Annotated in this window: 34 protein-coding genes and 3 pseudogenes (1 of these 37 running past the window's edge); 23 read left to right on the top strand and 14 right to left on the bottom strand. The window is 53.9% G+C overall.

Going from position 1 to position 57,671, the window contains the following annotated elements; genetic code table 11:
• The 4 genes from WDJ60_RS11145 to WDJ60_RS11160 form a co-directional block, all read left to right on the top strand.
• A partial coding sequence (locus WDJ60_RS11145; protein ID WP_340100512.1) for a hypothetical protein occupies positions 1 to 321 on the top strand: 321 nt, incomplete at its 5' end.
• 46 nt (positions 322 to 367) lie between these two features.
• A complete protein-coding gene (locus WDJ60_RS11150) occupies positions 368 to 703 on the top strand; it encodes a hypothetical protein (protein ID WP_340100513.1) in 336 nt (111 codons plus the stop codon).
• A 4-nt stretch (positions 704 to 707) separates the two neighbouring features.
• Positions 708 to 5,984, top strand: coding sequence for a DEAD/DEAH box helicase (locus tag WDJ60_RS11155; protein ID WP_340100514.1), 5,277 nt, complete (start codon positions 708 to 710; stop codon positions 5,982 to 5,984).
• 83 nt (positions 5,985 to 6,067) lie between these two features.
• Positions 6,068 to 7,183, top strand: a complete 1,116-nt coding sequence (locus WDJ60_RS11160) for an AlbA family DNA-binding domain-containing protein (protein WP_340100515.1) — start codon at positions 6,068 to 6,070, stop codon at positions 7,181 to 7,183.
• A 39-nt stretch (positions 7,184 to 7,222) separates the two neighbouring features.
• On the opposite strand, the gene WDJ60_RS11165 is transcribed toward WDJ60_RS11160, so the two are convergent.
• From WDJ60_RS11165 to WDJ60_RS11175, 3 genes are all read right to left on the bottom strand, one after another.
• Complete coding sequence (locus WDJ60_RS11165; RefSeq protein ID WP_340100516.1) at positions 7,223 to 8,605, bottom strand: Eco57I restriction-modification methylase domain-containing protein; 1,383 nt, start codon at positions 8,603 to 8,605, stop codon at positions 7,223 to 7,225.
• Between the two features lie 448 nt (positions 8,606 to 9,053).
• Positions 9,054 to 11,546 (bottom strand): AAA family ATPase, encoded by a 2,493-nt coding sequence (locus tag WDJ60_RS11170; RefSeq protein ID WP_340100517.1) that lies wholly within the window; start codon positions 11,544 to 11,546, stop codon positions 9,054 to 9,056.
• Entirely contained in the window at positions 11,536 to 11,805 is a 270-nt protein-coding gene (locus WDJ60_RS11175) for a hypothetical protein (RefSeq protein ID WP_340100518.1), read from the bottom strand. The genes WDJ60_RS11170 and WDJ60_RS11175 overlap by 11 nt, the downstream gene beginning before the upstream one ends.
• A 399-nt stretch (positions 11,806 to 12,204) precedes the next feature.
• Between WDJ60_RS11175 and WDJ60_RS11180 the strand changes: the two genes are divergently transcribed.
• From WDJ60_RS11180 to WDJ60_RS11190, 3 genes are all read left to right on the top strand, one after another.
• Positions 12,205 to 13,233 (top strand): Cdc6/Cdc18 family protein, encoded by a 1,029-nt coding sequence (locus WDJ60_RS11180; protein ID WP_340100519.1) that lies wholly within the window; start codon positions 12,205 to 12,207, stop codon positions 13,231 to 13,233.
• 231 nt (positions 13,234 to 13,464) lie between these two features.
• A complete protein-coding gene (locus tag WDJ60_RS11185) occupies positions 13,465 to 14,406 on the top strand; it encodes a hypothetical protein (protein ID WP_417750452.1) in 942 nt (313 codons plus the stop codon).
• Positions 14,407 to 14,408: 2 nt separating this feature from the next.
• Positions 14,409 to 14,720: a DUF8156 family protein gene (locus WDJ60_RS11190; protein ID WP_340100520.1), complete on the top strand. Its 312-nt coding sequence runs from the start codon at positions 14,409 to 14,411 to the stop codon at positions 14,718 to 14,720.
• Between the two features lie 191 nt (positions 14,721 to 14,911).
• On the opposite strand, the gene WDJ60_RS11195 is transcribed toward WDJ60_RS11190, so the two are convergent.
• Positions 14,912 to 15,970: a hypothetical protein gene (locus tag WDJ60_RS11195; protein WP_340100521.1), complete on the bottom strand. Its 1,059-nt coding sequence runs from the start codon at positions 15,968 to 15,970 to the stop codon at positions 14,912 to 14,914.
• A 346-nt stretch (positions 15,971 to 16,316) separates the two neighbouring features.
• On the opposite strand from WDJ60_RS11195, the gene WDJ60_RS11200 reads away from it, so the two are divergent.
• Positions 16,317 to 18,482 (top strand): type B DNA-directed DNA polymerase, encoded by a 2,166-nt coding sequence (locus WDJ60_RS11200; protein ID WP_340100522.1) that lies wholly within the window; start codon positions 16,317 to 16,319, stop codon positions 18,480 to 18,482.
• Between the two features lie 1,185 nt (positions 18,483 to 19,667).
• Positions 19,668 to 20,945, top strand: a complete 1,278-nt coding sequence (locus WDJ60_RS11205) for a Cdc6/Cdc18 family protein (protein ID WP_340100523.1) — start codon at positions 19,668 to 19,670, stop codon at positions 20,943 to 20,945.
• A gap of 226 nt (positions 20,946 to 21,171) precedes the next feature.
• On the opposite strand, the gene WDJ60_RS11210 is transcribed toward WDJ60_RS11205, so the two are convergent.
• Complete coding sequence (locus WDJ60_RS11210; protein ID WP_340100524.1) at positions 21,172 to 21,495, bottom strand: DUF6788 family protein; 324 nt, start codon at positions 21,493 to 21,495, stop codon at positions 21,172 to 21,174.
• A 138-nt stretch (positions 21,496 to 21,633) separates the two neighbouring features.
• Between WDJ60_RS11210 and WDJ60_RS11215 the strand changes: the two genes are divergently transcribed.
• Both WDJ60_RS11215 and WDJ60_RS11220 read left to right on the top strand, forming a co-directional pair.
• Positions 21,634 to 22,560: a helix-turn-helix transcriptional regulator gene (locus WDJ60_RS11215; RefSeq protein ID WP_340100525.1), complete on the top strand. Its 927-nt coding sequence runs from the start codon at positions 21,634 to 21,636 to the stop codon at positions 22,558 to 22,560.
• Positions 22,557 to 23,360, top strand: coding sequence for a DUF6036 family nucleotidyltransferase (locus WDJ60_RS11220; RefSeq protein WP_340100526.1), 804 nt, complete (start codon positions 22,557 to 22,559; stop codon positions 23,358 to 23,360). The genes WDJ60_RS11215 and WDJ60_RS11220 overlap by 4 nt, the downstream gene beginning before the upstream one ends.
• 408 nt (positions 23,361 to 23,768) lie before the next feature.
• Here the strand turns inward: WDJ60_RS11220 and WDJ60_RS11225 are convergent, their stop codons facing one another.
• The 7 genes from WDJ60_RS11225 to WDJ60_RS11255 all read right to left on the bottom strand — a co-directional run bounded on the left by WDJ60_RS11225 (position 23,769) and on the right by WDJ60_RS11255 (position 36,772).
• Entirely contained in the window at positions 23,769 to 25,448 is a 1,680-nt protein-coding gene (locus tag WDJ60_RS11225; protein ID WP_340100527.1) for an ATP-binding protein, read from the bottom strand.
• Positions 25,445 to 26,101, bottom strand: a complete 657-nt coding sequence (locus tag WDJ60_RS11230; protein WP_340100528.1) for a DUF8166 family protein — start codon at positions 26,099 to 26,101, stop codon at positions 25,445 to 25,447. The genes WDJ60_RS11225 and WDJ60_RS11230 overlap by 4 nt, the downstream gene beginning before the upstream one ends.
• Before the next feature lie 62 nt (positions 26,102 to 26,163).
• Entirely contained in the window at positions 26,164 to 27,411 is a 1,248-nt protein-coding gene (locus WDJ60_RS11235) for a DNA double-strand break repair nuclease NurA (protein WP_340100529.1), read from the bottom strand.
• A gap of 1 nt (position 27,412) precedes the next feature.
• Positions 27,413 to 30,187 carry an SMC family ATPase gene (locus tag WDJ60_RS11240; RefSeq protein ID WP_340100530.1) on the bottom strand — a complete coding sequence of 925 codons (2,775 nt, stop codon included), beginning with the start codon at positions 30,185 to 30,187 and terminating at the stop codon, positions 27,413 to 27,415.
• The gene (locus tag WDJ60_RS11245) at positions 30,187 to 31,818 is read right to left on the bottom strand and encodes a metallophosphoesterase family protein (protein ID WP_340100531.1); all 1,632 of its coding nucleotides are present in this window, start codon (positions 31,816 to 31,818) and stop codon (positions 30,187 to 30,189) included. The genes WDJ60_RS11240 and WDJ60_RS11245 overlap by 1 nt, the downstream gene beginning before the upstream one ends.
• Before the next feature lie 223 nt (positions 31,819 to 32,041).
• On the bottom strand, positions 32,042 to 34,141 hold the full coding sequence (locus WDJ60_RS11250) for a phospholipase D-like domain-containing protein (protein WP_340100532.1): 2,100 nt from the start codon (positions 34,139 to 34,141) through the stop codon (positions 32,042 to 32,044).
• Between the two features lie 114 nt (positions 34,142 to 34,255).
• Positions 34,256 to 36,772: a Piwi domain-containing protein gene (locus WDJ60_RS11255; protein WP_340100533.1), complete on the bottom strand. Its 2,517-nt coding sequence runs from the start codon at positions 36,770 to 36,772 to the stop codon at positions 34,256 to 34,258.
• Positions 36,773 to 37,112: 340 nt separating this feature from the next.
• Here WDJ60_RS11255 and WDJ60_RS11260 point away from each other — a divergent pair, with 340 nt between their 5' ends.
• Positions 37,113 to 38,798, top strand: a complete 1,686-nt coding sequence (locus WDJ60_RS11260) for a DUF4143 domain-containing protein (RefSeq protein ID WP_340100534.1) — start codon at positions 37,113 to 37,115, stop codon at positions 38,796 to 38,798.
• Between the two features lie 500 nt (positions 38,799 to 39,298).
• Positions 39,299 to 45,958 carry a sacsin N-terminal ATP-binding-like domain-containing protein gene (locus tag WDJ60_RS11265; RefSeq protein WP_340100535.1) on the top strand — a complete coding sequence of 2,220 codons (6,660 nt, stop codon included), beginning with the start codon at positions 39,299 to 39,301 and terminating at the stop codon, positions 45,956 to 45,958.
• 105 nt (positions 45,959 to 46,063) lie between these two features.
• Here the strand turns inward: WDJ60_RS11265 and WDJ60_RS11270 are convergent, their stop codons facing one another.
• Entirely contained in the window at positions 46,064 to 47,011 is a 948-nt protein-coding gene (locus tag WDJ60_RS11270; protein WP_340100536.1) for a DUF4268 domain-containing protein, read from the bottom strand.
• 150 nt (positions 47,012 to 47,161) lie between these two features.
• Here WDJ60_RS11270 and WDJ60_RS11275 point away from each other — a divergent pair, with 150 nt between their 5' ends.
• The 9 genes and pseudogenes from WDJ60_RS11275 (at position 47,162) to WDJ60_RS11310 (ending at position 55,894) form a co-directional block, all read left to right on the top strand.
• Entirely contained in the window at positions 47,162 to 48,526 is a 1,365-nt protein-coding gene (locus WDJ60_RS11275) for a restriction endonuclease (RefSeq protein WP_340100537.1), read from the top strand.
• 513 nt (positions 48,527 to 49,039) lie between these two features.
• Complete coding sequence (locus tag WDJ60_RS11280; protein ID WP_340100538.1) at positions 49,040 to 49,852, top strand: ParA family protein; 813 nt, start codon at positions 49,040 to 49,042, stop codon at positions 49,850 to 49,852.
• The gene (locus WDJ60_RS11285; protein WP_340100539.1) at positions 49,849 to 50,256 is read left to right on the top strand and encodes a DUF8160 family protein; all 408 of its coding nucleotides are present in this window, start codon (positions 49,849 to 49,851) and stop codon (positions 50,254 to 50,256) included. Before WDJ60_RS11280 ends, WDJ60_RS11285 begins: the two co-directional genes overlap by 4 nt.
• 137 nt (positions 50,257 to 50,393) lie before the next feature.
• Positions 50,394 to 50,495: pseudogene (locus tag WDJ60_RS11290) on the top strand (IS6 family transposase); the annotation flags it as partial.
• A gap of 57 nt (positions 50,496 to 50,552) precedes the next feature.
• Positions 50,553 to 52,418, top strand: coding sequence for an AAA domain-containing protein (locus WDJ60_RS11295; protein WP_340100540.1), 1,866 nt, complete (start codon positions 50,553 to 50,555; stop codon positions 52,416 to 52,418).
• A gap of 409 nt (positions 52,419 to 52,827) precedes the next feature.
• Positions 52,828 to 53,661 (top strand): annotated as a pseudogene (locus WDJ60_RS11300) (IS5 family transposase).
• A gap of 141 nt (positions 53,662 to 53,802) precedes the next feature.
• Positions 53,803 to 54,069, top strand: a pseudogene (locus WDJ60_RS18840) (Rossmann-fold NAD(P)-binding domain-containing protein); the annotation flags it as partial.
• A gap of 151 nt (positions 54,070 to 54,220) precedes the next feature.
• On the top strand, positions 54,221 to 55,357 hold the full coding sequence (locus WDJ60_RS11305; protein ID WP_340100541.1) for an acyl-CoA dehydrogenase family protein: 1,137 nt from the start codon (positions 54,221 to 54,223) through the stop codon (positions 55,355 to 55,357).
• A gap of 129 nt (positions 55,358 to 55,486) precedes the next feature.
• Positions 55,487 to 55,894: a universal stress protein gene (locus tag WDJ60_RS11310; protein ID WP_340100542.1), complete on the top strand. Its 408-nt coding sequence runs from the start codon at positions 55,487 to 55,489 to the stop codon at positions 55,892 to 55,894.
• A 115-nt stretch (positions 55,895 to 56,009) separates the two neighbouring features.
• Here WDJ60_RS11310 and WDJ60_RS11315 read toward each other — a convergent pair whose 3' ends face one another.
• Positions 56,010 to 56,996, bottom strand: a complete 987-nt coding sequence (locus tag WDJ60_RS11315) for an LLM class flavin-dependent oxidoreductase (RefSeq protein WP_340100543.1) — start codon at positions 56,994 to 56,996, stop codon at positions 56,010 to 56,012.
• 539 nt (positions 56,997 to 57,535) lie between these two features.
• Here WDJ60_RS11315 and WDJ60_RS11320 point away from each other — a divergent pair.
• Positions 57,536 to 57,671, top strand: the start of a protein-coding gene (locus WDJ60_RS11320) for an IclR family transcriptional regulator (RefSeq protein ID WP_340100545.1). The gene runs 638 nt beyond the window's last position; the window shows 136 of its 774 coding nt (coding positions 1-136); the start codon lies at positions 57,536 to 57,538; the stop codon falls past the right edge of the window.

A 57,671-nucleotide genomic window follows, 5' to 3' on the forward strand; every position in this document is an offset into this window, starting at 1 on the left:
CATATACAGAAATTAGCTTACCAGCTCACATATACTGCTAAGGATCTTAATAAATTCAGCGATGAGACCAGGTTTACTGATGGCCCATATCAATTTGATGGAGGAGATCAGTTCTCCAGAGATAATATTCGATATGAACTGGAAGCTGTTATCGCCCATATATATGGTATTGAGGAGGACGATATAGATAGAATCTTTCAGGCGTTTCCTCAAATTCGAGATCAAGATGTAGAAGAGCATGGATTCTATAGAACAAAAAGAAAAGTCAAAGAAAAGTTTTCACAAATGCATGCTAAGTTGACCAAAGGAAATTCCGAATAATAGGGACACGAAGAAGTTATCAGGGAGCTCCGTGCTATCTAAACGCATGACTGAAGCCAGGGATGCATCAGATCTTATATCTGAGGAAGTTGGAGTGAGATTTGAAGACAATTCGGTAGTTTTACCCACAGAAAAACCAGCAACCAAGTGCCTTATTGAAGTAGTAGAACTCTTGGTTGAAAGTGGTTACATTACAAAATCCCAGTTGCCAATTGAGAGTGGGTATAAAAGATATCTTCTCAATTCTGAGGATAAACATAAAGAGAGCAATCCAATGGCACGTCCAAAACAAATAGCGGACGATATCTATCTTGAGACAAACTATAACAATACTGAAATTAAGAACAAAATTAAAATGCTAGCCAATATGGCCGATAATTGATAATATGGCTTCCCGTCTCAACCCCTTTGATGCCCTAGATAACGTCCAATCCTCGTACCGTAACTACGTTGAGACATTCCAGAACGTTGACGACGAGACAATCAACACCTGGATCGAGGACCGGATCAAGACAGGGAAAGTACTCTGGAAGGAGCCGTTCGTCCAGCTGAACCACCGCTTCGAGTATGGGGAGACACTTCGGGACTTCGTCGACGAGGGCACACTCCATGAGGGCGTGCTTGACGTCTTCACTGGCGGCGACGGCAAACCCATCGAGCCGTACAAACACCAGACTGAAGCGATAGCATCGATCCAAAACGGGACCAATACGATCGTCTCGACCGGGACAGGTTCCGGGAAGAGCTTCGCCTTTGGGATCCCGATCGTCAGTCACTGCCTGGAGGCACGGGACCGGGGCGAAGATGGGATCAAGGCAGTCATCGTCTATCCGATGAACGCACTGGCGAACTCTCAGTATGAGGACTTCTCAGAGCGGCTGGCTGGGACTGGCCTCTCGTTGGGACTGTACACCGGCGACTCACCAACCAGCCCGGATGACGAAGCGGAGTTCCTCCAGCAATTCGGCCGGTCAAAAGCCTTCGATTCGGAGGTGATTTCTCGGGAGGGGATGCGGGAGAATCCGCCGGATATCCTCATGACGAACTACGTCATGCTGGATCTCCTGTTGACCCGTCACGAAGACAAGGAACTCTTCCCGGAGGCACATGACGGCGCCTTGCAATACCTCGTACTGGACGAGATTCACACCTACACCGGCCAGCAGGGGGCTGACGTCGCGGCACTGGTCCGACGGCTCCGTGAACACGCTGGCGCACAGGAGCTAACCTGCATCGGAACGTCTGCAACGGTCCAAAACGAGGGCGGCATGGATGCTGACGATGAGATCGCAGCCTTTGCCGAGCGGATCTTTGGCCAGCCAGTTGATGGGGATAACGTCGTCAACGAAACCCACTACTCATTGGCTTTTGGCGCAGGCGAGACACTGCCAGACGCGGTCGCTGTCACCGAGACTGATATCCAATTCTTTGAAGGGGATCTTTCCGATGCCGTGGATCTGACCAATCAGCTGGTAGCCCGGTCACTCGATGACAAGGAAATTGAGTCCCCAGCCGACTTGGGGAGTATCCTGCTTGGGCATCCGACAGTGGAGTTCTTGGAAGATCACCTCAGCACACGGAGTCAGCAGATTCACGCGACCGAGACTGACACCGAGCATAATCTCGTCGAGACATACCAAGCTGAACATCGCCCCAACACAACGATCGAGGCCGCCCAACGGGAACTGCAGGCGGCGTTGTTGGCCGGAACGATCGGCACAACGAATATCCAGGGCGCCCAGCAACCGATCTTTATTCCCAAGCTGCATTCGTTTTTTAGCCAAGGCTCGGGGCTCGTGGCGTGTCTCACCGAAGAGACACTGACTGACAATGAGCCACATCTCAGTGATGCCGGCGACCTCGAGTGCCCGCACTGTGCCGACCAGCACAACCGTCAGCGCAGGGCGTTTGGGCTGTCGTTCTGTCGTTCCTGTGGCCAAGAGTACTACACAGTCATCCGGACCGAGGATGGCCATCTCCGTCCCCGCGAAGTCAGTGATATGAGCGTTGAAGATGAGGAAACAGCCGGGTATGTGATGCGTGGTGACTGGGATCGATCCCAGGCGTCATTGCCGGATGAGTGGCTCGACGATGAGGGCCGGCTCCGGGAGACTTACGCAGATGCGGAACCCAGGCCAGCAACCTACTGCTCGGAACACAATCGACTGACTGATGGCCATCGCACGGAGGGACAGCTCCAATGTGGCTGTTTCGCTGGGCAGGGAATCGAGGTCATGTGGACCGAGGCGCCCTTCCTCTTCTGTGGGGAGTGTGGGGTCCACCACACTCGCATGGGACGGGCGATGGAGCTTTCGAAGCTGTTCACGTTCGGGACTGTTGGTCGGTCGACGGCGGTCGACATCCTCATCGGCAGTACCATGCAGGAGTTGCCAGAGGAGCAAGCCAAAACGATTGCTTTCTCCGACAACCGGCAGGATACTGCCTTGCAGGCTGCCCACGTGAACAACCTTTACCAGCGGATCAAATTCCGCCGGGCGCTGTATCATGCCCTCGAGCAGGATGTCGGGTCAGTCGGGCTCTCCACATTGGGCGATAAGACATTTGAGGTTCTCGAAGACGCCGGCTCCTTACCGCAAGGGTTGGAACAAACGATGTTCGGCGTCGAGCCGGACGAAGAGCGCCGGTTCAGTGACTACCTGCTTTTCCATACGATTCTTGAACTCCGGAAGGGCCAACAGCGGGGCCAGCAAGGGCTTGAAGAGGTTGGGTTGGTGGATATAAGGTACAACAATCTCGATCGGCTTGCTGAGATGGACGAGCAATGGGAGGCTATCCCAGAGTTGGCGGATGCCGATCCACAGGTCCGCCTCGAGTATGCTGAAGGCTTCCTGGATCTATTCCGCCGGGCGACGGCCATCGATCACGACTTTGTCACGGATTTCCGCGATTTCCAGCAGAAAACGCTGTATAAGCTGGATGATGAAGTCCTCTTCCACAAACAACAACGGTTCAGGTTCCCCCAGGGGTTCAGTGATACAGCCAACACCAGTGGGACAGAGAAGATTCGCCGCCTGACCCATCCCCGATCCCGACACGTCAAATGGACCCAGCGAGCCCTTGACGTTGAGACCAAGACGGCGATCGACGTGATCGATGCAGTCAAGGAAATGTTCGCTGATGACCAGCTCCGGTATCTCGTCGAGGAAGATGTCTATCGTGGGCGACGAGCCTACGTCCTCCGGAGTAGCTCGATTCAGCTCTCACTCCAGGACCCGACCACTGTCTCGGTGTGTCCGAAATGCAAGACCGTTGTCGACCGGGAGCGCCTCAAGACGTGTATCAACTACAGTTGTGGGAACGTCAGTCCTGAGTCAGGCGATCTGACGGATTCGTACTTCCATAATCTATATGTCACAAGTTTCGAAGACACGGTTGATATCCTGGCCGCCGAACATAGTGGCCAGATTGAGGGCGATATCCGGAAAGACATCGAGACTCGGTTCCGGGAAGGCGATGAACTCAACACGATTGTGAGTACGCCGACGATGGAGCTGGGGATCGACATCGGGGACCTGTCGAACGTCCTGATGCGCAACGTGCCTCCAAATCCTAGTAACTATGCCCAACGCTCCGGGCGAGCGGGTCGCCAAAACCAGCCCTCGCTGGTGACGACGTTCTGTGGGAGTGGGTTTGGTCGCGGGTCACACGATCAGTATTTCTACCAGCGGCCAGAGCGAATCATCGCCGGTGAAATCTCACCGCCAACTTTCCTGTTGAACAACACGGATCTCATCAGAGCCCACATCAACGCGCTCGTATTGGAGGTCATCGACGTCAAGTTCTATGGCAAAATCGAGCAGATCCTACGTATTGAGCCCGAGAAGAACGATTACCAGATAATCCCAAGTTACAAGCAGGATCTAGAGAGTGCGATCAAGCGCGATCGGGCAACGATTATTGACGCTGTGAAGAGTGCGTTCGACCAAGATCGTAGTAAGGAAAAATTTGACTGGCTAACAGAGGCGTTCATCGAGGACGTCGTCGACAACTTCGTCGAGAATCTCGATACGGCGTTCGACCCGTGGCGGAACGAATACAGCCGCCTCACACGAGAGCTCAGACGCCTCAATAAGAAACTCAGTAGCGAGGGCGGCAACTATCTTGAACGCCGTGAGCGTGAAGCTATCGAGAAACGCCGTGACGATATGCGTCAAGGTGGCCAGCGGTTCTATACCTACCAGTATCTCCGGTCACAGAGCTTTCTCCCGAATTACGGCTTCCCGCGATCGAGTTGTACACTCCGGTTTACCACCCGTGAGGATGACATCCAGCGTGATCAGTCCCGTGCCATCCGGGAGTTTGCCCCTGGGAACTATATCTACTACATGGGCCAGCGCCATACGATCCGCTATGCTAGGCCGAAAACCCAGGATGCAGAGCTGCTGACACGCCAGAAAATCGTCTGTCCGTCGTGTGAGTCGATTCTTATGGGTGACGACGCTGAAACAGCAGCGGCCTGTCCGGCCTGTGGCACCTCCTTCGATGGCGTCCATCCGAATCCAGACACAATCGAACTACCAGACCAGCGGGCGTACCCGGATGAGAATATTACCAGTGACGACGAAGAGCGACGTCGTGAAGGGTATGATATCAATCACTTCTACGAACAGACCAACGCTACCCAAGCCTACACACTCACCGACGACAATGGCGAGCTCGCCGAGTTGACGTACGAGCCTAATGCACGGATTGTAACGGTCAACAGCGGAATCCGTGGCCGAGACGATGATGAACTGTCCGGGTTCGCACTGTGTACACAATGCAATCGATGGCTGACCAGCGAATCCCAGATCGACAAGCATCTCGACGGGAACTGCTATGCCAACGCCGACCCCGAGCACATCCGACGTGGGATCGAGCTGTTCACCGAGGGTGGCCACGATACGATCACGATCACGACGCCGCTCCCGATCAGTGTGGACCCGGAGGAGGCTCCTTCATTCTACGCGACGCTCAAGGAAGCGCTGTATCAGGGAATCCTCGTAGCCTTCGATCTTGATGAGGAAGAGTTGGAGACGTTCACGAAGCCGTCGACAACTGATAACGATCTGCTGAGTATCGTGATCCATGAGACCAGTGAAGGCGGCGCCGGTGCCCTGAACGCACTCATGGACGATGTGCGCTTCACACAGGCACTCCGGGAGGCCCTCGACGTGTTGCATGCGACCGATCCCGACGGCTGTGAGCGAGCTTGTTACGAGTGTCTGATGTCCTTCTATAATCAGCGCGAGCACGAGCTTCTAGATCGAACGCTGGTGATTCCGTGGTTAGAGCGGGCGGTCGATGGGCAGGTATCTGCTGGTGTGGAGGAACAAGATGATAGCCAGTATCAAGCGTTGGTTGCACAGTGTGAGTCGAGCCTCGAGGAGGCTGTCTTGACGGCTGTGTTCGAAGGCGGGTATGAACTCCCCAGTGCTGTCCAAAAAACGATCTATGACGGCGATGAGCCAGTCGCTGAAGCGGATTTCTTCTATGAGCGCGAGAGTCGATCCGTGATTGTGTTCGTTGATGGGCCAGATCACGAGAAAGAACACGTAGAGAAAGATGACAAGCGGAAACGACGGCGACTCCGAGAGCTGGGCTACCGTGTGGTTTCAGTCGAGTCGCCGGAGGATGTGCCGTCCACCTGGGCCACGATCTAGTCTGTCTCTGTGCGGTCACAGCCTTCCGGGTGAGTTCGGGCATCCGAAGGTCTATTGTTACAAGCTATAATTATCACTGTACAATGACGACCCAACAGGACGGTCTCGAGGCCATTCTGGATTTTTTCCGCTCGGGTGAGTACAGCGGCCATGGCCGCGGACACATCGACACAATATCCGAGGCCTTTCTCTCCGATATTGTTGCAGCTGACGAGCGCATCCAACGTGCCGCAACTGATGGCGAACTCGTAAAACAGCGGAATTTCAATACTACTGCCCACCAATTCTCACGAGACATTGATTTGGCCGTTGGGGAGCCGGCTGCTGGGGACTCGCCTGGACAGCAAGGGCAACTCCCGACAGCAGAGACGACCGTCCAAACTGGTGAAATTGAGACAGTCTGGCTCTCACTCAATATCGAATCGCTCATTTCGAGTGTTGGCAAAAATTGGAAGAACCGTGGTGAGGATATCTATGTCTTCTATCTCACGGTGTATGATAGCTATAATCTGTCCGTGACCGGCAGTATCCTCCTGCTCAATGTAGCTGGGCTGGAGGACGGCATGGCGACCAATATTATTGATGCCTTCGAAGAGTTTGAATTCGCTGACGGCTCGATTGCTCAGACGCTGGACAGTATGGCGGTCATTCCGTTAGAATACGATGACGCTGAGCCAGCGGAGACTACTCTGGCGGATGGTCTCGTTCCAACGGACCACCCACTGCACTATACGAATTTTATTTCGGTCATGACGGAGGGGCTCGCCCGTCGAATCGAGGGCGATTTTGAGGTGTCTGCGGAGAGCCTCGAGTCTGTATTGGCTGAAACAGAGACCGAGGTGCTAGAATTCAAAGAAAAACTCGACGACGTGAGTGATATTGCCAAAGAAGCAGTGGCGTTCGCGAATCATGATGGCGGGTCGATACTCATTGGCGTCGATGACAGTGCGAACGTAGTTGGGCTGGACGATGTTGAGACCGCTGAAGAGCGTGTAGCTGGCATCTTGGATAATGTCGAGCCCGGGATCGTAAAGGATCTCGAGAAAGCGACATACGAAGGAAAAGACGTGCTCATTATCAATATTCTCCGCGCCACGAACGTGCCCGCATCATACAATGGGACGTTCTATCTAAGGCAGGGGACAAGCAAACATCGCATGAACGGTCACGAACTGCTTCAGACCTTCCCGCGAGAGTAACTTCGGTCTGTAGTCGTCTGAAGCCGGTGAGGCGGTAGACTAAGTAATGGTCGTTTGCTTTGTTTGCCCAAGTTCTTCTGGGACAGGAAGCTCTTTGAGAACCGTACTCTGGAGTCGGAGGTACCCGCTGGAGGCACGCTGACAGTTGGCTTCGAGCCAGGCGCGTGCCTGTGCGCCATTGAGATACGAGAGTAAGCGCGTCTGGTCAACAGCTGGATCGGGGACGATGTAGTACACACTGTGCCGGGGCAGAATCTCGCCCCCGTCGTCGAGCCAGAATTCCGGCTCCTTTGCGACATCACTACAGAGGATTTTGTCTTGGCCAATAATATCCTCCATTGGCGGGGTTTCATGCCAACTATACCAGGGCTTGCCATCTGTTTTGACGCACGATCTGGATTCTAGCTCATCTCGGTGCAGGCTAGCCCAGTCACCGAATGCTCCGAGTTCCGAAGCTGCAATCAGATTTCCGCGGTCATCGTACGGACAGATGATGACATCCTCTGGATGTGGCCCACCATTGGCACGCAGCTGTTTTCCCGAAATCGTTGGATACGTCCAGCCGTCCTCAACCAGCTGGGGCGGCACGGTATATTGGCCGTCTTGATCGATATCTGGCTTGACGAAGATCCCATCACGCCCGGTTGCGATTCCACAAGAGACACGCTCAGTCACATCACCCAGTGTGACCCCGCTGTCGAGGGTCGCCCCCTCTACGTCACGAATGGTAGCGGCCCAGCTTGATCCATCAGTGGGGAGTGTGACTGTCTCTGTCGACCCATCGCGTCGTATTACTTTCGTTGGGCCAGGCTCTGTAGCCGCAATGGTACTAACGGTCGGATAGGTAATATACCCCGGAAAAGCATCCTCAGACAAGTGCTCGATTGATTCGACATGATGGGTTGTTAGTAGCTGTCGGAGGGAACCAGCAGTTTCGGTATACTCGAACTTTTCTGGTGTAATGAAACATAACCGACCACCATCCGCGAGGAGTTCAATAGCCTGTTCATAAAACAGGATGTAGAGGTCAAAACGGCCCTCCGCCGTTTGAAATCGATCCCGATACGTATCTTTCTGTTCGATATTTTCTATAGGGACGTAGGGAGGATTCCCGACAATGTATTCAAACTCGCCGAGGTCACTGTGGTTTTGGAGAAAATCCTCGTTCCGGAATGTGACTGGTTTCTCAGAATGGACTTGGCTGGCGGCCACACACCGATCCGGGTGAGTTTCGAACGCGACTCCCTCAGGCATCGGAGTGCTATGTTTCGCGCAATAGTCCGCAACAGCCTGAATGAATGGAGCTGTCTCACCACATCCAGGAAAGAGAATTCGATCATCAGCGGCTGGTGGATGACCGTCAAAGAGTCGTGAGACCATTTGCTGAGTGACTGTTGTGGGGGTCTCCACGAAGCCTTTCATTGCAAAAGCAGTGCAACGCCAGTTACTTAAATATTATAAACCTCGAGAGGTCAGCAGGTTTTTTGACATTCCATTGCACTGGACTCCTCGCATTGTGAGTTGCCAACAGTCTCCCTAAGGTTGGTGGTGATCTGGTGCTCCTGATCAGGAGTGTAAAGAGCCCCACTTCACAATATGCTATAGGATTTCTGGTCGTAATTATCCCAGCGTTCTCGACCAAGCTATCTAACGATCAGTACAGCTTCTGGAGGTACTGGGAGTACTCCTGTCTTAGGGGGCCGGTCATACAATAGTTCCCAACAGGCATAATCCGAAGCCTCGGTTTTGAATAGAACTATCGGATGTCGAGATTACGGGCTTAAGCGCGAAGTTGGGACTGTATAATCGTCATACAAAGGGTGTGAGACGTATTCTATGACACGCTGTAATTCCGCTACTTATCTCAAAATCAGCTCCATTGAATATCATAGTGGGACCGGCAATTGCATCTAAGCTCGTGATAATCTCCACCGAACTCCTCGTAGCGGATACACGAACCACATTCATCGCAGTATAGGAGTTCGTAAGCAGCCTTATGTGCTTCAAAAACTTCCTCGAATTCAGACGGACTTAGCGTCAACCATCGTCCAGGAGTCCAGTGAACGCGACGATTTACTTTATTCAGTTGTTGTCCCACTTCGTTTAGGACTGATCCATAATCATTGTCAAGGTCGTTTGCTTCGGAAAACATTTCATCAGATTGATCGAGATTGTCTTTCGCTCTTCCAGTGAGTGTGTCTAATCGGCGACAAACTGAGTTTTTGAAGTCACTGAGCGTATGTCGGAGCCGAGGATCATATTCGACTTTGCCCCCTAGCGATACTGCACACTGTTGGAACATACGCTCTGTAGCATATCGAAGTTCATGGGCCGCCCGTTCCATTTCATCATCTTCCATCGCCTCTTCAACGGTTTCCCACTGCTCATAGACGTCAATATACCCGCGACTTTCCTTCACACCGTCGTCGAATGACCACTCTCGTAGCCGTATCTGCGGTCCACCTTGTAAGGCCCCTTGGCTGGATAATTGTTCGGCCCACAGTTCATCATGGGTTGTAATGATTACTTGATAGTCCTCTGCGAACTCTTTAGCTATCATCTGTGCAATTTCGAGCCGATGGCTCTGGTCAACGGACATGACCACGTCGTCAAGAAGGAGGAGGGACTTCTCGTCCTGTTGTAGATAGTCGGCAAGGGCGAGATGGAGACAGAGGCCCAACGAATCCACATGGCCCTCACTAAATACGGAGTGGGGAGGGTACTCACCGGCATTATAGAACTCTTTTTGCAAGTTCGCACCAGTTTCTGTAACGACAATTGAGGTTGAGGTATCGGACTCGTCCGGATGAATCGAATTATAATACGTTTCGACACGATCTGTGATGTCGTCGTAAATCTCTCCGATCACCTCACTACGGGCAGCTATGAACGCCGACTCAGCGGTCTCCGTATCGGATACCAGTGAGTCCAAACGGTCAACCTTAGCATCCAGGTTCTCGTATTCTTCCCACCGTTCAGCAACGGACTTGAGACGCTCGTATCGCTGTTCAGTGTCACTGATATCATCGAGATCTTCGGCCATCGATTTCAAGTAATTCGTTGTCTGAATGGCTTCCTCGATTTGGGCACTGATATCCGTATCATCTGACCCGGCAATAGGGAGATTGAGAGGTTTGAAATCGGTGTTTCCGAGCAAATCACCGGATATCATCTCTGTTGATTTTCTTAGTGCCGTATTGAATTCAGATAGTGTCTCTACCTCTGGGTATTGATCTTCCTTCAACTCTTTTGTCAGATACTCCACATAATCTAATCCACGTTCGAGCTCCTTCCGCAGATCGGCTTGTAGCTGATCGATCTTGTCTACAGTCTGCTGAAATTCGTGAAGTTGCTCGCGCCGATGACGTACCTCTTCTAATAAGGAGCCGTCCCCCCGCCAGTCCTGAGCACAGAGCGGGCACACGTCTGCGTCGGCATCGATAACCTCTTCCCCCAGTTCCAGCAGTTCAAGCTTCGAAGCGGATATTTTGGAGGTATCTCTCACCCTGTATTCTTTAATCAAGTCATCCAACTGGTCGATTTGTTCAGGCAGGTTATCACAGAAATCGCCTAGCCAATCTGCAAATTGGTTTAATTCCTTCCGTGGTCGTTCCCGTTGGAGTGCCTGTGTGGACACCGCCTCTACAGGGGATTCGATACCCTCTCGCACAGTTCCAGGATAGATTTCGTCAACGGGCTCGCCATCGAACGAGGTTCTGATACGGTTGATCGTCTCAATAGTGTCTGTTCGAAGCGGTATTGAATCAGACGCGTCCGATTCAGCGAGTTCTTGTAATCGTTCATTCGCTGTTTGACGCGAAGCTTTCGCTTTTTCGAGTTCATCTTCGAGAGCTTTTCGGGTCCGTTGGAGTGCAAGACGTCGTTCGTCGATGTCGGGGAGATCCAATAATTCGCTGAGAACCTCTCTCCGAGAGCTCGGTTGGGCGATGATTAGATCCAGCAGATCATCCCGTGTGAGGATGTGTTGTCCTTGAAGTGCGGTATCGATCGTTCGCTGTAGCGAGACTGGTAGTTCTTCTATTGGCGGTTCGAGATCGGTCGAGTCAGTCGATCGCTCTACAGACACCTGTGTATCCTGTCCGGTATCTGTGAAAACTCCAGAGACTACACAATCACCGTTTGCGTCGACGTTGGGTATGACATCTTGCTTCCTGACGCTCTTCATTCCATCTCTGTCCAGCTGACGAATATCATTTGTAAGGAGAAAGTTGATCGCCTCTAATATCGAACTTTTCCCAGAGCCATTGGGTCCGACAATGATCGCATTATTTCCTTCAGGCTCGAATGTGTAGCTTCCTTTTACTCCTCGAAAATTTTCGATGTCGAGCTTCTCAAGCTTCATCGTTGTCACCAATCGTCGCTATAAGCTCATCTGAGAATTCGCGAGGTGGATCATCAGCTAGTACTTCCGTAAGTACTGTCTCGGCTATTTCCTCGTCAATATCGCTCTCTTCAATTCTCGAGGTGAACGACTCGAATATCTCTCCACGAATCTCATCGGAGCTGGCACCGGGGTCCACCATTTGATATGTAATCGGGAACTCAGGAAATCCAGATAAACCTTTCCCGGAGAGGATGTCACAGAACAATCCGCACGGCATTTCTTTCGTCGAAACCGCGATGATCTATCCGTTCACTACGCACGCACACGGAGCAGCTGACTCGTCCCAGTAATTCTGGAATGAACTCTGTGAGGACTGTCCGTTGACTCTGAATCTTTGTATTCGATTTGTGCTCGTGTCTCTTGCGCTAACTCGCGGTAGCAGGTCCCTCCAGAAAAACTGGTCGTGATTATCGCCGTAATCGGGACAGCACTCTGGGCTGAACCTCTAGACGTTTCGCAGCCTTTCCGGAAATCCTGGAAGCGACGGTTTACCGGAAACAGAATCGCGTGACAACGGCGGAGTTGGTGATAAGAACAAACTGTAGCCTCCCAGTTTCCGGAAACTACCCAGCCACCATTATATACCGCGCTAGAAAACCAATCTACTGATTAATCCATGATTCGCGATGCTCGTGTGCTTCGGGCGGGGTTCATACCGAAGGAAATTGAGCATCGCGACGCCGAGTTGAACCACCTCTCCAGCGTTCTGGAACCGATTACGAACGGGGAACCGGCCGACACCGCTATCGTCACAGGCCCCAGCGGCGCCGGGAAGACGTGCATCTCGAAGTTTGTCACTGAGAGACTCCGCGAAGAGGTACTGGGCATCGAGACAACCTACGTCAACTGCTGGCGCAACTACACCCGATTCCGAACGCTGTATCAGATTCTCGACGACCTTGGCCAGACCATCGATATCCACCGGCAGTCGACACCGCACGACGAACTAGTCGACCGAATCCAGCAGTACAATGGGCCGCGAACGGTAATCATCCTCGACGAGGTCGACCAGCTGGAAGACCCGGGCATCCTCTACGACCTGCACAGTCTGGAGCAGTTCGCGTTGGTCTGTATCGCTAACAAAGAAGAGGAACTGTTCAGCCGCGTCGACGACCGGCTCGTAAGCCGACTCCGCTCCAGCGAACACGTCCGGATGGACAAGTACCACGACAAGCAGCTGTACGATATCCTAAGTGCCCGTGCGAAATGGGGTCTCGACGAGGATGTTATCACCGACGACCAGCTCTATCGCATCGCCGACGCGGCCGCCGGCGATGCCCGTCTCGCGATAGGGATTCTTCGGACCGCCGCTAGCGAGGCTGATAGAGAAGATGAAGAGCGAATTACTAACGAAATGCTGTTGGACGCTGCGGATGACGCCCGGGCACAAATCAGACAGACGAGCCTCGATTCGCTCACACCACACCAGCAAACCGTCTACGAGATCGTTCACGAGGATGGTCCGCTCGGACCAGGAGATATTCACGAACGCTATCGCAACGCCGTCGACGACCCGCGAACGAAACGGACGATTCGGACGTACCTCTCGAAGATGGTCCAGTACAACCTCCTAGAAGTTGAGGGGACGAGCCGAGACCGGCAGTATTCCATAGTCACCGAACCAGTCAGTTCGCCGGCTAACTGAGTCCCACGCAGCGATTCGACGCTACAGTTGTTCTATTAACCAACAGTTGGGCTGGTTTGACCCATTCTGTTGGTTAATACACTCACAGCCGATTCCGGAAAGTTTCGCGGAAGCGGGCGAGACACTCAAAATCCCGGGCACAACGGTCTATTCCAGATTGCTCCGGTCGGTTTCCTGAAACACGGAAGCGACACGCCGCAGGTTATCGGATTCGTGGACCTCTACTCTTGTATGTCAGACCACCCATCCTCGAATCGCTTGGAAGTCGAGCAACCAACGCGAAGAGCTGATCGGAATCGGTCCATAGCCAGCCAACCCGATACAACGAGCGACGGCATCCTGCTTCCCTCCCTTGAGGACGGCATCACGCTGTTGGACATCGACGGCAGTCGGGGCGTGCCTATTCTGCAGTCGATAGTCCTCGATCATCTCCTCATGCACAACGGGCCCGCTTTCTGGGTCGACGCCAACGGACACGCAACGACCACCACGATCTCACGGATCGCTCCCAGCCAACGGTTGCTCGACCGGATCCACGTTGCACGCGGATTCACCGCCTACCAACACTACGGCGCCGTCTGTAATCTCCCGGCGGCAGTGAACCACTGTATTCAGAAATCGACGACAGGGGACAGCCTGGGAGGGCGACAGTCCACGGGTCACGACGAGGATACATCCCCGTATACGCCCTCCCTCATCGTCGCCCCAGCCATCGATGCACAGTACCGTGCCGACGATACCCTCGGCGAAACCCACGCGAAAACCCTCCAGGCCCGCACCCTTGCCCGGTTAGCGACCTACGCCGAGGGGTACGACATCCCAGTGCTCGTTACGCGAAACGAACGAAACGAATTCACCGAGCCAGTCGCGACGGTCGCCGACCACTACCTGGAGTGCGAGCAGACGCGGATGGGCCCACGGGTCGTCGGTGAGGACTTCGAGACGCTCGTCTATCCCGTCGACGACGGCGCGTACTACCAGACGACGTTCGCGTATTGGCGGCAGCTGCTCGCGGCACGCGCCACGCAAGTCGGCGTGGAACCGACGACGCCGGCGCCGTCGACGCCGACTCCGGAGGGCGTCGGAACGGGCGTCACAGCTGACGGTGAGACGGTGTCGGCCACAGCGGACCCCCTGCTCGATGCGTGGACGGCAACCGGCGGAGGGCGATAGCGATGGGACGCACGAACCCGACGTACCGAGATGCGTTGCGGGCCATCGAAGAGCGCTGGGCGGAGTTCCGGCGGGCATTGCGGCGTCGCGACCAGCCGCGCTTCGACCGACTGTTCGAGTACGCCCGCGAGCACGCCGACGCGAGCGGGCTGTTGAGCCACCAAAATCCGTTGTTGCCGGCGCTGTTCAGCATCGATCTCGAACAAGAAGTCCGCCTAGATGACCACGAGGAACGTCTTGATAAGCTTGAAGCCGCGGTCGAAAAGAGCGGAGAGGACCACGAGAGGCAGTCTCGCTGCGACGATCACGAATAGGAAGGGCAATAACGATACTTGAAGTCCCACTTCATAGTACAGTCGCTCGATCTCATCAAGTGAGAGCTATATCTCCACGATTCCGGAGTTTTGCTAAGACTAGGTCTTTAGATTGAGAGTCAGAATTTCTACTCATAGACATTGATCGTCCCAGTTGAAGAAACACGTCAAAACCGATTTTCGTACTGAAATCACCAGCTGACACTAACTGTAAGATTCCACGTACTGTTTCGGTTGAAAAGGGGCTTGATGTATGTCGCAGATAATCCCTTGAATTCATACTCCCGGTCCTCAGACAGTCCGTGGTTGTGAGTGAGATCACAGTACAACTCGTCGTAATTTGCTAACACCTCAATATGGTGTTCTGCTTCTGATTTGGACCGATCAGGTCCGCTAAGTTCCGATTTGAGATGAGAAAGGAGATCATCGTTATTCTGTAATGGGTTCTCAATGATAATCCCGTTAACACTTGGGTCGTCGTAGTTCTCCTCTTCCGTGGTGATTTGTTCGGTAACAACTGGTGTGCTACCTTCTGGTGCGTTGAATCCGGTTCGCGGAAGATCAAACGCCGTGGCATTGAATAGTTCATTAAAGCCAAAAGCGCGAGCCAGTCGTTGATAGAGTGCTCCAGTGACGGGAACGCCTTCCGTGATGAACCGGAGTTCGACATTTGAAAGGACTTGTTTGTCACGGGATGATCGGGGAAGTTCCGCCCTGATAAGCAAGTATTCGTCTTCGTAGGCGAGGTTGGCAATAAAGATGAGGTGTCCATTCTTGTACGTCGGAATGTCCTCATCAGCAAACGTGGCGTGGGCTTCTCTGACTGCCGTGGCAAGGTTAGCAGGCCCCCGACCGACGAGTGCTCCACCCAGCTGGTGAACTGTGAACCAAGACGTGCTAAGTCTTCCTACGTTGTGGAGCCTTGCCAATCGGTCTGTGAACTCATCAGCATCCATATCATCCGTCCGTGTTCGGATTTCCATTGAGTTCTCTCCGAGGTGGAAAAACGGATGGAACGTCACTGAGTCATTGATATCCGGTGAGTCTGTTCCTTGCGTTCGGATAAGTCGTGGCCCAAAATCGTTGTAACCGGGACTTGGAAGAGTGACTTCTCCCCGCTGTTCGGGAAGATCGCGGACTCCGTTCTCAAGGGTCTCGATATACGCTTCCTCGATTGTTCGGTCGGTCTGCTCTGCGTGCTCCTTGATTCTCCCATGGATAGACCACGGAATATCAACATTCGGTCTCATATACCAATACCATACTCCAAATACCATATAAGCCTTGGGTCTGAATATACCCAAGGTATGATTGGGCGGATAGAGATGACGGCAAAAGGCTCTGATAGCATATAAATCAGATATACGACGATCAGATTCGGTGCTTAACCAACGGATGACACCAGCATCCGAATCTATTGGTTAATACTTGGCTGTGTTCCCGGAAAGCATCCCGGAAAAGAAAGAGTACGCGCAAAACAAGACAAGATCGGATATTAGAGGGGGTTTTGCGCCGTTCGGTTGAGACTCGGAAACGACACGCCTCAGCTTATTAGAAACGCAATCGTCCAAATCGGCAGAGGCGAAATAGCCACAGATGCCGTTCAGTATCGACTTTCTGGACGACGGCCGCGTCCTGGAGTGGGAGGCAACCGCCGACGGCGCCGTCGCGACCGAGCGCGATGACTACACCCCACGCTTCTACGTCGCCCCTCGTGACACAGAGACCGACCTCGACCTCACGACACTCCAGTCGGTGTACGACCAGCACCCGGACGTCGTCGCGACCGAGATGGTTGCGCGACGACCGGGCTTTCGACGGGCCGAGGAACCAGTCCTCGCCATCGACGTCGACCACCTCGACCGCGTCACCCCACTCGCCCGGCAGGCACGCCAGCTGTCGGCCTATCCAGTCGGGGATCTCGCCTGTTTCAATGTCGACTTCTCGCGAGAGTTCCGATACTGTCTAGAGACCGGCGCCGATCCGACGCCAGCGAGCGAGCTGTCTACGCTCCGGCTCAGCGTCCCGGTAACCGAAACGAGCAATGACGTCTATGGGGAACTGTCTGTCGCCGGCGACACTGTCACTGGCTCGCCGACGGATATCCTGACCGCCGTCCAGGGGGCGCTTGACGTACGCGATCCGGACGTCCTGGTCTGCTCGACGAGCGAGATCGTCCCGACCCTGTACGAGATGGCGACGGACGCCGGCATCGACGACTTCTCGCTGAGTCGGTGGCCGGACGTCGACTACCAGCAGCTTGCGAGCCGGTCGACATACTCGAGCTACGGTCGCGTCGGTCACTCCCCGGCGCGGTACAACGTGCCCGGCCGGGCGATCATCGACGAGTCGAACACGTTCTTCTACGGGGAAACGAACCTCGACGGTGTCCTCGACCTCGTGTCGCGCTCGAAAAAGCCCGTCCAGGAGCTCGCGTGGGCGTCGATCGGGAACGTGCTCACGGCGATCCAGATCTGCGAGGCCCACGACCGCGGCGTCCTCGTTCCATGGAACTCCTGGCGCCACGAGTTCTACAAGCCGATGGGGATGCTCCACGACGCCGACCGTGGCGGCTTCATCTTCGCGCCCGAGGTCGGCCTCCACGAGAACGTCCACGAACTTGACTTCTCCTCGTTGTATCCGAACATCATCTGTACCCGGAACGTCTCGCCGGACGTCATCCGGTGTGACTGCCACAGCGACCGCGACGACGTCCCCGGGCTCGGGTACTCGATCTGCGACGACCGGGGCTACCTCGTCGACGTGCTACGGCCGATCATCGACGCTCGCGACGAGATCAAGGCGGCCATCCGTCGAGAGAAGGAACGGGACGACCCCGACGAGGACCGCCTGGCGGAACTCGAGGGGCAGTCTGGAGCGCTGAAGTGGATCCTCGTCGCCTGCTTCGGCTATCAAGGGTTCAGCAACGCGAAGTTCGGCCGTATCGAGTGCCACGAGGCGATTAACGCATTCGCTCGCGAGATTCTATTGACGGCGAAACAGCGGTTGGAAGCTGGCGGCTGGCGCGTCGCCCACGGGATCGTCGACTCCATCTGGGCCACTCCGGATCCCGACGTCGACGACGATGACCGCGAGGACCGCGAGACGCTCGCGACAGAAATCACGGAACGCGTCGAGATCCGGCTTGAACATGAAGCCCACTACGACTGGGTGGCATTCGTGCCCCAACGAGAGAGCGACGCCGGCGCGCTAACGAAGTACTTCGGGAAAGTCTCCGGCGACGACGACTTCAAGATCAGAGGCATTGAAGCTCGGCAGCGCTCTACCCCACCGTTCATCGAGGATGTCCAGCGGAACTGTCTCGAACGGTTCGACGCGACTCGATCTCCGGACGCCGTACTCAACTGTCTTCAGGATGCTATCAAGCGCCTCCACGCTGGAACGGTGCCGGTCGAGCGGCTCGTCGAACGGAATCGTGTCTCCAAGCCGCTGGAAGGATATCCGCAGAATACACAGAACGTGGCGGCGCTGAAGCGGGTTCGGGATCAAGACCTCGCCATCCACCCGGGACAAGACATCGAGTACGTAGTCGTCGACGACGAGAAGAGATCGCGAGAGCGGGTCGCGTTAGCCAACGAGGAGATCGAGTCGTACGATGCGTCGTACTACGAGACGCAACTCGTCAGAGCTGTCGAGAGTGTGCTGTCACCGCTTGGCTGGGATCGGACGGTGATTCAACGCGAGATCGCGGAAACTCGAGAAACGGACTTGGCCGCCTTCACCGAGATTGAGAGAGGTTAACCAACATTATCGAGGTATCGGGAGATTTGTTGGTTAATGGTGAGTGGAGACACGGAAAGGATCTGGAGAGAATACCCCGCCCACACACCCCTCGTCCAGAGTGAAAACCAATCAGGAGAGGGGGATGAGGTCCACGGGAAACGGGGGTTCTCGTGGGGAGAAAGCAACGGGAATCGCGGAGAGACTGTCTGAAACGGGAGAACACGGAGGAAATGGAACAGCGAACACGAGCAGCGGTTCGAAACTACCCGGACGAATGCCGCCTTCGTCCTTCTTTGTATGTTGAATGCACTTGAGGAGTGGTAAGGAGTAGGTGGTAATAAAACCTCTAGGTAATACTATGAATATGGTCATGTTTAGAGGATCTCCGGCTGTGCGACGACTGGTATTAGGGGTACACTCGTCCCACATCTTGTGGTTTCGATACTTCTCGGCCGACTACTCGTGTGGTTTCTGCCTGTTCAATCGGGGGACTCTCATAGCGTTTCACTCTGGACGAGGGGTGTGGGGGTTCGATTCCGTCGTCAGTGTAATGTGAAACGTTGAAGAACCAGTCGTTGTTTTGACCATTCCCCAACCATCAAAGCGTCATCAAAGTCGGTATCGGAATTGGTATCTCCCGATCTTCTTCGTCAACCGGAATCAAGACACCAAATCCCGACAGTTCCGATTGTACCCTACTTTGCTTCGGCTGGAGATCTGACTTGTGTCTTCACTCTTGACTGGGGGTGCCGACGAACACTCGTCATCACCACTCGAGGTTCACTCTCTACCCTAGCTCGTCACACCGGCGTTTCACTCTGGACGAGGGGTGTCTGCCGTGCGTCAGACGCCCAGTGCTGTTGTGTTCTCTCATAGATATGATTGATTACCCCGTTCGGGAGATACACTCTGGATTGGGGGTGTCGTCTCAACCAAGGACTCTGTCCACCGGATGGAGGACTCTTCACTCTTGATCAGGGGTGTGACTAACCCGCTTCAGTCCAGCGTTTTCACTCTGGATTAGGGGTGCCAGTTTGCGTCGGTAACTATCGCTCCGAATCCGATTTCACTCGGGACCAACTCGATCCTTTGTGAGGATGATACGGCAGAGACAAAACATCAGCAGACGACTATACTCCGATTTACACTCTGGTCGAGGTAGCCAAATTATTAAGTAGGTCCCTTCCGGTATGTCTGTTATTGATGGCTGAAGAACCCTCCCAACTCTCTGACTTCGACGGCCGTTATGAGGATCCCGCCGACGATCCCCTCTTCGATTTTGATGAAGACGACCCCGACCGAGCCAACATTTTCGCTCGAAAGGAGCTGCTGAAGGTAGGGCACGTCCCTGAAAGTGGACGCATCGTCGGCCGAGATGGCGAGATCAAGGCTGTTGCTGCTGAACTCAGGCCGATCGTTCGTGGCGATCCGCCCAACAACGTGATTATTTACGGCAAAACAGGTACGGGGAAGTCTCTGGTTGCCCGTCACGTCACCGAACGAGCTCGGCGAGCCGCCGAGTCGAACGGTGTGTCCGTCGGCACGGTTTACGTCGACTGCGCGCAGCACAACACACAGACGCGTGTTGCCCGGACGGTGACGCGATCGCTCAACGAGCCGGACGGGACAGACTACGATATTCCACGCGCGGGGATTGGCAGTGGTGAATACTACGACTATCTCTGGGAGATTCTGGATACTGCCTACGAGTCAGTCATCATCATTCTCGACGAGGTGGATCGACTCGATGACGACGATATACTCATGCAGCTATCGCGGGCTCGGGAATCAGGGAAAGCGGATTGCCACCTAGGCGTCATCGCAGTCAGCAACAAGATCGAGTATCGCGACCAGTTGAACGAGCGCGTCAAATCAAGTCTTCGCGAGGAAGAGTTCGTCTTCCAACCCTACGACGCGAATCAGCTGCGCGAAATTATGAAGCACCGACGGGACGCGTTCCACGATGGCGTTCTCTCTGATGATGTGATTCCGCTGACGGCGGCACTAGCTGCTCAAGAACACGGTGACGCCAGAAAGGCAATCGAAATTCTTCGTCACGCCGGCGAACTAGCCGAACGAGAAAACGTCGAGACGGTCGTCGAGGAACACGTTCGCGATGCTCAGGAGTGGGCTGAAATCGATCGGTTCGAGGAGCTTCTCCGTGGATCGACGACCCAGGTCAAATTCATCCTCTATTCGCTCGCGCTGCTCACCGAAGAGAATCCGAACGAGGATGGATTCTCTACCAACCGGATTTATGAACGGTATCAGGCGACGACAGAGAAGGCTGACGCGAAGACTCTCAGCGAGCACCGCGTCTATGAGCTGTTGAAAGAGCAGGCGTTCCTCGGTGTCGTTGAATCAACTCGAACCGGAGGTGGCCGGGGTGAAGGCAGTTATCTCGAGCACCGGCTGGTTCAGGATACCGGCATCGTGCTGAAATCTGTCCTCCGGGACAGCCGGCTGGAAGACCTGGCCTAGCTCCCGTTTCGGTCGCTGACCACACCCCTGATCACGAGTGTATCTCTCGACACGTCGGAAACGTAGAGTGGGTATCTTTACTCCCCAATTTTACCCGACCGGGCGGACTGGACCCATTCACACTGAGGAGTGTTCGATGGAGTGTTGCCATTCACACTCTTGGGGGTGTCATCTGCTACGCACCTAATTGCGCTGGCCCAAACAACCGGCTACGGTTTGGTCCCCTCTATTCGTCGGGACTGACAGGGCCTTTATACTGAGAACGGATCTTCTCTCCTTCTCGCCACTGCCAGTAGTAGTAGCGATTGTCGTTGATTTCCTTGATCGTGATCGTCGCTTTGGCAGGAACGTCATCCGGGAGATCGTCTGGTCGCTCTTCGACTTCTTCTTGATCTGCCGACTCCTCGAGACGGGCCTCTCGTTCCTTGTGCTCGGCGAGCGCTTCAGCGTACGTCGCAACGTCTCGAAGCTGCTCCGGGTTCGACTCGTTGAGCGTGTTGACGATCTCCGTCGGGAGGTTCGCCGGTGGGGTTGGGGGTTCGTAGGACATCGGCTACTCTCGTGTTAACCAACAAGACCCACGAACCCATAGTTTTGTTGGTTAAGACGATGGGGGCGGTTCTCGTGATTGAACACTGTAACACTACTCGAAACTTATTTATAAACAAGTTTCGTATTATGTTACACCGTGCTCCGGCGTATCGAACTCGAGGTCCTCGCCACGGTCGACCGCGGCGACACGATCTCCGAGATCGCGACGAAGCTCGACCACAGCGAGAGCTACCTCTCTCGTGCCGTCGGCGACCTCGTCGAAAAGGGACTCGTCTACACGGAACGCGACGGGCGGCGAAAACGAGTCGTCCCGTCGGATGCTCGCGCCGTCGAACTCTATCGGGATCTCGTCCTCCAGTACTCCCACATTGAGTTCCCCGAGCTGCTGACTGGGAAGGCAATCGAGGTACTGTACTACCTCGACCAGCCGCGAACCGTCTCCGAGATCGCCGATCGGAGCGACAACTACCGCAACACGGTCAACCGCGTGCTCAAGCGGTTTCGCGACCGTGGTCTCGTCGGAACGGACGACGGCCGCTATGACTTCAACGCCGACTTCGCCCGTCTTCATGAGTTCGCCCGTGAACTCGCACACCATCTGCATCGCCAACGCCTCGAAGCCGTCGCCCCGAAGGGCACGATTCTCTGGGAGGACTACGATGAATTCCTCGCCCAGGCCGAGACGGATATCGACGCGGAGGCGTTCCACCAAACCGGCCTCGGTCGGTTCGCGGCCTTCGACCTCCAGTTTCTGCTCACCGGCCATCGATACTACTTCTATTCCGAGGAATTCGACGCAGTCTCACCGGCGGAGCTCTGCTGTCACACGCTGTTAATCGACGACGGCAGCCGCCACCGCTCGTACTGTCTCCTCCTGCTCAGCCACGTTGACGTCGCCGAAGAGGTCCTCCGAGAGCAGGCGGCGAAGTATGACCTCGAAGACGAAATCGACGCCTTGCTGCGCTACCTCGACACGCACGGCGAGGTGGACGACGACCGGCTCCCGGAGTGGGACGAGTTCCAGGAGCTGGCGGCTGACTATGAGGTGCCACTACCACAATGAGACCAACATTCGGACGCGAGTACATCGAGAACGAATTTCAGCGAATCGCGGATGGCCTCTCAGCCCCGCTCACGGTATACCTGATCGGTGGTGGCGCGATGTCGCTGCGCGACCTCAAAGGAGCGACGAAAGACATCGACTTGGTCGTCCCGGATGGCGACGCGTACGGCCAGCTGTGGGCCGTCCTGATGGATCTCGAGTATGCAGAGGTCCAATCGCTGGATCCAGATTACCGGGCGCTGGGGGCGACGAGCTGCGTCGAGAACGACGATGGGTGTCGCCTCGACATCTTCAACCAACAGGTCGCGAACAAGCTCGTGCTCACCGACGGGATGCAAGAGCGCAGCGAACTGTTCCACGACACGGATCGGCTGACGGTTCGGCTGGTCAGCAACGAGGATATCTTCCTGTTCAAGGCGATTGCAGGCCGCGACGACGACATCGAGGATATGAATATGCTCGTGCAGGCCGGCCTCGACTACGACGTCGTTCGGGATGAACTCGAAGCCCAGATCGAACGCCTGGGGGACGATCAGTTCGCCACGTTCGCGAACGAGGCCCTGGTCGAACTTGAGGAGCGGTACGGGGTGACCACGCCGATCGAGGGCCGCGTCCAGAAGCTGACGAATAGGTACTACCGTGGGCTCGAAGTCCTCCATGCACTCGATGAACCGATGACCGTCGATGAACTGGCCGCCGAGCTTGGACAGGATATCGATGAAGTCCAGGACAGAGTCGCGTATCTTGCGGAATTCGACCGGGTTCGCCAAGAAGACCACACAGTCAGTCCAGTGGAGTAGTCCGGTCTCCGACCTTACTCAAAGTGTGTTCCATCCCGGCGTTGTCGACGAAGACGGCCTTCAAAAGCAAGTGGGGGAGTATGGGTTTGAAGCGCTCTCCTACGGACGCCGTCTCGGTGAACGGCTATTCAGCTACAAACGCCCTGAGGAACGATAGTAGCCGCTTAGAGAGACTGGTACAGATGCTTAAGGGGATTTGGAGGATATATTTGAACTGGCTTGGTGGGACATCGAGTGTGAGATACATCTCTCTCAATCCGCCAATACCGTTTCAGCCGTGAAGATCATCGCTATACCGTTACTGCTGGCGCCCGTCAAAAAGGACTCGGCAACGTTTCGAATCTTCGGTCGCCTGACTCCGTTGACGCTATTCGCGGAGGAAGTGCTGTCGTACAATGGAGAGACGATCTATATTTCCTCCTCACCGTCTAACACGCCACCTTCGTCAGAGCGTGCCGGTTTACTAGTCGACGGTGCTCGCTTCGCGTCGTCGTATGCCTCGCGCCATAGCTGATCTGCACTCAAACTGTCGGCCTTGTGGTCTGTGTGCCGGTTTCGAATTTTCGCAAGTACTGGAGTATTCACTGCGTCGCCTGAGATGATGGCTTGTCCCTTCGTCAATCCAGGTAATTCTTCTAAAACCGCCTCTCCGGCGTTTTCTATAGAGTCGCGGATCGCTTGCTGATCGTTCGGGTTGGTGATGTTCATCGTGATCTGCGTTCCGCACTGTGAGAGGACGGTTTCATCGACCTTCGACGGTCGCTGGCTGATTAGGCCAGTGCCGAGGCCGAACTTCCGGCCTTCGCTATTTACTTGTCGGATGATTTGCAACGCCTGTGAGTCCCCGTCGGGTGCGAACCGATGCGCCTCCTCAAAGAGCGTAAAAACGGGATGATCGATCTTTGATCGGACGTCGTCTGGGTTCCCCACGACCGCTGCCTCCCTGGCCGCGTACAGTTTGCGGAGCAAGACAGCGGCCATCACTTGCTGATCGCGACGGGTGAGGCCCCCCATCTGGAAGACCGTCACCTGGCCTGGATTCACGAGGTCGTCAAGATCGAGGCGATCGTACGCATCGAAAAAGTCAGATTGCATAATGTGGCGATTAATTCGCCATTTCAGACCGTCCGCTTGGCCGTCTGGATGGTTCGAGTGGCACGCTGTTATGAGCTGAGATGCGGTAAACGCCTCTTCATTCTGCAGGTCGTCGAGGGCATCATTCAGCACTGACGACATTCGTTGGGTCGGTTCGAGAATTGAGTAGAAATCATCGAAGGTCAGATCGGCCAGCTTCACCGATAACTGGTCGGAGCGGCGGAGTTCGACGGCGGGCCGGTAGCCATCCGAACTTTGGAAGGCTTCGTGATCGCACATCTGATCAAGGCTCTTGTACTCGCCGTGTGGATCGAAGACCAGCACCGAAGCTCGCGTGTCGGGCTTGAGCATCTCCTCAAGCAAAACGCTGGCAGTGTAGGACTTCCCGCTTCCTGTGGAGGCTAGGATAGCGAGATGAGTCGCCGCTATTTCGTTGACTGGTAGCTCGACAGATACTTTTTCATCAGTCCGATTCAGCAATCGGCCCATTCGCGCCATCCCAGGATCGGGTTCGTCATTGTCCCGATGTGAGGGCGGCTTGACGTTCGGAATAACTACTTCGAGCATCTCGCCCGGGGCACGATAGAGGCGGGTTCCCGAACTCGGGAGTTGTCGTGGATTTCTAAACGACTCGAACCCTGGATCGTAGTATCCGATTACGCTAGCAGTGATCCGATACAGTTCACATCCGTCTGCTTCTGCGCCGAGGGTCGTTGCGACTTGACCTGCATCGACGGTCGGATCAGCCATGAAGGATGTAGGGAGTCCCGATTCGCGTTCCCGATTATTCACTCGAGCAAGGATGATCTCGTCGTCTTCACTACCAGCTACGCACTGGCTGTAGGCAACAAACTCTCCGGTTGAGACTGCTTGTTCATCGCGAGTTGCGAACACAAATTCGCCTACTTCATCATCTGGTTCGACGACTGTACCCACGACTGGTTCGTCGGACAGGCGATCCGCAGCGAGGATAGCCGCACCATCGCTACTCACTGCAGAACACCCCGTTCGACGTTAGCCTCGTGAGCTACTTTCCTCTCGATCACCTCCAGAAGGTCGCTATACTCGTCGGTGGACTCGCGTAGTTGACTCGTAATCTCACCGACCAATTCTGCTCCGAATGCCCCAGCCACTTCCGTCAAGCGCGGATAGTACGCAAGCGAAAGATCATCATCGACGAGATGGAATCGTCGGAACGTCTGGTTTGGACACTTGTAGACGGTCGTCCCGTGGCTGATAGCGTATGCTGGGATCGAATGATCCGGATTTTCGATTCGTTTGTCCGTCTTCGAGTCGCCAGTACAACTCGCACTGCCGAGTAGCGCGATACCAACGAGCGTTGACGGCTCGTCAACTAGGCTCGGTCGAAACTGGTTAGTCGCTTCGTCTGTCCCAAGTGTCGGTCCGACGCCGCCCATCCCCGGATCGATTACTTGAGTTCCGTGGATCACCCCGATCGCTACCTCTTCGGTTTCGCTCCGACCCATCGGGAGTACCACCGGTTGACCGAATCCATAGTCGGTGGCGTCAGGTGGGTTGTCTGCGTCACGTTCTGTCAGGATCGTCGTAGTATAGTCGATAGTCGATTTCGACTGTGCGATGCTTCCGAGCGGCTTGGCGTCGGCGAAGGTGTTTCGAGCGTTCATGATGACTTTCTCTGGGTGACAGTGATTGTGATATTGGGTGTGTTTCAGTTGTGCTGTGGTGGTCATCGGCGGCGGCGCTTGCTACGGTCTTTTGGGTTCCACTCGACCGGAAATTCAGCATCCTCTCCTAATCGAAGCAACATCCGGAGGAGCTTATCCCGGTCACTCCCGGTGAGGACCGCTTCTCGATCGGCGACTTGGATGGCTTCGGGATAGCCTTGCCCGACAGCGGCTTCAGCCTGGACTGCGCGGAAGGCATACTCGAACATCGTTTCACCAGGCCAACCAACTGGTGCATCCTCTTCGATCATCCACTGGGGTACTTCGAGCCGATCTAAACTAGAGCCTTCACCGAAATCGGCGTACGTGAACCGGAGTCTGTCCCCAAACTTGTACTCTTCGCCCTGATAGGTCGTCTGTAACTGCTGTAAAGACCGGTCGCGCTGACTCTGGAAGAGTGCGGTCCGACTCCCCCACGTTTCGAGGAGTGGGGAGAAGATGGCGGCGTCACGTGCAAGTCCCGTCTCATTGAGCGCCCCAGGCTGAAGTTTCCGGATGAGGTCCGCCACATCTGACGATTGCGAGCCAGCAATATATCCAACGAGTGGGACACCGTGTGCTCGACTTGCAGCCAGTAACTCTGCCATCGCATCAACGTAGCGCTGGGTGGTCTTGTCGTCGAACAGGTTGGCATACGAGACGGAAAGGGACCCGTCAAAGAGAATCACAGGCGGGGGCTGGTGGCTCGCATACTCCTTGATCTGGTTTTTGACTGTTTCTGTCTCCCGCTCGAACCGAGCGTGTTGGGCCTGACTCTCATCAACGTACGAGTATGAGTGATCGTCTGACCCGACAACGATCTCGTCAGGCGGCACGACAGTCGTCTCAGCTTCGAGGCTATACTCGCCGTCTGCTGTGTGATGGTTGACGTACGAAACCACCTGCACCAGTGCTACTGGGATATTTAGCTCAGTAGTGGGTTCAAGTTCTGAGCCATCGACTGCGACTGTTGGAAGGCCATCGAGTACATCACTGGCCCATCGCCCAGCACTCTCATGAGATGTCCACTCTGTTGCGGTCTCAAATGGAACGGTCAGACCGTCCATGCTGTCGAATTCGGTCGTTGGTAGGGCATCAGCGTACGTCCCTGAAACGACCTCACGTACTTCCTGGGCACTCGACGCTTCTTGTTCTTCCAGTAGTGCGTCACGGTAAACGTCAGCCAGGGATCGATCGCCCGTAGCGAACTCCGCGAGGTCGTCGTGGAGCCCCTCAAGTTGATTACTCACCGCTCCTGGATCTTGGAGCATATCAATCGGCCTCCGTCGGTTGCGCCTCAGACTCTGCGTCTGAGACCACGTGCGTCTCGCGATCTGGTTTCTTGAGAGCTATCGTGTACTCGGTCATCGACTCGAACGTGTCGTCGTGAGAGATCACACAGAGCTGCTCGAACGCATCGAGGTTCTCGAGCTGCCGGACCAGATTGTTCTTTTTTTCATCGTCGAGGTTCGACGTGGGTTCGTCGAGTACCGCGATGTCGAGCGGGCTGATCTGTTCCATGATTGCCAGACGCACCGCCAGCGCGGCTGCCATCTTTTCCCCGCCCGAGAGATTACCGAAGGACTTGCGTTGACTACCGTCTTGGATGGTGATCTGGTATGTTTCGTCCCATGTCAGACTCTCCCGACCGGTTCCTCGGAGAGCCTGGTAGATCTGGTTTGCTCGCTCACCGATACGATTAGCGATTAGCTCCCGCATCTTTGGTCCAGCGTCTCGGACGCCATCTCGAACCGTATCGGCGAATTTGATGTCCCGCTCGAGTTGTACGTGGGTCTCCTTCCACCGTTCGAGCTGCGAATCGATGGTCTCGAGTCGTTCTACCTTGGACTGAATCTCCTCTAACTCGTCCTGTGCTTTATTAAGTTCAGTATCGAGTCTTGTTTCCTTACTGTCCAGGTCGTCAATCTGCTCGTTGAGTTCGGCGTGGCGGTCGGCGTTGAACTCTGCTTCTACTTGCTTTAGTTCTTGTTTCGCTTCTCGCCGGTCGCGCTCGAGCTTTTCTACCTCCTCGTACAGACCATACACTCGCTCACGACGTTCGTCGAGCCGTTCAGCGTCGGCTTCGTTCCGAACATACCGGTTGTGAGCCTCCTCGGTCGCCTTCTTGATTTTCTCTTGCTCGGCAATTTGCTCGTCTAGACCATCGAACTCCTTCTCCAGCCGATGTTCCAGCTGGGCGACCTCGCGGGCGGCTTCATACATCTCCTCGCGACCCTCGTCGACTGCCTCGATTGCATCGCACTTCTGCTGGTACTCGAATTCCACCTCTTCGTAGGCATCGTGGTCGTCTTCGAGTTCTGACTGCTCCTGCTTGAGATCATCCAGCTGTTTGGCAACTGGCTCGAGCTCTTCACACTCATCTACGAGGAGTTCGCGCCGCTTCTCTATCTCCTCGACCTCTTTTTCGAACTCTTTTAGCCGGTCTCGCTCGGCCTCGAGACTGGCGACTGCCTCTTGGGCACTTCTCGCAAGATCCAGCCCGGTACGGACAGCGGGGAGGCGTGCTTCCGCGTCCTCGATCGCAGCTTGCTGGCTCTCGATCTGGTTCTCGATGTTCTTGATGACTTTGTCCCGGAGGTCGGCATCCATCGAGCGATCACAGGTCGGACAAGTTGCCTCCTCCGAGTGATTGTGGTCCTGGCTATCGATGTTGACGGCAAGTAGCCTCTCACGTTGCTCACGGAGATCCTCCATTTTTTCTGATTTCTGGTCGATCTCCGCTTGGAGATCGGCGCGCATCTCGTCGAGTTCGTCAGCTGCCTCAGCGAGCGATTCCTTTGACTCTAGATTCGCGATTTTCTCTTTCTGGTCTGCGACTTTTTCTTCTGCTGCTGGAAGCTCGGTATCGTCGATCTGCTCGACTAGGGTCTCATTGTTTTTGATCCGCTGGGTAGCCTCTTCGGCCTCCTCTATCTCATCGTTTAGCTCTTTGTAACGCTCATGGGCCTCTTCGAGTTTGGCCATCTGCTCTTCAGCCGCCTGGGCCTCTTCAGCTCGACCCTGTACGGTCTCGTACTCGCGCTTTGCGTCCCTGTACGCCGTGGTTGCCTCATTCACCCTGCTCTCAAGTTTGTCCCGTTCACGCTTCTGCTCGCGCAAGTTATCGAGGCGCTCGTCCGCTTTGCAATACTGGTTGTGTTCTTCTGCCGTCTCGTCAACAGCGTTCGCAGCAGTTCGAGCTTCTCCAAGGTCAGACCGTGCTGTATCGAGCTGTTCGAGCTTACCTTGGATCTGATTCTTGCTGTTGTCGACTGTCTGTTTCAGTTCATCTTGGCGTTCCTTTAGCTCGTCCAGATTGTCGAATTCCTCCCTGGCATCGGTGAGCTTCGACCGTACATCGTCGAGCTTCCCCGACAGCTCTTTGACCTCTTCCCGTTGTTCTTCGAGAGCTTCTTGCTGCTCGGGGAGGTCCTCGACCATCCCTTGGAGTTTATTGATCCGCTCGCTGGCTGTCTGCCTGCGCTGATCCAACTCGTCGACTGGTTGTTTCAGGTTGTGGGTGCTCTGTGAACTCCACGCCTGTTCGTAGACATCAAGTCCCAGCAACGGATCGAACTGTTCTTCTCGAGTCCGCTTCGAACCACGGAAGTCGGAGAGGAATTTCGTCTGCTCTACACCCAGACATTTCTCCCATAGGGTGGACAGGTCGACGTCGCTCTCCTTATCGAGACTGAACTTGCGACGGATCCAGTCTTTTACCTCGTCGTGAGTATCGAGCTCCAATTCTGCATCATCGGTCTCGTGATTGACGTTGTATGTGCCGTCGGTACCGCGTTCGACAGTAAACTCTTCTCCGTCGATCTCGAAGCTCACCCAAACTGTTCCTGAGGATTCCCCTTTCCGGACGAATTCATCCTGGTTACTGTACGGTAGGGTGTTGAACAGCGCAAACCCGATCGCTTCGGCGATTGTTGACTTCCCAGAGCCGTTCTCGCCGAGGATCGCCGTCACTCCTTCTCCGAGGGAGATCGTCGTTTTGTCGTCGTAGCTTTTGACGTTCTCTAAACTAACCTCAGTCACGCGCATCAGTTCTCACCTCCTTTCGTAGCTACTGATGTATCGTCATCCACATCCTCAGGTACTTCGCCGACAGCTGGACTATCTTCAGATCCGGCTTCTGTTGTTCGTATGGCAGCCTCTACTGGATCGACCTCTTCACCAGCGTATACTGCGTTGAAAATTTCGTCATCAATCCCTCCGTCGTCAGCACGATCGGCAACCTCGTCAAACGTCGGATCAACTGACCCGACACCTCCAGAAAACGCTTCTTGCCGGCGTTCCTGCAGGTAGTCGGCGATAGACTCACCGCTAGCCTGCTCTTCGATCACTAATTCTTTTGCATGGGCAAGTGCCTCTGCAGTCGCTTCTGGATCCTCGCTGTATGGTGTCTGCTCCGCTACTGTAGTGAACACTTCATCTTCGAGGATCTCGGTCCGGAGCGTACCGGTGTCTGTGAAGACCGCATCTTCATCCATATCCTCGACGAGGTCGACGATCTCTGCTGTGGTGACACTCGCTTTAGTCTGGACGTGGACCGCGTTGGTCACCTCTGTAATCTTCGATTCCAGGGCTTCGACATCGAGATCCCGACGGTCAAAATCGAGGTGGCCCTGAATCTGGAGGTCGATGACTGGACTTCGAGGATCGCCGTCTTTTGTGGTGTATTCGTCACGGCTGCACCAGGTTTCGATGTCTCCACGCTTGCTATTGACCGCTTCGCCGAACTCGTCGACGAGATCGCTCCATCTCTCGTATCCGTCGACATCCCAGACGAAGGTGTAGAAGGGTCTACGTTTGCTCGTCTGGTGTTTTGCATCGAAGCCTTCTGCACCTATCTCGGTTACATAGTAGCCTAACTCCCAGCGGGCTTCCTCTGTGCTGTGGGCTTCGAGCGAGCCGGGATTGAAAAACCACGGAGCGTCACCGGGGCCCTCGTACGGCTTGTGGATGTGCCCAAGTGCGAGATAGTCGACTACGTCTTCGAGCTGCTGGAGTGTTGAGTATCGGGCTGCGGCCCCGAGATCAGGCACCTCGTCTGCTACACCAAAGTGGCCCATCAGCACAGTGTGACTGGGTTCACCAGCGCGATCATTGATTGCCTTGATAGCAGTCTTCGTTTGTTCGAGTGCCGTATCGATGTATCCCCCTCGATACTCCAGACCAAAGACACGAAGAGGGGATTCGAACCCAGACACTTCGAGATCGACGTAACCGGGGACCGTTCCCTCGACACCTGTCCCCTCTCCCTCACTTGCCGCCTGTGGTGAGGGGAACAGTTTCTCGACGGATCGTTCATCCTGGCTAATGCTGGCAAAGTCCGGTTGAAGCAGCGTGATAGCGTCACGCTGGTGGAGATATTCTAGCCAGGTCATCTCGCGTCGATCGAGGTTCTGATCGTGGTTACCCGGCGTGACCAGCACAGGAACGTCGTCAGGAACGACATCAAGAGCTCGCTCGGCTGTCTCGAGAACACTTGGACGTAGATCCCTGGAATGGAAGAGGTCGCCCGGGATGAAGACGGCGTCAATACTGTGATCGCCGACCGCATCTTTGAGCGTTCTCTTGAAAGTGGCGTACATGTCGCGTTCACGCTGTGCGCGATTATACTGGCGGTGACCGAGGTGGATGTCGGCTGTATGAAGGAATTGGTAGGTCATTGCTGAATGTTCACGAAATAGTGGGACGGGACGGTCGAGTGTGAGATACTGTGGTCGAATCCGGGTGTGTTTCCATCACATAGTTGTAAATTAACGCCCGTGGTCAGTTGCAGGAGCTCAGCGGGCTCTGAAGCTACCTTAAACAGCGATAGCCGAACGCTGTGCAGAGCCGACATTCTGCCCTGCCGGCTGTTTTCCCACAGCCCATCCGGATCGGTTGTGCTCATCCAAAAATCGCCCTCCTGAGCCGCGAGGTAACGCCGTTGGTGCTGGCGTTCTCTTCCTCTGTGTTGGCTTCTTCATCGGGTTGGAGTCCGACTGGATCCTCACCGAACCATTCGATGAAGTTGTCGACGTGTTTGATCTCGATCTCGCGACCGCTAGGTTCGGGCCGCATCCGTGTTGGGAGCGACCGGCAGTACGACCGTACATCGAACGACATTTCTTCGTTAAACGTTGCGACGAGGTTCCCGTTGTACTCGCTGAATTCGACCTGTCCCCGGTCGTGTGCCCGGTGCCATTTCCCCTTCGCGGTATCGTGGTGTTCGTCTGCAGGCTTACGCGGGAAGTACTCTGGAACTTCCCGATTTGCTGTGTCGTATAGCGTGAGAAACGCTTGCCGAGCGTCGTATAGCGTGTCGTTCGATTCGCGAAGTTCAATGTCACGTTCCCCGAGTACGTAGGTGAACCACTCGAAAACGGGGCTGTCTTGGTCGATGACTTCACCGACTTCGTGGCGTGATTTGAAGGTTCCCTCGAAGAACACGTCGAAGTGGAGGATCTTCGCTCGATTCCGGAACCACTTCTTTGGCCGCTTGTTGTTCGAGATGAAGGCGATCCCCGGATACTGGATGTCACCTGGCCAGTTCTTCCAGTAGTTGCGAAGCGGCCCGTCGATCTGGTTGTCGATCTTGTTCTTGGTCACGTCGTCGACGACCAGCGGGAACGCAGAGTCGACCTTTCGTAGACCACGGACCTGGCGGGTACCGATCTCATCAGCATCGGCGGGTTCATCGACAACACTGTGGGAGATGAGTGAGAGTGCGAACTGGGCAAACGTGCCCTTTCCTGCGTTCGACTCGCCGTAGATGTATAGGAAAGGTAGTGCGTCGTCAAGTGTGAGATTCGCATCCCGGAACCGGGAGGCGTACTTGTTGATGAACGGCGCCCAGAAGAACCAGAGGAGCGCCTCGAACATGTGGGCCTTGACGGCGTCGTAGTCGTTGGAGTCTCCGTACCGCTCGACCGTCTCGAAGTAGGCCTCGAGGTCAGCGAGTGCCGCGTCAATCCGAGACGGATCATCGGGAAGACCGTCAGCCATCAGCCCGTGTCGGCGGGAAGGCCCTTCCATTACCAGTCTGCCGTCGTCTTCCCTGAACCACATCTTCGGAATTCCGTACTCCTCTTGGAGGTATTCTGTGTAGGCCTGGGGAGTCGTCCTTATGACGTCGTCTTTGATTGTTGTGTTGTCGTAGTCTCGGAGCCCCTCGAACGCGGTCGATCCATTATCGAATCCCCGTCGAGAGAGTGATATTCGCTCCTCGATGACCTCGTCTGCCTCTTCGGCATCGTTGGCAAACGAGACTGTGGTGTCAGCCTCTTCTGGATCGTCCGTGAGCGCGTGGATCTCGACATCGACGTCGTCGAGCTCTTGAGTTACCTTCTTGTTGAGTTCAGTCACCTCGTCATGGTCGCCTACGCGCCCGTCTACCCACGCCGAGATGCGCTCGCGTTCGTCGTCCTTGGTCTCGATTTCTTCAAGTTCGTCGATGAGACCGGACATGAACTCGGTCGTGTAGTCCTCTTTCTGGGTCTCGTACGCCTGCTTAAACGCCTCGTCGAGACTGGATGTCCCGTCGGTGTGAAAGAGAACGACCGTGTTGGTCTGTTTCGTGTTCTCCCAGGCCTGCTTCGAGAGATTTGCCGATCCCAGAATGAGGGTGTGGCTGCCATCGTGCTTGGTTATCCGGTACAGCTTGGTGTGAAGAATGGATCGCGATGAGTCGAGATTGTATATCCTGAGTCGACCGTCCTCGATGAGCTCCTTCATCCGATACGCCTCGTCGACGTGATTCGTGAGCTTGTCGCGGTATTGCTCAGGTGTCCGATCACCTACGACAACCTCGAGGGAGTCTATCTCGATGTTCTCGTCTGTTTCCAGGAGACGAAGGATGAGCTGGGGGGAGTCGCAGTACGTTATCGTCTGGATCTCTGCTGCGTCTTCGAACACGTCGGTAAACGACCCCCACGATCGGAGGACTCGGATCTCCGTCTCGACATCATCGTCGTCGAAAGCCGTCTGGAAGGTCCACCTATCAGTCATTGCCCCCACCTCCGACAGACTGAGTGCTGTCACAGTCCGGTTGGGGCCGATACCACAGTGCAGTTCTGGGATGGGTTTTGGGAATCATGGATTGGTGAGTAACTCTATTATTGATCATACGTACGGAACTCCGCGGATGAGTTCTCCGTTCAGGAGGAATCCCCTCCGTGCGTGGTCGGCACACCGGTCGGCGTAGTAGGTCGTCACTGGGAGCCGAGTACTCCGTTGTGCACTTCCGATGTGACTCTCGCTCAGCCAGTACACCTGCTTCAGTAGCGTCGGCATGGGTGTGTCTCCAGCTCGGCGAACTACACGAAGAGCTCGGGGAGTCCCCAGCCCGTCGCTCTCGTCGAACTCTGGACGCCCGGTCGTTGTGAGGAATCCGTAATCGCCGTGCTTAGCGACGAAGAGACGTCCCTTGTTGTCGATCTTGAAATCGCCGTCCTCGCGGACTGCGGCACGGGGAGCGCCACTCTTTCGGATGTCGAGGATGTCGATATCAATCTCGGTCTCCGCGAACGGTTCGAGGATCTTACCGACGTCTTCGAATAGCCTTCCGTCCCGGTGGATAACGATACTCTCCGGCGATCTCCCCTCCGACCGAACGAACTCCCGGTGAATGTCTTTGAGTACGTCGACGATAGCGTCTTCGTCGAACGTCTCGCCGGACTGTAGCGACTGCGTCTTTGACACGAATACCGTCCCGTCGGCGAGCACGACATTCGCACTGGCACCCAGGAACTGTCCAGATGCTGGGTCTCGAGTCGCGTCCAATCCGACGAAGCAATCAACGTCGCCAGGCATCTCGCCGACGCGCCACGGGACACCACCAGCACCTGCGACGAGCCCGAGTGCGGTATTGTCTGTTACCCACTTGTTATCGAGGTTGGTCATCCGAACCATCTGCGTCGGAATACGCTGTTTTCCGAACGCTTTCTTGAACTCTGGATATGGATCGTCTATCGTACCTTCAGTAATGGAGTCGGCATCAGGGGATGGAACGACGATCAGTGCCGCGTCCGCATCGTGGATTGCAGCGGCTGCTTCGTTGTACTCGATCGCCTTCCCTAGCTCGTATTCGGTGTAGCTCTTCTTGTCTGGTGGGCAGTCGATGTCTCGTAATTTCCTTTCGAGTCGGTCACGGAGGGTCTCGAATTCGTCTGCGACGCTTTCTGGGACGAGGTAGTGAATGTGGAAGGAGGACGGACGTTCGTAGACGCCGTGGCGCTGGAGACCCCTCCTTGGCACACCGGCCATCCGACCGTCCCCAAACTGGAGGTTGTCGGATTGGCTGACTTCCGCCGACATGAACGAGAGGCTTGGGCCGGCTGGATTCGGTTCTACCCGGGCGTCAACTTCCGGTAGTGCATCGAGTTCCTGAACGAACGCGGTTGCCTTCCGGAACCGCTCGTTGGGAAGCATCTTTGCTGATCGGTCCCATTCTTGGTGGAACCGCGGTGAGACGGCCTTGACGACCTCCTTCCGTGGAGCGACCCGGAGTAAGTGGGGAACGTGGACATCTGTCTCGTCGTCATCTGGATCATAGCACACCTCGACGAGTTTTGGATCCACGTCGCGGAGTTCGTTAGCAAGATCCTCGGAGATGCGACCCCTCTGCTCGTACCAGTCGGCGAGTGATTGGTTCCCGAGTTCTTGAAGCGGATCGGTGAAGTGTGCGTCGGCGAATCCTTTCAGTGTTCCACTTCCCGGGACATCATAGGTTTCTGGATCGTGCTCGACAGAGGTATCGACGAAATCTTCGATGTCGGCATCCACCTGATCCACGTACTCGTCGACAGTAACCTGGCTCCGAGTGTGGTACCGAACTTCGACTCCAACGAACGCATCGCCCGACGGGAATAGTTCGATTCGCGCCTCATACGCGAGACATGCTTCAAACAGTGAATCTGAGCCGACGATATCGGGATCTCGTTCCAGAATTCGGTTGATCTGCTGTGCTTCGTAGGAGTCCCCGTCCACAGCCCGCTTGAGTGCGTGCTTGAGCAGCCGTTCGATCTGATTGTTCTCTGTTCGCTCACTGGCTCGAAGCGTCGTCTGCTGTTCCTCTGCGAGTACGAAGGGGTCTGGTAATTCAAAATTCAGACGACCTGTTGAGACGATGTTCAAGGCCCCCGCATGGGTTACAAGCGAGTCAGTACACTTTCGAAGGTACGACGCTAAGTCGTATGTGGCATCCATTGGCGAGTTGTCGAAGGTGCCCTCCGCTTGTATCTGGTACTTGTAGACTGACAACTCCGCGAAATCGCTGTCTAGGGGATACAGCGACAGATACGGGAGACCGTCCTCAACGGTTTCGAACAACTGTTTGTTTTGAGCGATCTCTCTGGGGGGATCGATTGGGGTGGCCCGCAGTCTCGAGGAACCATTCAAGCTCTTCTCTCCCTGGAAGACGTTACCACGCGCGTTGTCGAGTTTGTACCACTGTTCCAACTCCCAGTCGAAATCACTCAGTGCGTTATTCTTCCAAATCGTGAGTGGGAACTTGTTCCCGGCAGTGTCACGGACCTCGAAGCGCTGTGCCATCTTCTCAGAGGGACAATCTAACTCCGCCATAACCTGCACCCGCATGTCGATTCGCTCATTGTCCTCAATGTCGGGCTGGGTTGACATCTATCCAAACATTGACTACCCAATGTCAAAAGTTTTGCGACTAGACGAATTACAAATACAGTAAATTCGCCAAAGGTGAAGTGGAGAAGGAGTAACCCTCCCATTGGTGGTGTATTCGGAACCTGGTGTAGCTCCCCCGCAGACCCAGAATCATCCACCTCCGTCTCTAAAACCATTCGTCGCTGTTGCAATTTTGTTTCATACCGCACTGATCGTAGCGCCTGTTCCGCACAGGCACCGATACGTCACGTAGAGATACAACTCTCTACAAACTATCTCAATAGATAGGCACATCTCGATGTGCGAAGCCTTTTCCTTTGCGGCGTATAAATACGGGTATATGCCGGATGTAGAGTCAGGGAAAGATTACATCGCTGACGTAGAGCAACACAACGAATGGTGGGATGAAGGCCCTTCTGTTGATCTTGAGGAGGTTATGGAGCGCTCTCCTCGGTCGGATTTTCATAGGATTCTACGCGGCATCGATGAGTATGACAAAGAAGGGGTAGAGTCGCTTGTCTACCCGATATTCGGACAGACGGGTATCGGGAAGACGACGATGCTCAAGCAACTCGTTGCGGCACTAATCGACACGGCGGATTTCCCAGAGAACGGTCGAGAGCATGAGCTCCTCTCTTCGGTCACTCCTCGACAGGTACTCTATCTTCCTCTCGAAGCCTCGCTGTACCATCTGGAACGCCCAGAAGATCAAGCACAAAAACTGACCCAGGTAGTAGAGTACTTCCGTTCGCACGTTGCGCCTCGCCGCGGTCGAAAATATATCCTCCTGGATGACGTGAACGTACTCGATCTCGGAGACCGCAGAACCAGCGTCCTCCGCGATCTAGTCGACAAAGACACCTACTTAATTCTCTCTGGAGTAGTAGAGGATCAGGTCGATCTCAGCGGAGAGGGTGATACAGACCGAATCGACAAGATTTGCTATCCCCTCCCAGTCCTCCCTATGAAGTTCGTCGACACTATTGGCTATCATGAAGACGAGGGCGGGCTCCAGGTGGAATTTGGAGCGGATTTTTCCGAGCAGCTCCGCTCTTATCGTACTAAAGGGCTCTCTGGATCATCTCCGATCAAGCAGATTCGTCTCGATCTCGACCTAACTGGTGGTAATCTTGAGGAAGCAGTACAGGGCCTTGAGGAACTTTATTTCGAGTATATCGATCCGGACAAGCGAGATGGCCTACACGACGCTGCACGCGATTATCTTCGGAAGGGGGGAATTCTTCACCGAGCGAAGAATGCGTCGGTCCGAAACGACCTCGTTCGGTCACAGTTCCTGCTGTTCCTCTACAAGGAACTAGCGAAGCACGGATCGGTGCAGCATCCTGAGAACCTCCACCGACTTTGTTCGTTCGCGGCCAGTCACGCTGGCGAAGAAGTTCAGTATACCGACATCAGTGATAGAATTGGTGTTGACCGTCGGACGGTTGACCAGTATCTCAACCTGCTTGATGAGGAGGGAATCGTCGTTACGGAGTCGCAGGATTTCTCACTGCGTCGGCATCGTCGTACACGCCTCTATCCTCGGAACCCCCGACACGCGGTACTCCTCTCACAACGACAGGAGCACTATGGTTTCGAAGAATATGAGCAACAAAATGTCCTCAATCACGAGTTCGAGTACAAACTCGCTCGAATGGTCGCGTTTGACCACGCGAAGAGGCTTGCATTCCAGGTTAATGCTTACGATGTAGAGTATTGTGAGACAGACTCTGGGCTTGTCGATTACATTCTGCACCGCGACGGACTCGTTGTACCATTTGTTCTCTCGTACCAACCATACAACGACACGGCAGCCCAGGTCGCTGCCGAGTTTGACCCCAGCGTCGGCCAGCACTCAAAATCTGGCAGCGAGGAGTTACGGGATTTAGACTACGAAGCGCCATACCGGTTCGTTATCACGGATAACCTTTCGGCGGAGTCAGTTGGCGAGGGCTCTCTCGTCGCCGAGCGAAATGGCACCTCCATCTGCTACCTCCCGTACTGGCTCTTTCTGCTCATCTGCTGACGCACTCTGTCGAAGCGACCACGTCGATCTCACTCGTCGATTCGTGATGGAACGTGTATGAATTAACCAACAGACAACAATATACGAATCTTGTTGGTTAAACACCTTTTCGCAGGAGAGGTGCTTCTCGTGAAATGGTGCACTATGTGAAGATCGGCTCAAGCATCCGTCCGAACGTCAGCTTTGACAGAGACATCTCCCCTGATTCACGCCACTACACTGTAGAAATACGCTCGTTCCGCGTGTATACATAAGAGCGTTCTGCGTTAACCAACATAGGTTCTCCATTTCATAACTTTGTTGGTTAAGAGCGGCCTGTCGGTTCTTCGCCTTATCGAGTGCTGCTAAACCGGCCTCCAAACGTAGGCGTATGCAAACTACTATGTCGGTATTCCGTCAACTGGTGCTACGTGCGGCGCGATGCAAGTCGGCCGCGACGGGTAGCAATAGATATGACACGGCAGACCAGGCCAGCCGCCCAGTGGGACTGGGGCGAGCAATTGATTCGGCCACTCGAAAAAATCGTCGAGAGGGTCGCAGCGTACGACTCGGATGATGACACCTCCGACTTTGAGGAGATGTTGCTGGAACCGCTGAGTATCAGTGGGGGCGAATCCTTCACCGCGGAAGACCACCGCGGGCGAGAAATTCTCGAGTTGCTACAAAATGCTCAAGACGCAGCCGGTGGCCTTTATGAAGCAGAGTCTGACCCAGCTATCGGAACACGGGGCGTCTATATTGGCATCAGTGATGATGGCCTCGTCGTCGCAAACACGGGCGACACGTTCGATTTTAGCGACCCGGAACGACGCAAGTCACTCCGCATCCTAGGCCACTCTGAAACCAGTGAGGAAACGATCGGTCAATTCGGTGTCGGACTTACATCGATCCGAAGTATGGGCGAGGCCTATGAAGTCTGGACAAAGGCTCCCGGCCAAGTCGGAACACTGGAACCACGGGACTGCTGGCGTGTCTTCTGTGGTCCCCGGACGACACTCGCAGCCATCGCGAGTGCGGTCCCCGACGCAAGAGGAATCGGACTAGGAGACAAGGCGTACGAGCGATTCTGTGAGACTGCAATTGGTGGTTCTGAAGTCCTTGATACCTCGATTGATACTAATCAACTGGAGTCAGTCCCGCTTTCGGCCGACCAGATCCCTTACTTCACCTATCCGGTTGCGATGCAAAGTTGGGACCAAGTCCTCGAAACACCTACCAACGGGGCCGCCGACCGTCCACTTCGAGACCGAGCCACAGATCTCTTAACATACGGTGAAAAGAACGGCTCGGACTTGGATTCATGCCCATCCGAGATACAGTCATTACTATCGGACGTTGGGCCATTAACAACGGCCGTCTTTGTCGACTTTGAGGATGAAGATTGGCGAGCATTATTTGAAGCCATCACGGGGACGCAGCCGTCGTCACCAGACCAGGACCCAGCAGAGCGACTGGAGGATCAGGCTTGGTTTGACAATAGCGATACGGACCGAGTCACACCAGAACTCCTCCTCAATCTGGGGCACATCGATCGTTTGGTAGTCGAGCGATTCGGTGACAGTATAGATGATCCAAGTAGTCTCCAGAGCTGGGAGGTGTTTGGCCGGCAGCGTGTCGAAGAAGACGATGCAACCGATCTTCCGATCGCTGGCCAGGAGATTAGACATGGGTCCGGAACCGAGGAGGTTGCTGTCAGAGAAGTAGCTGTCCAACTCGAAACAGTCAGCACTCACAACCACCTCGAAACACCTGCTAATACAGATACATCAACCTACACGTTCTGGGATGCCGAATTCACCGACCGTCAAAAGTATGGTGACTATGACTGGTATGACCACCCCGACATCGAAGGGGAGACTAGCGACGATGCGGGAGGAGTTGATACTGAAAATGCACAGATAGCAAAACAGGACATCGAAATCTCAGTGCTTCTCCAGACGGTTACGAGTGATGGTGACAGCGAGCTTTATGCGCCCCACTTGTACTATCCTATCAGTGGTGCCGAGAATCAGTTCCCATACTGTATCCACGGAGATTTTGTCGTCCAACAGAATCGACAAAGCTTGGCTGGAAGTGGCCTAGAGCGGAACTGCGTCGTGGCAGCAGAAGCTGCAAGACTAATCGGATACTTGAGTGAAACACTCGCAACTGCAGAAGAGCTGCCCAAGATAGAGCGCGCAGCAATCCCCTGGCGCTTGCTTCCGAAACCGCTGGAAGACAACGAGGAGTATACCGACTGGCCCGTTGCTGAAGAGGTTGCCGCGAAAAGTATGGGTGAAGTCGCCGATAATGAACCTCTGCGAGTTCTGAGAGCAGCCATCTACCGCCGACTTCGGCATCACAATAATATCCAGGTTGTCTCGGAGGATACCCCTCAGGCGTCGCTCATCGCCACTGCGGATACTACACAAAATGTGCTACTCCACTATGATAGGTCTGTTCTGGCAGGGATCAGCGCACTCTATCCGCTGGTAAACTATGCGGACTCGGAACTGGATCCTGCCCGTGTGCTCCAGCGTGCCGATTCTGCTGTCGATATGTCGCTTCCAACCGAGACGACCTTAGACACCCTCTTGCGCTGGCTCGTTGATGGACAGGTCCGACCGGAGGCAATCGACAGTAGTACCACCTCGGATAACCCCGACAATCATCAGGATTCTCTCTCAACAGGTCTTCTGGGACATCTACAAAGCGGGGTGTCTACCAATCGGGACTCTCGTCTTGAGCAACTGGTGAGCAGAGACGATCCTGATACCGACCTCAAAACGCAGCTGATCACTCCTTGGTGGTCCGTCTTGCAAACATGGGGCGAGATTATCAATACTCAGACCGACGTTGGATGTGCTATTTCAGAGGTTCCCCCCGAAACTGGCCGAGCAGTTCTTGAAGCGACAGTGACACTCGGTGAAGAGGACGATACATTCCCAGATGAGACTGAGTTTACCCCAGCCACCGAGGGCCCCTACCTCCTCCCATGTGATCCCTTTATCCAGAACCAGGAGTCGGACCTCTCGGTGTCCGAACGTACTGAGAGCCACGTCCAGCTAGTCCGAGTCGAATCTCACGAAACACGTGGAGAGCATCAGCGACAGATCCTCCGGCCACAGAATGAGACTAACGACGAAATTGTACCACCGGAAGATACTGGGTTTGCACTCTACCTTCTCAGCAGGACGACATCTCCAAAGAGTCAGCAGGTAATCAAAGATGCCAATTGGGGAACACGGGAGTATGCAGGTGCAGCAGACTTGTATCGGACTCTCCTCAGAGACGTCCGAGATGAGTCCGCTGGAATCTCGATAGCCGACCTCAGCTTCCTGATAACGGTCTATAATGCAATCGACTTTGACTCACAGACCATTGCGCTTGATGCTGTGGAAGGTGGTTATCATCCCCAGGAGCAGATCAAAAAACTAGCGAGCAGTACGACCGCTGTCGACAATCTGAAACCCAGAGTCAACGCGAGACAGATCTCGATTCCAGCGACACTACTGGACGGTGAGGAACCGAAACCTGGTTACACTATCCGATTTGGGGGAGAGTTCATTCGGGATTGGCTTTCGAATCACTTCGAGACGGAAGATGAGGGGGCGACTCCGCTCGAAGATCTAACTGAGGCTGACGGAGACCAACTAACCCAGCCACCTATTCAGACTGAGGGACCCGTTGCAACGCTTCCCTCGACCGACGAACTGGATGGATTGACTGAGCACTCTTCGGCCGAGATCGCCACGCAACTTGGGATGCTTGGTGTATCCGTGTTGCCCGATGTTCGGACGCTTTTCCTTCGAGGCGATGATATCCACCCGGATCGGCAAACAGTTTCGTCGTGGAACCCAACGACGTGGACAGCCGAGAGCGACGGTCGTCTTTCGGAACTTACCGATGTTTTGGACTCCACGATCGGACAGACCTATCTCGACCTCTTAGTGACACCACCGTTTGGTCCAGGAGAGAGTTCTGATCATACACCTAACTGTGACGTTAAACACTACCCACAGAGCGGGGATGACACGCTAACTCATGAGCTTGCTAATTATGATGTTATGCTCACATCCTGGTTGTGGCTCTCCCCCGAACGTACTGCGGAGATCACTGCGTCGGAACTCGCGAATTTATTAGAGTTGTATGGCGATGCACTCGCGGACTCAGTTCTCCAAACAGGATGGTCGTGTGACTATGGAAAAGGGAACACACAGAATATTGCGAACTTCGTACCTTCTCTCCTCAATTGGCAGTTGCGGGCGGTAACCGACTGGGATGAGGTTGAGTGGTTCTACAGCCCGACCATCGATGGGTTGTGGACCGACCATGACGAGTGGGGATTGCAGTATGCTGTACTGGAAGAAGATATCGACAACCGCAGCACTGCTGCCTCTGCATTCCCACGTATTGATCCAGCGGCATCACCTGTCCCCGAATCGGTTTGGAGAACCCTCGGGGTGAAAGCACTCGGAGAATTGAACGCAACCGAAGCCGCATTTCGGCTCAACGCGCTCATTGATGCAGCAAGCGCTCCTGCCGCCGACTCAGATACTGCCGTTGGGGAAGGATATGTCGAACATGCCAATCCTGCAATAGAACTTCCAGGTATTGCAGCAATCGATGCGTGGCAAACTCTCTGTGGGACACTACTTGGCACAATCGGAGCAGAGGTAAACGACCGCAGCGACGAGATGACGCTCGGGAAACTGCAGTTTCTCGACCGGGTGCCAGCGCAAACCAGCGATGGCACTTGGGTCGGTCTCTCGTGTGATACACTCGATACCGCTGTCTACTACGACTCCACCGAGAGCGACTGGGAGAATCGACTTGCCCAACTCGAAGCCGATACTGATGAGATCGATACAACCGACGCGGATGAAAAAGCGGACGTGGAGTCCAGGCCTAACCGGTATCTGCTCCCTCGGCCGCCAAGCCGCTACATCAGTGAAGACGAATTTGAAGCCCTCTGGGAGGCGACGGAAGCCACTCAGCAGCCATCTCAATACCCAGAGATTGACCGATCCAAGACAACCGACGCGGACGGTGATCGGCTACAGAACGCCCTTGAAGATCCCGAAATCAAATACGGAGTCTTGGCGGCTGCACCGGGTAATGAAGCACAGACAGACCACCGAAACCAATACGAGACGATCACCGAGACACTCCGACGTATCGATCATAGCAAGACTGACAGCAGCGACCGAGAAACTGCATGGCGAGTTACCCCCGTTGATAGTGAGACAGGGTTAGATCTGGATAATGTAACAGCAGCATCGAACTACACGGTTGCCTATGACGACAGGGTCGTTGATGATCCAACGGAACCAGTTTCTCTTGCTGACCTCTTTATGGCTCTCTATGGGGGAGGGAACAAAGACTCCTACAAGCTCGCGCTTCTTGGCCGAGATGTCGAAGGTAAAGACACGGTCCGGGAAGAACTCCGCGCGACCGACGTACAGGAGCTCGAAACGGATCTCCGGCTTGCTGCGATTCTATTCGACAGCACAATCACAATTGAACGGGGGATGCTAACTCTTCCAGACGGGATAGCTGTCCCCGACCTTCGGGAGAAAATTGCACGCTGCTTGGAAGAAGGCACCCCCTTCGCACAGGAGACAGAACGTGTGATGGACGAGTCAGTGGCAACGGCGATCGATGGAATGTGTACAACTGAATCGACCACCTTCCGAATTTGGGCCGGGAAACTCATTAGGACGTCAAATACACGGATTGGCATACTCAAATCTATTCTCGGTATCGACACTCCCCATGAATCCCCTTCGAAACAGCAGCTCACCGCCTTGCAGCGATTGGAAGAGACACTCCCAGCATATCGATCCACAAATCGATTACCCGCATTCAACGAACTTCTTCCGAACGGACACCCTCGTCGAATAGCCGAGATCCTCCACGAACTGGTCACTGGAATCCAACAGACTACCCACCGGCAAATCTCTAATCCCCGCGAGCTTACAGATCTCCAAGCACACGGTGCATCATTAGCATGGGCTGATCGTATATTCCCAAGTGAAGAATCGGGCGAGTTGATCGGCTTCGAGTCTAGTGTGGAGCCACTCACTACTCGGCTTCACAATGATTCCACGTGGTTCCACCTCGCGTGGTGGCTGGCTATTGCTGAAGAGCCCCCTCTAGAGACACCATCCGCAGAAGCGCTCGTGGAAGCCATTGCTGAATACCTCGGTGGCTCCCCTGATGAGTTCCGAAACAAGATACTCGAAATGACTAGGCAGGACTATTCGAACACCTCTGGACGACAAACAGGGAGTTCGTCATCGAGTGACGGGTATACGGAAACAGATAACACTACGTTATTCAATCAGATGGCGTCTGATACTGACTGGAAAACCCGTGGCGATGGGCTTGACAGCGATTTTTCAGCATCAATCAGCTCTCTGGATGTCGATGGTAGTAGCGGTGGAGGAGGGAGTGGAGATGGACCCATCAATCAGACCGGGGACCAGCCACGGGTTGCAGAGCTTGATGTCCTGCAGCGATCTTATGAGGCCCTGTATGAGACTGACCTGCCACTCGAAACGATTCAGGCCCAACTTGCTGCGATGCGCCGAGACTCCCATAATTATTGGCGACCAGTGGATGGGTGGACAGACTATGATCTATTCGCAGTTGATGCCTTACCCGCCCCTGACGAACTAGGTCAATCTGGAACGGAGTTTCCAACGAGGGCCTTTGATATCACTGACGAGGGAGATGCTGGGTATGATATCTTGGACCTTACGGGCTGGGCAATCCGACAAGCCAGTGATGTCTCAGCTCCATCCGAGGGCGTTGAGTTAACTCCGTACCAAGAATCCGATACGTTGACCCCGGTTCCTGTAGAAGTGAAATCTGTCGACCCCGACCGTCCTAGTTTCAAATTCAGTCTCAATCAGTACCAAAGGGCATACCAATTCGTGACGCCCGCCGGTGAGTATGGGTCGGTTCCCTACGTGCTGTGTCTCGTTGATGTCAGTCTGTCTGGGCCGGATGATGAGCCGAGATACAAAGTCGATCCATATGATATAATCATCATTACCTGTCCACGTGACCTCCGCCAACTACTCCCATCAGAACTCTCCCCGAATGACAACGAGAGCCTAGTCGATACGCTCATCCTCGAAACCATCTATGGTGGTGACTTAATGATCAGCGAGTAGGAAACTTACCGGCACTCGCTCCTGACTCTGAGATGGTGGAACAATGATCGTTACCTGTGGAGCTGGTTTGGCACAAACAGCATTGTCCGTCCAATGGCCACCGGATTATAATTTCTGCACTCGATCGTGGAACACTTCATGAAATTGCTCGCCGTGGTTCAACATCCACTCCAGATATTCGTCCCACTGATCTTGATCGGCCAAATCAGCCGATTTTGTGATATTGATTCGACTCCGATCTTTGCCGGAGCGTGTTTCCTCCGGCTCATGCCATGTTAACTCGTGGTCGAACTCTGCTTCGATTTGCTGAGCTTCTTCGTTAAGTTGCCAGTATGCCTCTGCATCGTCACGAATTACGATCCCAACCCCGAGTTTGTCGTCCTGCGAGTTGACCGTGAACTGTAGCTCAAAACCTGCCTTGCCAATTGGGTTGTTGTAATAGTACTCCGGGTATGGCTTTCGAGCACTGAGTGGAGTCTCACGATCCTCAATTCGATCACGGAACTCGGTCCAAAACTCTTCTTGTAATTGCTCTGTCTGGGTTAATTCGCCCTTTGATCGCTTGGCTTTCTCTTTCCACTCGCTTGGTTCTGCGACAGGATTTAGACGGGCTGCAGGCTCTGAATCACCTATCTTCCAAACCTCGAGGCGAATTGCGAATAAGTCGACACCTTCCCTGCTATTCTCGTTAAGCCATTGGATCGCGTCTCGATGTTCGTCGTAGAATCGCGGAGCTAGCCATACGATGATGTCTGCATCAACCCCAGAAGCATAGGCAATAGACTTCCCCAAATGGTCGTGGTCTGAGGGGTTGAGTTGGTTCTCGATGACAACATTTCGATTGTCGTCAACGACTCTCGCTAGAATATCCACGTTGTACCTGCCAACGCTTTTTTCCTCCTCAATGATCTCCAGATCTAAGCCTAGCGAGTCCTCCAATTCGGATACACCTTCAGCACGGATTTCATCTGCGACCCAAGGTGTGAATTCTTGTGCTTCATGCTCCCAATACTCGCGCACCTCCTGAGATTCAAGAGAAGCGAATTCCGGCATATTGGGAAGCACCAAGCCAAATACCAAAAATATGTCTGCTCATACATCACCGCTATTCGTAGTGTTCACTGAGGGTACGAAAGTCAAGGGCTTACATTCACTTTCCACCAACATATTTGGTTGTCGAGAGATAGCATCCGGATACATCGAATGGCTGTTCTAGACGATCTCTCCGGGTTTGAATTTGAGGATCTAATTGAGGATGTCTTTCGGAATCTCGGCTATGAGAATGTTCGTCAAGCTGAGAAGACGGCTGACGAGGGTCGCGATGTGATTATGGAAGAGGTCGTCGACGGTACCCGTCGGGCTATTATCGTTGAGTGCAAGCATACTGGTACGGTCGGCCGTCCTGTTGTCCAGAAGTTGCACTCGGCCATTGCGACGTTTGATTTTGATGGCCCGAAGAGTGGGATGGTTGTCACAACAGGTCGCTTCACGAATCCAGCCGAAGAGTATGCTGAACGACTCCAGGAGAATGATGACCCCTATCCAATCGATTTACTTGATGGGGAGGATCTCCGCGAAATTGCCGACGAAATTGGCCTTGACCTCTACAACGGCCGTATCGAGATTCTCTGTGACGAGACACTCCGGCCGTTTGACCCGACAGCTGATGTCGATGCACCTGTCCAAGAAGCGATCCGGGACATTGAGAACCTCGAAGTTGCCGACCTCCCAGCACCGTACTCGGTTGCCACGTTTCGCCCGGTGGTCGCGGTTACGACTGACACGAACGCAGTCTTTGAGACGTCGGTCGGTGTAATTCACCGCATCAACGACCGGACACAAGTCGTTGTCCACGCCGAACGCGGTCATCCACAGGTAGCCGACGACAATGTCGCGACGCTGGTTACTGAGAACCTCAATGCGACGATTGACCTCGACACCGAGCAGTTTGGAAACGTGTTCAATGAGATCGACGAGCGACGATTCGGACAGACACAAACCGAATACAAGGAATGGGCCGTTGACCGGCTGCAAGAGTATCATACGACGACAGTGAGCTACACCGGTGACAATAACGTCACGTACACCAAGACTTGCGAGCCGAACCGCTCGGACATCTCGGTCCAGTCAATCGAACCTGTGTATCTTCCGGAGATCTGCCACACAATTGAGTTGCAGGAGTATACCTACCCCTACGAATACTATGCAGCGGGACCATCTAGAGTGACCACTGAGAACGGGATCCATCGCTGCGTCCACTGTGACACGAGTGGCGTCGACAGAATCTATACTTACTGTCCGAACTGTGGCGCAATCGCCTGCACTAGTCATACCAAGACCGAGCGTCTGGAGGGGGAGCCGGTCTGTACAGGCTGTGCGGTCACCGAGCGGTTCGCGTTGAAAACGAAGTATTTCTACGATGAGGACAACCTCTCGACGTTCCGTGAAGAGTACGCCGAGATGCCCCTCCACAAGAAGGCGATGGAGAACAAGTTGTTAGTTGGGGTTAGTGTAGTCGCAATGCTCCTCCTCATAATTGGTCTACTCGCCGTTGGCGGTGTCATCTAAACCATTCCTTACTCAATCTCAGCTAGGGTCTCCCTGTTGAATACGGGGACAGCCGCGGGTTCCTCTTGAAAATTACCGAGACCTCTTGTCTATCTCAGTGTGTGGTTTTACACACTACAGAAGTTGAAGGTCGATTAAAATCCACCTCCGAAACTGGTTGAGTGCTGTTCCGTTTAGACTCACTGAGTATAATCCCGACGCGTCCATTTCGTTCGATACTGTGAACAGGACAATTCTTTTGCTGATTTTGAAAACGAGTGAAACGAACAAAATGAGAGTAATGAATGTAACGAACTGATTTGTTGATACGAAGTGCTTGGTGCTGAATCGCACTTCCTTCATTGAATAGAACGAAGAAAACGAACAAAATCTCTTCAACGAGCGAAACGAACAGTTGGTTTTATTATTATAGTACTCCTTTCACCGAACGAAACACCCTCACTGAATAGAACGAGCCAAACGAACATAACGAGAAAAACGAACAAAACGAACTAATTGAGAGGAACGAAAGAGATGACTGATACCTCACGAATCACAGTAGCGAATCAGAAGGGCGGGGCAGGGAAGACGACCGATGTTATTCACACTGGTGGCGCACTTGCCGCCAGAGGACACGATGTCCTTCTCGTCGACATCGACTACCACGGGGGTCTCACCTGCTCACTCGGATACAACGATTTGTACTATGACACTGACCGCACGACGTTGTTCGATGTGCTCGATTTCGACCAGATGGACGCAGTCAACGACATCATCGTTGAGCACGAGGAATTCGACATCCTCCCCGCAAGTGAGAAGCTCGCGAACAACAAAAACATCCAGACGCTCCTTGAAGCGCCAAAGAGTCGAGAGCGGTTGGGGATGACACTTGACGAGCTAGACAGAGACTACGACTACATTGTCGTTGACACGCCCCCATCCCTGAACGTCCTTACTGATAACGCACTGGTGGCGACCGGCAACGTCGTCATCCCTGTCATTCCTGAGAAACTCAACGCCAACAGCCTCCAAATTTTCGCGAAGCAGCTGAGCTCCCTCGAACAGGCGTATGGAGATATCAATCGGCTCGCGATTGTCTGCAACCGTGTCGAACAGAACGCCGAACACCGTGATACTATCGAGGAGATTAAATCGGCGTACTCACTTCCTATTTTTGAGATCCCGAAGCGCACTGATCTCTCCCAATCAATCGGCGAAGGTGTGTCTATCTTCGACTTCGGTAAGGAGAACAAGCGCGTCGAGGATGCACGCGACCTGTTCAACGAGATTGCCGACCTGTTCGACGAGACGTTTGAGAAGACTGCCCCTGAGGAGGTGGAAGCATGAGTGACGGCTGGGGTGATGCTTCCGGCATCGAGGGCAACTACGAAGAAGAGGACGAAGAGACCGATACCAGCGAAACAAGTGGAGTGAGTGAAACTGTGGAAACCAGTTCAGCGACCGAACCGACCGAATCGACTTCAACGAATGAAACGAACAAAACGAGCAAAACGAAGACAAATATCAAGGATGAGTGGAATGGGAGGACGATTTACATTCCGGACGACATTCTTAATGAGATGGAAGATATCTATCTCGAATCCCAGTTGAAGCTCCGAAAGGCAGGCCAAGACGAGTTCAAGAAGAATCGTCACTTCTACCCGCTTCTCGTGCAGTTCGGTATTGAGGCGCTCTCTAATGCAGATGCTGAGGAAATTCAAACTCGGCTTTCAGAACTTGGTGACGAGTAACTTCACGCATGACCCTTCCGGACTGATGAATAGGTTGATGAGGTTAGCGAGGTCCTCGGGGTGCAAATTCGACGCCTAGATTCGGAGGGTAGGATCAACTACAAACAAACTCGAATGAGATCGCACGATTTCACCAGCGCCGCCCCTCCTCGTTTTCAAACTGCTTTAGCTACGTCGAACCAGAAACAGCCAAATCATGGTTCCAAGCTTTCGCTCGTTGGCACAATGATACAAACTAAACACTATCATATGTGAAATGAGAAAAGATAAACAGATTTGGACATACATTCTGGTAGATGACATCGATATCTCCTGAAAACCCTCTTTCAATCTCACCAAGTGAATATGGGAACCAGCTACGCGATTTTATCGACCACGAGGCTGATGTTGAGAGGGAAAACAACCGAGAGACGCTCACTTCAAACAGCTCACAGACTCTCCGACGGATGGACATTGGATTCCTGCCATATGCACAACCGCTTGGCGGCATCCGGAGGGTACAGATGCGCGTACAGCCTGCTGTCGAAAATCCTGATGACCTAGACATACGTGATGACTATGGGCTGTTTGAGGACTACGAGATTCTCGTCCAGTGTTGCCAATACGAAGAAGGTGAGCAAAACGATGAATACGAAGTCGTCGAAACTCTCACAGGGACAATAGGGCGGATTAACAACGGGTACATCACTGTTGGATTCCCTGAATTAGCCGTTTCTCAGGACCGAATTGATGAGGCTAACAAGACCGTTTCTGAGTGTGACTTCGTCCATATCGGTGAATTACTTAACCCAACTGTTTTCAACAGAGAGGAAAATGCAGTTAAGGGAATAAATGAGGAGGTCCTGGCTTACTTTAGCGGGAACCGTGACGTGGAGTTCGCGGAGAACTCGCGTGCCCTTCGAGAAAGCGAACGCAAAGACGACGAGCTGTACGAGAACAGGAACCAATCTGAGGCGATCAGTCGGGCACTCACTGCGGAGGGTCTAACCTGCATTCAAGGGCCACCTGGGACTGGGAAAACAAGGGTGATTGTTGAGTTGGTTCGCCGATGTGTTGAAGCTGGCCTGACAGTACTAGTCACCGCTGAGTCTCATCAAGCAGTCGGGAATATTCTTGTTGGAGATAGTAGTGACGGGGATATCGATGAACACTGTCTCCACTACCACAAACGGATTCACGGCTTCCCTCTTGTGCGGGTTAATCCGAAGCATGACAAGATGAGCGCGTTTGAGCAGAAACATTACGGATCAGACCAACCCTCGATCTCGGCTCCACAGTCTGAGGCGGGAGTCGTCTATGTCTCGACGAACAACAGTGCTGCTCGGTTAGGTAATCCCAGCAGTAACCCGTTCGACGTGGCAATTGTCGACGAAGCTACCCAATCACGTCAATCATCAACGTGCATCCCGATTTCACGGTCTGAAAAGACAATTCTGGTTGGAGATCACAAACAACTCGGTCCAGAGCGTCCGTTCACTCCAGATGATGCCGGTGAGCCGCCGGAGTTGGATTTCGATGCCGAAGAATCGTTATTTACTCATCTGTATGGGGGAGAAGCTGGGGTTTACGGAAACGAAATTGGTGTCAAGTTCGACCAACAGTATCGGATGCACTCTGATATCGCTGGCTTTTCTTCCGAAGAATTCTATGACGGCGACCTTACCACAGCAGTTGATCGGACGCCCCTCAATAATCTCCAACCGATTCTCGCCCAACATATAGAAAACAGAGACTCGAAAGATACCGAGTGCAATCAAACCGAAGCGGAGGCCATTTCCGAGTATCTTTTGAGGCTGGTTGGCGTTACTGGAGTCTCGCCAGACAACATCGGTGTCGCCACCGCATATCGTGATCAGGTCCCGGTTCTCCAAACAGCGATAGAACAACGTGACTTCAACAATAAACCTATTCTTGTCCAGACCTTCGACGCATTTCAAGGGAGTGAGCGTGGGGTGATGGTTCTCTCGTTCGTTCGATCAAATTCCTACGGAGACATTGGATTCCTTGGTGGCGAAACAGGAGAGCGACGACTCAACGTAGCTATGACGAGAGCAAAACACCACTGCGCGATGTTCGGGGACTGGGAAACACTAGTGGAGGGAAGCGATCTCTATGCTCGCCTCCGAGAGTACATTCAGCGAACCGGTACGCTCATCGAGTAGCATTCAGGTGGCAATAGGTGACCACAACCTCGGAGGAGAGATTTGATGCGTGCCTTTTATTCATTCATAATTACCTTGAAATGGGTGACATCTTGTGGTTCCATTTTACTCTCACCCAGGAAACTTTTCTAGCATGCATTTCTAGTACTCATCCGAGAATCAGCAGATGTGGACCTATTCATCCTTATTCAGTGTGGAAATACGGCACACATCAAAACCTAAACTCCGAAAGTCGAGGGAACCACAACCTCGGAGGATAGATTTGATGCGTGCCTTCTATTCATTCACTATAACCGTAAAATAGGGATTGGCTTGTGGTTCCAATTTACTCTCACTCCGAAGTATTTGTAAACTAGTAAGATCGGCTAAATGTCTAACTTATTAGGAGGAGAAGGGGGAAAAGCCGGTTGTGTCATCCAAGCTCGCCCGCTTCACTGATCGGGTCGTGTCGCTTGCTCAAAAAGCCGTCGTCGGAGAGCCAGATCCAGCGTTCGAAGCGGGTGATGGCGGCTACGCTTACTGGATAACCGTGGCAATCTACGGCCTCCGTGAATATTTTGATCACACGTATCGACGGTTACTGGACGTGCTCCACGATATACACGGAATTGTCGCTAAACTCGATCTAACGGTGTCTGAGCTACCCGATTTTACCACGTGTGTACGCGCAAGCAGGATCTAGAAATGCGGATCTGGGGCGTCCTGCTGCGGTTGTCGGCGGAGTTGTACAACACCGGTGATGTGCAGGCGATCGGCTCAACCGGCATGGATCGGAGCGCTGCCAGCCAACACTACGCTAAACGGACAAACTACACCTTCGAGGCGGTGAAAACCACTACTCTGATTGACTGCAGGACTAGTTTGATTCTAGATATACATTGCTAGATGAAACAACCGCATGATTCCCAAGATTGGCTGGCAGATGGTCACACGCAACCTCGACAAACTGGACATTCTCACTGCTGACAAAGGCTACGACTGGTGGCTCTTTCGCCAAAGATTGCGTGCAGAAGGCGTTAAACCGGTTATCAAGCACCGCGAATTCGGTTGGCATGGCATCGCCAAGAATGTATTGCAGGATGATACGATCTACCATCAACTCTCGAACGTCGACTCCACGTTTTTCGCGTTCCGCCGCAAATATGGTGAAGTCGTTCGTGCTCGAACCTCGTCCGGTCAGTTCCGCGAACTCGTTCTCAAATGCGCTGTCAGAAACATCGGACTCAGCGTCAGCCACTCATGACCGTCAAATTACGCGTCTAAATAAGGCCCTTTGAACTCTTTTCATGATACTAAAATGAGAATTTTGTATGTTCGGCGGTGACGTACTCTTCGAATCGAGAGAAAAAGCGATCACCGTCCTCGGTGATCGCGCACCAGATAGGTCCCCGTCGCGGACTTGTTCCACGATCTCGCCGCTGACAGACTCGCCGACCTGAATAACGAACTTAACGTCGATACGCTGGTGGTTGCCGACGAACCTGAAACCCGACGGAGAGTACTTGGCCTCGCGAACGAAATTACCGGAGTTCGAGCACTAAGTGCTGGGCCAGTGGCAAACGCTGGCGAAGCCGAAGGCGTGACACCGCTCGTGATCAACATTGCCCGGTACAACGAAGACATGCACAATGTTGGCGTTTCGTTCCACTAACGGGGGGCGAGAGAACTGCTGGGCGATGCATGGAGATTTGAAAATCCTCGCTCAAATCACGAATAACCGGATGAAAGAACACACCGATTGATAACTTATCGTAAAATCACTCACCGACAGTTATAATTGAATGCGGTGGTGTATCAGAGGTATGCGATTGAGTGACGAACAAGCGTTTATCCAGCAAGAGGTACATCGGTTTGCGGAGGAAGAAATCGAACCAGCAGCTGTAGAGTACGAACGCAACGGGACGTTCCCCAGAGATATCATCGAACGGGCGGCTGAGCTCGACCTTCTCGCCCCCCGATTTGATGAGGAACACGGTGGAGCGGGAATGGATCTGGTGACGGAACTGCTCGTCAACGAAGAACTCCATAGGGCCGACCCGGGCATCGCAGAGACAGTTACGTCCGTCACATTCGGCTGTGAATCGATCGTTGAACACGGAACGGACGAGCAGATAGAAGAGTACGTTCAGCCAGCGATCAGAGGTGAGAAAATCAGCGGGGTCGCGATGACAGAGCCGGAAGCGGGCTCCGATTTCGGTAACATCCAGACGACAGCAGAGAAAGACGGCGGGGAATACGTGCTCAACGGAGACAAAGTATTCATTAGCAATGGCAGCGTTGCAGACGTACTCGTCGTCTACGCCCGCACGAGTTCGCCAGATAGTGCACACCGAGGGATTACGGCATTTCTCGTCGACACCGATACACCGGGTCTCAAAGCCACACAGATGGAAGGTCATCTCGGGCCGGCGACAACGGACATCGCACAGGTCTTTTTGAACGACGTCCAAGTCAGCGAAGAGAATCGGCTCGGTGCCGAAGGGGAAGGATTCTATCAGGCGATGGAATTCCTTGACGAAGGACGTCTCAACGTCGCTGCATCGGCTATCGGCGCTGCTCGCGGTGCTCTGGAACTCCTCATAGAGTACGTTTCCGAGCGCCAGCAGTTCAAAGAATCGATTTCGGAAAAGCAAGCAGTGCGGCACCGCGTTGCAGATCTCCGCGCTCGCGTGACGGCTGCTCGTTCGTTCGTCTACGAAACGGCTAGGGAGTTCGAAGCGGCAGACGAGTTCGATACCGAGCAGACAGCGATGGCAAAACTCATCGCGACGACGTTACTCGAAGATGTTGCCAGCGAAGCCGTGCAACTCCACGGCGGCTACGGCTGTTTCGACGAGTATCGCGTCGAAACGTACTTTCGCTTCTCTAAGATTCCACAGATATACGAAGGGACAAACGAAGTATTGCGGGAGGTCATCGCTGATGCGACGTTCGAGTAACTCGTAACCTTCACCCCGGGTATCTGGTTTCGCTGCGCTTTTTCACATCTCTGGATTTGCCGATTCGTCAGTCAGCTGACGACGAAGACTTGGAATAGTTTTAATACAATCTCTCTTTAGTATCCTGTTATGTATCGGGTACTGATACCCCTTGATGAAAGTGTAGACCGTGGATTAACCCAAGCGGAGTATCTCATTGGACTCCCTGTAGATGCAGAGAGCGTCGAAGTCGTTCTCATGCACATCTTGGAAAACGTCAAGCAAGACGTTCCCGACGCGATGCGTAAACCGGGGCGCGTCAATTCGGTCCGGCGTGTGCGCGATCTGCTCGAAGACTCCGGCTTCGACGTCCGAGTCGAGAGGGCCGCTCAGTCACCGACGGAAGCGATTAAATCGAAGGCAGCAGAACTCGATGCCGATGAAATCGTTATGGGCGGACGGAAACAGAGTCCCGCAGGTAAGGTACTGTTTGGAAGTGTAACCCAGTCTGTACTGCTCAACAGCGATCTCCCCGTCGTCGTGACCGGCGGCAGCTAACGCTGCAGTCGACACGGACGGAAACGCTTACTCTCTTGTAATCTGACAACTCACGCACTCTGGCGTATCGTGTGCGCGGAGAAGAAATCAGGCGAGCGATCCTGAATCCGACGATTCAGTACGTGCCGAGGTGGTCGATGGTTGATTCCATGAGTTCCGCCTCCGCAGATCGTGGGAAGAAGAGATGGATCTCGTCGGCAGGGGTGTTTTCGAATGCTTCGAGTTGCTCGTGGGCCTGCTGTGGGGTTCCAGCAACGGTCGTTTGCTCGAGAACCTCATCGCTGATCGTGTCTGCCGCTGCTTCCGGTCCCTCTTCGTGCCAGGCATCGCGGATCGCATTGGCATTCTCTCCAAAGCCGGCATCAGAGAGAGTGCGATGATAAAACTCGCCCATCGCGCCGATGTAGAATGCAATGTGATGCCGCACTGCTTGTCGCGCTTTTTCTCCGTCCTCACTGATTGCTGCCACGGTGTTGGGCGCAACTGACAGCGCATCTGGGTTTCTCTCGCGTTGTTCTGCGCTATCTACGAATTCGTCGTACAGTTCTTCGATACGAGTCTGTGGAACGAAAATCGGCATCCACCCGTCGGCGACAGCACCGCTCATTCGGACATTCGATTTCCCCAGTGCTCCGACGTAGATCGGGACGTCTCGCGTTTGGCGTTGGGCACGAAATCGGAATCCGTCCAGCTCGAACGATTTCCCGTCGTGAGAGACGGTGTCTCCGGAGAGCACTTGTCTGATAACGTCAATCGTCTCAGCGGTGTATCCGATCGGTCGTTCGAAGTCCTCGCCGTGCCAATTCTCGATCACCGCGGGACCGCTAGTTCCGAGCCCCATCGCAAAACGACCCTCTGTTGACTCGGCTACAGTTGCGGCTGCTTGGCCGAGTAGCGCAGGCGAGCGTGTGTAGACCGGCACGATTCCGGTTCCAAGTGTAATCTTCTCTGTGAGTTGGGACAGTTCTCCGAGCAGTGTAAAGGCCTCCCATCCCCAGGTTTCTCCGACCCAGACGGAGTCGAGATTCTGGTCTTCGGCTCGCATCGCATAGTCCCGCATGAGGTCATACTCGAGGTCACTGACGTTGATGCCGATTTTCATGTGGTACCACCTGCAACGTCGAAGACATTGACACAGCTACGTCTATCCTTGACTGTAACTTGCTGACGCATGCCTACTGAGTCGTACTAGTCGTAATTATATCTTTTGGCGCGGAGCAAACCATCCCCCAACCAAGACCCACGTTGTAGTTTGAGCTCGACCCACTCGATTCCTTCGGGTGAGCCGATCCCCAAGCAAATCGTGCCAGTAAGGACACCGATTTGCTGTTTCTCTCTACCGAATTTTTATATTCTTGTTCAGTCTCAGAGATTACAATACTATACGTGTGATTCTGAGTTTTACGAATTACACACATATGTTTGTAAGTAATTCCCTCTCTGGCCACAAGGAATTTCTGGCAGGTGTTTAGACTGGAAGTTGGTTATTCAGATATGCGAGAGGAGCTACCAAGGGATGAGGATATTGGTAACATGCATCAAGTATGTGTTCTGTACACATGACTGGTGATGAGATCTCATAGAATCTCTTGGATTTGGCTCTGGGGAATTTTTATAAATGATGGGGAGTGATATAACCCAATGGCCTCAAACAATCAAAACATGGTGCACGCGACCGAAACCTCGCTTCAGGTCATCGAGCAGATACAAGAACTCGATGGAGCAACGATGGCGGAACTAGTAGATAGTCTGGATATTGCTCGCAGTACAGTTTTCA

The organism is Salinibaculum salinum, assembly GCF_037645885.1.
GTDB lineage: Archaea > Halobacteriota > Halobacteria > Halobacteriales > Haloarculaceae > Salinibaculum > Salinibaculum salinum.

Coding starts and splice junctions, on each gene's coding strand:
- WDJ60_RS11150 (WP_340100513.1), top strand. CDS start 368: ATGACTGAAGCCAGGGATGCATCAGATCTTATATCTGAGGAAGTTGGA.
- WDJ60_RS11155 (WP_340100514.1), top strand. CDS start 708: ATGGCTTCCCGTCTCAACCCCTTTGATGCCCTAGATAACGTCCAATCC.
- WDJ60_RS11160 (WP_340100515.1), top strand. CDS start 6,068: ATGACGACCCAACAGGACGGTCTCGAGGCCATTCTGGATTTTTTCCGC.
- WDJ60_RS11165 (WP_340100516.1), bottom strand. CDS start 8,605: ATGAAAGGCTTCGTGGAGACCCCCACAACAGTCACTCAGCAAATGGTC.
- WDJ60_RS11170 (WP_340100517.1), bottom strand. CDS start 11,546: ATGAAGCTTGAGAAGCTCGACATCGAAAATTTTCGAGGAGTAAAAGGA.
- WDJ60_RS11175 (WP_340100518.1), bottom strand. CDS start 11,805: ATGCCGTGCGGATTGTTCTGTGACATCCTCTCCGGGAAAGGTTTATCT.
- WDJ60_RS11180 (WP_340100519.1), top strand. CDS start 12,205: ATGATTCGCGATGCTCGTGTGCTTCGGGCGGGGTTCATACCGAAGGAA.
- WDJ60_RS11185 (WP_417750452.1), top strand. CDS start 13,465: ATGTCAGACCACCCATCCTCGAATCGCTTGGAAGTCGAGCAACCAACG.
- WDJ60_RS11190 (WP_340100520.1), top strand. CDS start 14,409: ATGGGACGCACGAACCCGACGTACCGAGATGCGTTGCGGGCCATCGAA.
- WDJ60_RS11195 (WP_340100521.1), bottom strand. CDS start 15,970: ATGAGACCGAATGTTGATATTCCGTGGTCTATCCATGGGAGAATCAAG.
- WDJ60_RS11200 (WP_340100522.1), top strand. CDS start 16,317: ATGCCGTTCAGTATCGACTTTCTGGACGACGGCCGCGTCCTGGAGTGG.
- WDJ60_RS11205 (WP_340100523.1), top strand. CDS start 19,668: ATGGCTGAAGAACCCTCCCAACTCTCTGACTTCGACGGCCGTTATGAG.
- WDJ60_RS11210 (WP_340100524.1), bottom strand. CDS start 21,495: ATGTCCTACGAACCCCCAACCCCACCGGCGAACCTCCCGACGGAGATC.
- WDJ60_RS11220 (WP_340100526.1), top strand. CDS start 22,557: ATGAGACCAACATTCGGACGCGAGTACATCGAGAACGAATTTCAGCGA.
- WDJ60_RS11230 (WP_340100528.1), bottom strand. CDS start 26,101: ATGAACGCTCGAAACACCTTCGCCGACGCCAAGCCGCTCGGAAGCATC.
- WDJ60_RS11235 (WP_340100529.1), bottom strand. CDS start 27,411: ATGCTCCAAGATCCAGGAGCGGTGAGTAATCAACTTGAGGGGCTCCAC.
- WDJ60_RS11240 (WP_340100530.1), bottom strand. CDS start 30,187: ATGCGCGTGACTGAGGTTAGTTTAGAGAACGTCAAAAGCTACGACGAC.
- WDJ60_RS11245 (WP_340100531.1), bottom strand. CDS start 31,818: ATGACCTACCAATTCCTTCATACAGCCGACATCCACCTCGGTCACCGC.
- WDJ60_RS11250 (WP_340100532.1), bottom strand. CDS start 34,141: ATGACTGATAGGTGGACCTTCCAGACGGCTTTCGACGACGATGATGTC.
- WDJ60_RS11255 (WP_340100533.1), bottom strand. CDS start 36,772: ATGTCAACCCAGCCCGACATTGAGGACAATGAGCGAATCGACATGCGG.
- WDJ60_RS11260 (WP_340100534.1), top strand. CDS start 37,113: ATGCCGGATGTAGAGTCAGGGAAAGATTACATCGCTGACGTAGAGCAA.
- WDJ60_RS11270 (WP_340100536.1), bottom strand. CDS start 47,011: ATGCCGGAATTCGCTTCTCTTGAATCTCAGGAGGTGCGCGAGTATTGG.
- WDJ60_RS11275 (WP_340100537.1), top strand. CDS start 47,162: ATGGCTGTTCTAGACGATCTCTCCGGGTTTGAATTTGAGGATCTAATT.
- WDJ60_RS11280 (WP_340100538.1), top strand. CDS start 49,040: ATGACTGATACCTCACGAATCACAGTAGCGAATCAGAAGGGCGGGGCA.
- WDJ60_RS11285 (WP_340100539.1), top strand. CDS start 49,849: ATGAGTGACGGCTGGGGTGATGCTTCCGGCATCGAGGGCAACTACGAA.
- WDJ60_RS11295 (WP_340100540.1), top strand. CDS start 50,553: ATGACATCGATATCTCCTGAAAACCCTCTTTCAATCTCACCAAGTGAA.
- WDJ60_RS11305 (WP_340100541.1), top strand. CDS start 54,221: ATGCGATTGAGTGACGAACAAGCGTTTATCCAGCAAGAGGTACATCGG.
- WDJ60_RS11310 (WP_340100542.1), top strand. CDS start 55,487: ATGTATCGGGTACTGATACCCCTTGATGAAAGTGTAGACCGTGGATTA.
- WDJ60_RS11315 (WP_340100543.1), bottom strand. CDS start 56,996: ATGAAAATCGGCATCAACGTCAGTGACCTCGAGTATGACCTCATGCGG.